The sequence below is a fragment of the Clostridium sp. UBA2485 genome (genome assembly GCF_002341865.1).
Taxonomy (GTDB): domain Bacteria; phylum Bacillota; class Clostridia; order Clostridiales; family Clostridiaceae; genus Clostridium_J.
Genome location: NZ_DDOV01000061.1, coordinates 1 through 57,671, shown reverse-complemented (window position 1 = coordinate 57,671; position 57,671 = coordinate 1). Strand labels below are relative to the sequence as shown.

The window sequence follows — 57,671 nt, the reverse complement described above, 5'->3', positions numbered from 1 at the left end:
AGCTTCTTCTCTTTCCATAGAATATTCCATTTTTTCTCCACTGAGTACAGCATATGCCTCTACTCCATTTTCGGAAAAGTACTTCGCCATATAATTTGCATGATTTCTACTAGAACAAAAACCTAAAGCTCTTTTGCTATTATATCTTTTATAATGATTTAATATTAAATCTGCTCTTTTTTCTATCATTAGAGCTTTTTCTAACTCTGAACCATCATACTTACCATTTTTAAAACTTATCCTTTTATAATCTGTTTCATCATAAATACCATAATATCTAAAAGGTACTAGCCATCCCTTATTGATCGCCTCTTTAAGCCTTACTTCATAAACCACTTCATGATTGCATATTTCAAATACGTCTCTATTATCCATTCTCTCTGGAGTGGCTGTTAATCCAAGTAAAAATTTTGGTGTAAAATACTCTAATATATTGCTATAATTTTTAGATACAGCATGGTGAAATTCATCTATAATTATGTAATCAAAATAATCTCTTTTAAAGTATTCCTGGCTTAAATATTCCTTACGCCCCAAAGTTTGTACTGTAGCAAATAGAATATTTACATCCTTACTCTTTTCTTCTCCCGTAAAAAATCCCATATTAGTATTAGGTCTAACACAAGCAAAAGATTCTTTAGCCTGTTTTAATATTTCTTCTCTATGAGCTATAAATAATACCTTTGAAAAATCTTTTGAATCAAAGGCTGCTAAATAAGTTTTTCCGATGCCTGTAGCTGCTACAACTAACCCTCTGTCAAAACCTTCTTTTCTAAACTTTTTCAGTTTATATAATGCTTCTATTTGACCTCCTTTAGGGACAGGATAATTTATTATTTTCTTTTCTTCCTCATTATCTTCAACTTTTTCTAAATCTAAAAATAACTTTGGTCTTTTCCACTTCTTTGAATATCTATCTAATTCATTATCATCTACTATAACAGAATAATTGTTAAAAAGATTTTCAAAGGTATCTTTATATTTCTGAAAATCTCTCTTATTACTATTCTTAGAAATTCTATAATTCCACTCTATACCACTTGTTAAAGCGGATTTTGAAATATTTGAAGATCCAATAAATATATCTCCATCCTCTTCATATTCAAATATATAAGCCTTAGGATGGAAGGATTTATTAGGTACATTATAAAATCTTAAATCCACTTTGTCAGAAAGTGCATCTTTTAAAAGAAAAAGTGCCTGAGGCTGAGTTATGTTAAGGTAGTTTCCTGTAAGTATTCTTATACTCGCACCTCTTTCTATAGCTTCTTTTAAATCTTCTGCTATAAGTTTTACCCCTGATTCCATCAAAAAAGCGACTATTATATCAATATATTTAGCTTTTTTAAAAGCCTCCTTAAGTCTTGGTAAAAGAAAATCACTATCTCCAGTAATACAATTGCTTAAAGTATCTATTTCTTTATGTGCTAAGCTGTCTAAATTAATTAAAGTATCTTTTGTATTTTCTATAATATAAGTTTTTTTATTAAATTCTTCTATTTTATCTCTACTCATAACTTTACCTTTTATTTAGCAAATTTGTAATCATAACTTACTTAATGTTAATTCTATAGCTATTTAATTACCTAAGCTTCTTAATATCTACTTTGCTAATCAATCTTTTTATTCTTTCAATTCAGATTATTACTATTATTCTACCATAAATAGATAATACTTCATATATTAGCATGTTTTATAATCAATGTCCTATTTTCCAATATACTTTTAAGAGACTTCTTCTAGGAAAAATAGAAATAAGTTTAGTAAAGCTGTAGCTTTAGCATGTATCAAGTGGCTCAATCATCATATGTATAAAATAAAAATTCACCATATTTCTATGATGAATTTTTATTTTACTGTTCACATTTGTCCTATAACTCTTATACTGTATAGAAATTAAAAAACTTCTCTTTCTTTTCTAGTAGTTCTTTAAGGTTTCCACTTTCAACTATTTGTCCATTTTCCATATATATTATCTCATCATATAAGCTTAATAATTCTTCACTCATTTTATGAGTAATTGTGATTAATGTTAGATCTTTTATATTTAAAAGCTTACTTTCTATATCATAGGCTGTTTGCATATCTATAGCTGAGGTACCTTCATCTAGTACAAGTATTGGTGTTTGTTGAATTAGAGCTCTGGCGATTGCAATTCTTTGTCTTTGTCCGCCTGAAAGATTGCTGCCATTTTCACCAACTAAATAATTTAATCCATTGGATGTTTCTTCTATAAATTTATTTACACCACTTAATTTTAAAACATTATTTATTTGTTCTTCCGAGAATTCTTTATATAAGCAAATATTATCTTTTATAGTTTTATCAAACATATAAACATTTTGATGTATAATAGAAATCATTTTATTTAATTGTTCTATATTTAAATTCTTAATACTATTTCCATCAAATTTTATATTTCCGCTAAAATCAGAATAATATCCAAGCATTAGCTTTATTAAAGTAGATTTACCACATCCACTTCCCCCTACTATTGCATATTTCTTGTTTTTGTCTATCTTCAAACTTATATCATTAATAATAGATCTCCCGTTACCATAGCTAAAAGACAGGTTCGACACCTCTAAATTATTATTAAAGTATGGTTTATCTTTACCTATAAAATCATTATCTTTATAGGTAGAAAATTCATCAATTCTTTCAATTATAGGTTTAACACTATTAAGTTTAGGAAGATTGCTCATTATCATTATTACAGGTTGTACAAAAGTACCTGAAAGTTGAACAATGGCAATAAGCATTCCCATGGTTAAGTTACCCTTTATAACTAAATATGATGATAAAAATATAGCCACAAATTGTGTTCCCATGCCCAATGTTTGAGATAGAGATTCATTTACTACAAATATTTTATCCGCTGCAAATTTTGTATTAGCTAAATTATTATTTTCTTCTTCAAATTCTTTACCTATACTCTCTTTTAAATTATATGACCTAATAACATCATATCCAGAAAATATATCCTTAAGTTTAGAGGTAAAAAATGATAGCCTATTTGAAAGTTCCAATTGTTTCTTTTCTAATGCTTTTCCAAAGAAACTTGGTACTATAAAAATTAATAGCATACTTATGAATATTCCTAATGTAACCAATGGACTTAAATATAGTAAGAGAATAACTGTTACTACAAACATAACACCATATTGAAAAATTAAAAGCAATGGAACAATGTAATTCTCTTCTATTAATTTCATATCATTTGTTAATACTGAAATATAATCCGCTGTGTTTTTAGAATTGAAATCCTTATAATTTCTTCTAAGTATTCCAAAGAATGCCTTATTTCTTAGCATTTTTAATAAATTTCTAATAAACATTTTACTTAAAATATCATATATAAAATATAGTAATCCTATAAGAATACCATATCCTACTGAATATATTAATATCCTTTTAAAACCTTCCATATTTCCAGCAGTAACATAATCTATAGTAGTTTGAATAAATAATGATAATCCTACCATAGCTACTGATGATACTACGCTGAATATAACCGTTAATACTAATAGTAGTTTATTTTTCTTAATACATTCTCTCATAGCACTTCTCCTAATTTAAATAGATTTAATTAAATATTCATCTAATTAATTAGATGGTTGTTTAATTTATATTATTATCATATTATCAAATTAGATATTTGTCAAATAAATTAGATTAAATTCTAATTAAACTAATCCAAGCCAATTTCAAGGTAATATCTGCACAATATTTTAAATATTCTAGAAATTATATTATAATAAGTAAAATGATTAATAATTTTCCAAGGAGGATTTTATGAATACTTTATTAAAAGAAGCTTTATATAACTATGAAATTCAACACCCTCAAATTGAATTTATACGACATAATGAGAACCAGATATATAAGATAAAAGATACCTTGTTAAATAATAAGTATGTTATTAGAATACATAAACCAAGTGATGATTTTTCCCTAGATATTTTCGGAGATAAAGAGCGTTCTATTGATTTATTAATCAGTGAGATGAATATTTTAAATGCTATTAGTGAAAAGACTGAAATACCAATTCAGATACCTATAAAAAACAAGAGTGGTGAATTTGTGACAGTATTAAGTGATGGAACTCCAGTAACCCTTCTAACATGGGTAGATGGAAAGACTGTTGAAGAAATAGAATTAACCGATAAAGTTTTATTTAAAATAGGTGAAATGTTGGGGCGATTTCATGATTTTTCAAAACAATGGTCTAAAAACATTAATTTAAATCGATATTCTTATGATAAAAATTTATTAATAAATATGCTTTCAAAGATTGAAACAGGTGTAAAATTAAATGTTTTTTCTAGTGAACAGTTTAAAATAATTGTGGATGCTATTAATGAAATTATCAATTGTATAAATGATTTAGATTTACAAAAAAATTCAAAAGGCATAGTACATTCTGATCTTTCAAAATCAAATTTGATAATGAACAACGGAAGAATAACACCTATTGATTTTAGTTTATGTGGAAATAGCCATTATTATATGGATTTAGGTTCATTGTTTAGTCATTTTGATAAGCAAGAACAACGAAGGTGCATAATCAGCGGTTATAAAAGTATTATTGATGAGGATATAGAAGTAAAATACATAGAAGCATTTATGGTATTTCAAATAGTTTTATTTATATCTACTCACATAGAAAGTGCCTCTCAATGGGATTGGTTTAACGCTGCTTTAAACAGATGGTGTAAAGAATTTTTCATTCCCTTTTCTAATAATGCACCATTTATTGGTACTTTATAAATCATATATTTAAAATTACCTAATGATCATAATATATAATACAGTTAATTGGTTTTCTTTTTATGTTGAGACTTATATATGGAATTGTCCATTTATAAGTCTTTATCATATTTCTACACTATATTAAAACATAGTTTATTGAAAATTTTATCGAAGAATATATTGCTAACACTAAAAAACATAAGATTCATAAAAAAGTGAGGTGAAACATTTGGCTTTACATTATCAAGAATGCGGTGATAAGAGTGCTTCTCTAATGGTATTTTTACATGGTGGCGGAGTAAGTGATTGGATGTGGGATAAACAAATTCAATACTTCACTCATTATCATTGCATGGTTCCAATCTTACCTGAACATGGGTTAAACAATTATGAAATTAATTTTTCTATAAAAGGTAGTGCAGAAGAATTAATTAAATTAATCGAAGTAAAAGCAAGAGGGAAGAAAGTAATTCTAGTTGGTTTTTCATTAGGTTCTCAAGTAATTATTCAAATACTAAGTATGAAACCAGATTTAATTGATTTTGCAATAATAAATAGTGCTTTGGTCAGACCAACTTTATTCACCAAAAAATTAATAAAACCTACTATTACATTATCCTTTCCATTAATTAAAAATAGGTGGTTTTCCAAACTACAGGCAAAAACATTGTATGTAAGTGAAGACTACTTTGAGAAATATTATGAAGAAAGTTGTCAAATAAAACTGGACACTCTTGTTAGAGTATTAGAAGAAAACATGTCCTTTGAAATACCTAAAGATTTTAGAAAAGCAAATGGAAAAATATTGGTTACTGTGGGTGAAAAAGAAAAAGCTATTATGAAAAATTCTGCAAAAGATATTGTAGAAGCTAATTCAAATTGTATAGGAGTGATTATACCTAAAATTGGACATGGAGTTTCTTTAGCAATGCCCGACTTCTTTAATCATATGATAGAAGCATGGATACATGAAAATAGTTTACCAAAAGAGTGTAAAGTGATAAATTGATATTTATCATTAACTAATATGGGTTTTAATCGAACCAAAGAAACAAAAGGGCTTCATAATTGTGAATCCTTTTATTTTAAGTGAAAATCAACAATATTGTTTAACATAGCCAAAATAAAAAAATCTCCCAGTTATACTGAGAGACTTTCCTATAATAATGTACTATTAAGTTCATCTATAAAATTTTTTAATCCAATTTTATTTAAATTGTAGTATACCTTACCTTGCTTTTTTTCAACAACAACCATACTACGCTCTAATAATGATCCCATATGGTATGAAACTGTAGCTGGAGTAAGATTTAAAGCTTCAGCTATCTCTAAACTATATTTAGGTCCAGCTTTTAAAAGAGCTATTATTTCTAATTTACTTTTATCACTTAAGGCTTTTAATTTTAAAACAAGTTCTCCTTTGTTTCCCATAGAATTAATGCACTCATTGTATGTAAGTTCAAATAATACTCCCACAAAATATGTATTTTTAAATTCAAATAATGAAGTTCCAAATGCTAATGTAGGAATTATATTAATTTTACTATTATTATTTTTTATAATATTATTTAATACTTCACATTTATTTAAGTTAACATATTTAATATAATTACTTATTAATTTAGATAATGATTTCTCAACAGCTTTATAAGCTTCATTATAAGCATTTCTATTATCTTCTATTGTTTTAATTAGTGATTTATAATACTTCTTAGGATCATTTAAAATAATCATTAACTTCCATTTAGTATTTTCTTTAAGGTCTAATTCTTTTATAAATTCTATTATATTATTTAATGTACTAATAGAATCTATAGTTCTATCTTGTTCAAATTGCTCATTATAAACATCTAAAATTATAGCTTTAAGCTCTTCATTTGTCATATTATCTATGGAATTTATTAAATCTTCATTATTAATTAGAGTAAATGCAATTAACAAGAAAATATCTGTATCATCTTCATCAAAAAAGAATACTTCACTTTCATTAACAACCTTATGTTTATTAAACGTCTCTATATATTTATCAATAATCTTAAGATTTTTCTTTATAAATAGTTCTCCATTAATTCCATTATTATTAAGATCTTTTATTAATAGATTAGTAACTTCATCGTAGTTCTGGCTCATATAAATCAATCCAAATATTTCACAAATGGGATTTAATTTATCAAGTATTTTAATTCCCATATTAATCACTCCCATAAATTAGTTTACTAGAATATCCATATTATATCACAAAAGTTAATTTAATATATCTATCTGGAATATTTATAACATTGACCTGTGTAATAACCCCTTTTTCCATTATTTATGGTGTATAATAAACTTTGGGGTTATTTTTTACTACATATGGATGCATGCTTAAATCTTAACTTATTAACCTAATAATTGAAAATTAAGAATTGGGTATTGAAAATTAGAAATGGATTTTTAGTTTCTAACTAATTATGTAGTTTGCGAAGTTGCTTCCAATACTTAATACTTAGAGTTCAAAACTTGTATAGTTATAAAGGTATAAGTCATATAAAAAACACTAGTCCTTATAGTGCTTCATTATTTATTTAAGTATGTCTAAGTTAAAAATGTAGTTTATACCTCTACAATATATCTTTAGGAGGTAGGTAATGAAACGAAAAAATGATTTTACTAAAGGAAGTGTGCCAAAAAGCATACTGAGCTTAGCATTACCAATGACTTTGGCTCAATTAATCAATATACTTTATAACATAGTTGATCGTATGTATATTGGTAGACTTCCAAATGCATCGACTTTAGCTCTTACTGGTATTGGAGTTACATTTCCTATTATTACAATTATAATGGCATTTGCGAATCTCTTTGGTATGGGTGGAGCACCACTTTGTTCTATTGCTCGAGGTAAAGGTGATAATGAAGAAGCTGAAAAAATTATGGGTAATTCCTTTGCTCTTTTGATTATCTCTGGCATAGCACTTACAGTATTAGGATTAATTTTTAAAAAGCCGCTGCTTTTTCTTTTTGGTGCTAGTAATGCTACATTTTCCTATGCTAATGATTATATTAGTATTTATCTACTAGGAACTATCTTTGTTATGATTAGTCTTGGAATGAATAGCTTTATTAACTCTCAAGGCTTTGGCAGAATGGGTATGATGACTATTCTTTTAGGTGCTATTATAAATATTGTCTTAGACCCTATTTTTATCTTTGTATTTAATATGGAAGTTAAGGGTGCAGCCTTCGCTACCATAATATCACAGTTTTTATCATCACTTTGGGTATTAAAGTTTTTAACAGGAAAAAATACAATATTAAAGCTTAAATTTAAAAACTTTAAAATAGACTTATCCATATTGAAAAGAATTGTTTCTCTTGGATTATCTACCTTTATTATGGCACTTACTAATAGTACCGTTCAAATTATTTGTAATATTACTTTACAATCTTACGGTGGAGACTTATATGTAGGTATTATGACAGTCATTAATTCAATTCGTGAAATTATTATGATGCCAGTAAGTGGTATTACTAATGGATCTCAGCCAGTCTTAGGATTCAATTATGGTGCAAAAGAATATAAAAGAGTACGAAGTGGAATTAAATTTATGTCTATAGTTTGTATTCTATATACAACTTTAATTTGGCTTATTTTAAGAATGTTTCCAGAGTTCTTTATACGAATATTCAATAGTGAACCTGAGCTAATTCAAAAAGGGGTTCCTTCAATGAATATTTATTTCTTTGGTTTCTTTGCTATGTCATTACAATTTGCAGGACAATCTACCTATGTTGCCTTAGGCAAATCTAAACAAGCAGTATTCTTTTCACTACTTCGTAAAATAATTATTGTAGTTCCTCTTACTTTAATTTTGCCAAGAATGTTCAATTTGGGAACTACAGGAGTATTTTTAGCAGAACCAATCTCAAACTTCTTAGGAGGAACAGCTTGTTATGTAACAATGCTATTTACAGTTTGGCCATCTCTAAAAGAAGAGAAAAGTGATTGTGTAAATCTATAAAAGGGCTTTCATTTAGGTAAATAATTTAAAATTAATTTCTTTAATATATTTTTGTAGCGGCGAACATTGTTCGCCATTTTTTTATATTTAATATTATTAAATTTTTCTACTTGATTCTATAAATATGATTTACAATATCATATATTTATCAATTTTAGTATTAAGATGATATTTAAAAATATTATTTATTGAAATATCAACTCTCTATAAAACATCTGATAATAGAACTCAATTTGGATTTTCTGGAGAACACTGTTCTCCGCTACAATTTATCAATTCTAAATTTATAAGCAGTTGCTGAGAAATATCCAAAATTATGAATTGTGAATTGAATTAAGAAACGGTTCATTCTTTTTAATAATTTTCATTTTATAATTTGTAATGAACCGTCCCCATATCTTTAATCAATGGAGAATTGACTATGGACAATTGACAATTATGGAGGAAATTAATTTTTTAGAAATTAATTTCTTTAATAGATTTTTGTGACGGCGAACACTGTTCGCCGCTACAGTTAATTAATTCTAAATTTCTCAGCTATTGCTGAGAAATATCCCAAATTGTGAATTGTGCATTGTTCATTGTGAATTAGATTAAGTTGTGAATTGAATTAAATGCTTAAATCATTTCCAGCAAAACCTTTATTCTTCCATTTACCTCTCCTAAAGAAAATTACGGTTATAATAGCTCCCATTGTCCAAGAAACAAGTAATGAAATAAAAGTAGATTCTGGTCTACCTGTAGGATAAGCTGCACTACGGGTTAAATAAGCAATACCATATGCAACTGGTACACGTAGAACTACTGTAGTAATTATTGAAATCCACATAGGCGTCATTGTATCTCCAGCACCTCTCATTACTCCTAATAAGCTCTGTGTTACTGCCATTGCAATGTAACCTACTGCAAGAATTCTCATCATATGCATACTTAAATCAACTAATTCTTTAGTATCTGTAAATATGCCCATAAGATATTTACCAAAAATTAATATTAATATTGTTATCACAGTAGAAACACTAACAGCAATTATGACACCATCTTTAGTTCCTTTTTCAACTCTGTCCATTTTTCTCGCACCAATATTTTGTCCGGAATAAGTTGTCATGGCATTACCAAAGGTAAAGTTAGGCATCATAGCAAAAGCATCCACGCGCATAACAATTACATTACATGCAATAACCATTTCTCCAAAGCTGTTAGTTAGTGATTGTACAGCTATCATTGCAATAGAAAATATTCCCTGTGTGAGGCCAGATGGTAGTCCGAGTTTTATAAGCTTACTAGAATACTCCTTTTTTGGTTTTAACATCTTAAGACTAAAATCAAAAGTGTTTTTCATTCTTGCTAATTTAATAACACAAAGAACTGCTGATATTCCTTGGGCAATAACGGTAGCAAGAGCAACACCTGGAACGCCTAGTCCCAGTCCTGCAACGAACCAAAGATCAAGCCCTACATTTAAAACTGTAGCAATAAGTAAAAAAACAAGCGCTGATAAAGAATCACCAAGTCCACGAAGAACTCCTGCTAAGATATTATAATAAGCAAATCCTGCAATACCAAGATAATAAATAATAAGATATTCTGCACACCAATCTATTATAGACTCTGGTGTATTAAGAAAAGAAAGTAATGGACGCGTTACAATAGGACCAATAATCATTATTATTACTGATGCAATAGCAGTGAGTGTTATACAAACACCAATAGTGTGTGATAAATGCTCGCGCTCTTTTGCACCAAAATACTGAGCAACCATGATACCTGCACCTGTTGCAATTCCAACGAAAAGTACAAGTAGAAGATTTAATATTGGAGCTGCACTGCCAACAGCAGCAAGTGCATTGTCACCTACATATCTACCTACAATAATAGAATCTGCAGTATTATAAAATTGCTGAGCTATATTACCTATTAACATTGGTAATGCAAATTCAACAATTCGTTTCCAAGGTGTACCCTCAGTCATATCTTTTGGAGCAAATAGCTCTGAAATTCTCCCCATATCTCTACCCCCTAAATAAGTCTAAAATATAATAGTAATTATATTTTACTTAATATTCTGACTTTTGCATAATTATTTCTAATATAAATTTAAATTAGTTTATATTATATGCAATTCTTTATCAATTTGAAAAATACTTCTAAATCTTAATATGCTTTATAAATTTGTTCATTACTCCTCTCCAATCATCTAGAATTGCTTTTTAAAACCCATTTTTATAATATTCGTCATAAAAATACTCATTCCTGCAATAGTTTATTATATCAACTACTTGCAACAATGAGTACTTTTTATTCATTTTACACAAACTTTTTTTACAGGTATATTATATCTAGCTATCTACATTTCTCACATATACCATATATATTAATATCAATACTTTTCACCTTAAAAGATTTATAATCTTCTCTTTTTAATATTTCTGCTATATCTATCTCTGGAATATAATCTATAATTTCCCCGCAGTCTTTACATATTAAATGTGCCTGTAACTTAATATCATATATTGAAATTTTATTTAATTCATATTTTTTAATACCATTATCCAGTGCAATGCTTTTAATGAAATCAAATCTTTCAAATACTTTTAAATTACGATATATTGTTGAAAAACTTGTTAGTTCATTTTTAGATTTTAAGATATCTTCTAACTCTTTTGGACTAAAATGATCTTTGGGGTGTTCTAAAAAAATTTCTAGTAACTTCATTCTCTGTACAGTTAACTTCTCACTATTTTTCTTTAGAATATCAAGGTAATAATCTATTGTATCAATCACTTATATCCCTTCTTTCCATTTAAAGTGAATGAAAATACAGAACTTCTTACAATAACTATAAAGAAAATGAGAGGTTATTCAAATTTCCCTCTCATTTCTTTATAGCATATAATACTATTTAAGTTTATTTATATTTAACACTCTAGTTGCATTTAAGATTGCAATTACAGATACTCCTACATCTGCAAATACTGCTTCCCACATTGTTGCAATACCTGCTGCTCCCATAAGAAGAACTATAGCTTTTACTGATAGCGCAAATACAATATTTTGTTTTACAATTCTTAATGTACGCTTTGATATTTTCATTGCTGTTGCTATTTTTGATGGTTCATCAGTCATAATAACTATATCTGCCGCTTCTATTGCCGCATCTGATCCAAGACCACCCATAGCAATACCAATATCTGCTCTAGCTAAAACCGGTGCATCATTAATTCCATCTCCAACGAAAGCTAGTTTTCCTTTTTCTGATTTTTGTCTTAATAATTCTTCTACTTTTTCAACTTTTCCTGCTGGAAGTAATTCTGTATATGCTTTATCAAGCGCTAATTCTTTAGCTACTTTCATACCAACACTATTAGCATCACCTGTTAACATAACAGTTTGCCTTATATCAGCTTCTTTTAATTCTCGAATTGCTTTTGCTGCATCTGGTTTCACTTCATCTGCAATTACAATATATCCTGCATATTTATCATCTACTGCTACGTGTACTACTGTTCCTACTATCTCTCCTTTATAGTAAGGAACCTTTATTTTCTTCATTAATTTTGTATTGCCTGCATGTACTGTCTTACCTTTTACAACTGCTCGAACTCCATGTCCAGAGATTTCTTCAACATCTGTTATTTCTGATTCATCAATTTTCTTATTGTAAGCTTGCTTTAAAGATATTGAAATTGGATGGTTTGAATAATTTTCTGCATAGGCAGTTAACTCAAGTAATTTTTCTTTAGAAATACCTTTTGCATTTATCTCTTGTACTTTAAATACACCTTTTGTCAATGTTCCAGTTTTATCAAACACAACCATTTCTGTTTCAGCTAATGCTTCTAAATAGTTACTTCCCTTTACTAAAACACCACTTTTAGAAGCAGCTCCTATTCCTCCAAAGAAACTTAATGGTACAGATATAACTAATGCACAAGGACATGATATAACAAGGAATGTTAACGCTCTTGAAACCCAATCGCTAAATGTAGCTCCTTCTATTAAAAGAGGTGGTAATACTGCTAATATAGCTGCTACAATAACAACTGCTGGTGTATAATATCTTGCAAACTTTGTTATAAAGTTTTCTGAATTTGACTTTTTACTACTTGCATTCTCTACTAAATCTAATATCTTACTTACAGTGGATTCTTCATATCCTTTTGTAACACGAGCAGTTAAAACTCCATTAATATTAATACATCCACTTAATACTTCTGAACCTACAGATAAATCTCTTGGAACTGATTCACCAGTTAATGCTGATGTATCAATCATAGAGTTTCCATCTATAACAACCCCATCTAAAGGGATTCTTTCTCCTGCTTTAATTACAATTATATCATCTATCTTTACTTCATCTGGATCCATCTTTACTAATTCACTGCCACGCTTTACATTTGCATAATCAGGTCTAATATCCATTAAACTAACAATTGATTTTCTTGATTGATTAACAGCATAATTTTGGAATACTTCGCCAACTTGATAGAATAACATTACTGCTACACCTTCTGGATACTCTCCAATAATAAAGGCTCCTATAGTTGCAATGCACATCAAGAAATTTTCATCAAATACTTGTCCTCTAAAAATATTCTTAACTGCTTTTAATACAACATCTCCACCAACAATAATGTAACTGATTAAATATAATAATAATTGAAATTCTGATTTTGCAAGTAATGCTACAACGAATAATGCTCCACCTAAAATTATACGAGTAATACGATTTTTATTGTTCATAGCATTTTCCCCCTCTTTAGATTTTCTTTACAATAATGTCTGGTTCCATTTTTTTAATTACTTCCTTAGATGCATCAATAGCTTCTTCCATTTTGTCATCATCTGCTTCTAAGATTAACTTTGTTGTCATAAAATCTACTGTTGCATCCTTTACTACTGGTAATTTTTTAATTGCATTTTCTATCTTTGCTCCACAATTTGCACAATCTAATCCTTGTAATCTAAATTCTTTTGCATAATTAATTCCCCCTAAATTTTATTACTTTATTAATAATTTCTATTGTGTATTTATTATTAAAAATATATATTTCTTTTTTTCTTTAAAACTTACGAACTCTGAATTTTTAAAGTGTGCTATAAAGAATAATTCCACCTATAACTCCATAGATAATGCGCTTTTTATTCTTTATAGCATATCACCTCTCTTTAGATTTTCTTTACAATAATATCTGGTTCCATTTTTTTAATTACTTCCTTGGATGCATTAATAGCTTCTTCCATTTTGTCATCATCCGCTTCTAAAATTAATTTTGTTGTCATAAAATCTACTGTTGCATCATTTACTACTGATAACTTTTTAATTGCATTTTCTATCTTTGCTCCACAATTTGCACAATCTAATCCTTGTAATCTAAATTTCTTTTTCATAATTAATTCCTCCTAAATTCTATTGCTTTATTAATAATTTCTATTGCGTATGGATTATTTAAAAAGTATATATTTCTTTTCCCATTTCTCTTAAAACCTACTAATTTTGAATTTCTAAGTATGCGCAATTTATGAGATATTGAAGATTGTTTATTATTAAGTAACCTTGCTAGCTCACAAACACACATTTCTTTTTCACTCAATGCATATAGAATTCTGATTCTTGTTGCATCACTTAAAACCCAAAATAATTCTGATAAGTTGCTTAAAATATGCTGATTTAAGTGCTTATCATCTCTTTTGTTTACCATTTGTATAATAATCCTTTCATCAACAGTTGAATGAGCGCTCAACTTATATTTTTATTATAGTTGAGCAATCACTCAACTGTCAAGCATAATTTTATGATTTATTAAATAAAAAAACTGTTACAGTTATATCTTGTATAAGTGTTGATTTAAACTTTCCTTTAATATCAACACTTATACAAGATATTTGTTCTGTAACAGCCTTCTATATCTTTATATTTTTCTTAATTATTTTCTATTTTTCTATAATGTGATTTAATGCTTTTTCTAAAATATCTTTTACATGTTCATCATCAAGAGAATAAAATACATTTTTGCCACTTCTTCTTGATTTTACTAAATGAGCTTCCTTCAGAGATCTTAACTGATGTGATATTGCTGACTTTGTAACATTTATTAATACTGCTAAATCACATACACACATTTCATTCTGTACTAAAGCACATAATATCTGAATTCTAGTGCCATCACCCATTATCTTAAAAAACTCAGTTAAATTACGCATTGCATATTCATTTGGCATATTCTTCTTAACTTTATTAAGTACATCAACATGAATTACATTGCAATCATGTGCCTTTATCATATCACTCATTTTAATAAATCCTCCTGCTAAAGTTAATTATAATTAATATTATGGTGAAGTGATTCCATATTGTCAATTAAATTGCTTATTTGTAGACGAAATTAAACTTTAGATAAGTTAACTAACCATAACTCTTAACTATAATTTACAATTGATAATATTTATCCCAAAGATATCTTTTATTATATCAAGTATTCATTTTATTATGCAATTTTATGTTAATCAATATCTACGTCCTTATGTTAGTATAAGTTCTACAGCTATTGAGATACTTTAATGGATAAGTATAAAATAAAAAATGGATTGTTACACAACTAGCCTAATTGATTAATTGTGCAACAACCCTTTTATACTTATTATTGATTTTGTAGTATTTTTTTATCTTAAACAATTACTTATTTTTTAAAATTTGCTATTAGATTTAAGCATTAGCTATAATTAACCTCAATCTTATAACAACTTACTTATCTTATTGAAAATAGCTTCATTTTCTTTAATTTTTCCTTCATTACCTACTACACAGCAGTAATGTTCATCCATTCCAGATTTAATCATTTTTGCATAGGATTTTATATCTTCAATAGTTGTCTTTAAAATTTCATCTCTTTCTCTTTGAACATCTTCGTAGGTTATATTACAAATATAATCTCCAACTGCTTTTTCACCTTTTTTATCAGAAGTCAATGGTCTATATACTCGACCTACTGTTCCAATTATAAAATTCTCCATATCTTCATTTGCAAAATCTACGTTTTCCAAGAACTTGTAAGTTTCATTATATACATCTATTGTTCTTGCAAGGTTTGGATCACGATAGGAGAAAAAGGCTAAATTGCCATCATTGCTCATATCAATATAACAGCCATAAGCTCCACCTTGAAGACGAACTCTAGGATATAAATACTCACTCTCCAATATGTTTTGAAGAACTTTCATCTTTCCTGAATACTTATAATCAAGCTTTGCAAAGTTGAATCCCTTAACCACATATTGTACATTGCTAGCAGTTATTAATCCTTCTACATCTTTTGATTGTTTGTATTCAAATTTAGGAACTTCACATATAGAGTCTTTAATGTTGTCTAAAATTATATTTATATTTGAAAGTAATTTTTCACTTTCAGTTTCTTCTCCAACTATTGAAACAATTAAATTATTTTTATTAAATATAGTTTCATATACCTTCATAAGATTATTTTTAATTTCATCACTATTATCTTCAAAATTCTTTTCTAAGTTGCATACAAATTCATAATATGAAGCACCACTAATCCTATTTTTATATTCTTGAGCATAGGAGAATTTAGAAAATGCTTTATTCATTGCAATTTCGTGACCTGCATTTATAATCCTCATTTGAAGTTTTGATTTTATCTCTTGAATAACTTGTTTAATTCTATTCATATCATCAAATTTAGTAGTAGTTATTATTTCATTGATTAACTCTAATAACTTAGGGATATTATCTGAAATTAACTTTGATTTAATAGTAAATTTAGGATGATATACCTTATCATTATTCTTCTCAGTATAAATCTCATTTTTAAAGGTTATTCCACCTGTATTTTTATAAACTTCCGTAATAAGCTCAGAATAGGTTTTTCTTTCCGTATCAAGCTCTCCTAAAATATCTCCTAAAAGACCTAAATAAGGAATATATTTTTCTTCAATAATTTTTCCATCAAATAATAAATTTATATATGCTATTTTATTTGTGTTAATATGATGTTTTAGTATAGTTATTCCTTGTTCTTTTATAACTTCCTGAGGAATTTGTTCTGCTTTTTTATCTATCTCTTCCATAGGTAGTTTAGGAATAGTACTCTTCTCTTCTTCGGTATCAACTTTAACTTGAGCTTCTTGTAATTTTTTATTTCTATCTATAAGTTTTTGTAGTTCTTCTTCTGATAAAGCAATTCTATACTTTTCTAGCTTTTCTTCTAGTGCTTTATTTTTCTCATTTTCTAATCCTTTTTTAGGATTTAAAACTACTAATGAACAATGAGAATTTTTTACCATATTCTTTTCGATGAAATTCTCAAAATATCTATCTTTTATAGCTTCTTTTATATCATTAAGATTCTTTTCATATTTTAAATGAGCAAGAGGATTTCCGTCATATATCCAGCTATTTAGTACTTTTTCATTATATTGAATTCCCTTATTAGCAATTCTCCATGGATCAGCTTCACGAAGATTAAATTCAACTGTATTTATAGCTGCTTGTAACTGATTTTCATCAATGCCATTTTTCACAAGCTCTTTAAGAGTACTTAAAACAATCTCTTTAAACTTATCTTTCATGCTGCTATCAGCATTTTTAACAACTATCGGAAATAACATTTGCTTTGTTGGGTCCATATTCATTTCATCAATGGTAATTATACATTCCCCTATTCCTGCTTTAAGTAATGCTTCTTTTATAGGAGATGCAGAAGGNNAAGAAGATTCAATAAGCATATTATAAAGTATTTCATTAGTTAAATATGCCTTAGCATCACTTGTTTCCTCAAAGGCAAAACTTAGAGCTAAGAAAGCTTTATTTTTTTCCTCTTCATCTTCACTGATAGAATACTGTGATGTCTTTTCTACCATAGATTTAAAAGCTTCTACATTTTCTATATAAGAAGGTATTTCTATTCTATCGAACCCCTGAAGATACTCATCATTTATAAATTTTAAGCATTGTTCCAAGTTTTGATCTCCGTACAAGAAAATATAGCTATTAGATGGATGATAAAATTTGCTGTGAAACTTTTCAAAATCCTCTTGATTAAGGTTAGGTATTTCTTCTGGGTCTCCACCTGAAACAAAAGCATAAGTAGTATTTGGAAATAGTGAACTATATATGTCACTACAAATCACTTCCTCTGGAGAAGACAGTGCCCCTTGCATTTCACTATATACTACACCTTTGTAAGATAACTTATTTGTTTTTGGATCAACTTCATATCTCCAACCTTCTTGACGTAATATTTCATGGTTTTCATATATTCTAGGATATAAAGCTGCATCTAAATACACATCCATTAAATTCATAAAATCCTTATGATTTCTACTTGAAACAGGATAAATAGTCTTATCTGTATAAGTCATAGCATCTAAAAAAGTCTTTAAGGAGCTCTTAAGCATGTCACTAAAAGGGTCCTTAGTTTTAAACTTTCTTGAGCCACAAAGTACAGAATGCTCTAAAATATGTGCTACTCCTGTACTATCCGTAGGAGTTGTCCTAAATCCAATAGAAAATAATTTATTATCATCTTCATTTTCTAAATGTAAAAGTCTTGCCCCACTTTTAATATGTTCAAACACTCTAGCTACTGATTGAATTTCATCAATCTTTTCCTGTTCTAATAACTTAAAACCATGATGCATTTCATTAATTTTAAATTGCATATCAATCGCCCCCCCAACTTATATATTAAGACACATTGAAGGAAATAATGAATCAGTATGAATCGTCTATTTTGTCTTATCTCTGTCACCAAAACCTATTGATATAACCACTCAGCGGTACTTGTCGACCTGTCCCAAAATATATATCCATTTTTAATCCATCACTTTCCTTTATTTGTCTAAAATAAAAAAGTCATAGATATTTCTTGGCTAAAAACCAAGTTATCCACGACCTCTTATTTCTATAATATAGAATATAAAAAGTTACAGAGTATAGATAACCCCATGACTTAAAACATCAAAATAACATTTTTAAAAATTATCATCAAGGCCGTTCCAAACATTATTAAATTCAAATTTACTTAAACTTCTTAAGTTTTTCATTTACAAACGACCTCCTTTTTAATTATTTTTAACAAATTTATTTTATCATTATTTTACATATATGTAAATACAATTTAGAATTTATTTGCTTTTTACCTATTTTTTTAATTTTAAAATAGAAGAATAAATTCTCCTCTAAAATATTAATATCTTTTATCCATTGTCTGTTAACTTATTTATAATTAATAGTTCTCATGTAGTTTCGAATTCATTTAAAGTTTTTTAAATTATATATAAAGTTTAAGATTTTTTTAAGCTTGTTTTTTTATAATTTGATCATACAAAGAAATAAAATTATAAAAACAGGAGGGAAACATATGGCTATTAAAGCATTTAAGCGTTTTGAAAAAAAGTTCATATTAAATCAAAAACAATATGATGAGCTACTTTTAAAACTAGATAAGTATATGATTCAAGATGAGTATTGTAAATCTGGAAAAGTCTATGATATTTATAATATATATTACGATACAGAAAACAATGATGTAATTAGACACTCTATATCTAATCCTTATTACAAAGAAAAGTTAAGATTAAGAACTTACAGTAATCCTACTAATTTAGACAGCAAAGTCTTTCTTGAACTAAAGAAGAAAATAAATGGAATAGTAAACAAAAGAAGAATTGTTCTTACATTAAAAGAAGCTTATAATTTTTTAGAATTTGGTGAAAGGCCTATTTCAAATGATTATGTAAATAAACAAGTTCTAGATGAAATAGAATATTATCTAAACAAAAATACAGTTTATCCATCAGTTTATATTGGATATACAAGAAATGCTCTATTTGGAAAAGAAGATAGGGATTTTAGAATAACCTTTGACTCTAAAATTACTACAAGACGTGATTTTCTATCTCTAGAGTATGGATGTTTTGGAACAGATATTTTAGGTAAAAATCGTTATTTAATGGAGGTTAAATTTTTAGGTTCTATACCATTATGGTTTACTAAGATTCTTTCAGAGTTAAGAATATATAACATACACTTTTCAAAATATGGCAATGAATATATAAATTATTGCCTAGAAAATAAAAATAAAAGTATCGAAAGGAGAGCAAAAATATGCTAGATACATTAATTTCATCGACTACTGGAGAATCTTTTACTCTCATCAATACATTAATTATTATTGCATCTTCAATCATACTTGGATTAGCAATTAGTATTACTTATATGAAAACTAATAAAAAAAGTGGATATAATTCTGGCTTTACAACTACATTAATTATGCTGCCAGTTATAATATCAATTATAATACTTCTTGTTGGTAATAACGTAGCTAGAGCCTTTAGCTTAGCTGGTGCATTCTCAATAATTCGTTTCAGAAGTGCTCCTGGAGACCCAAAAGATATCTCATATGTATTCTTTACTTTAGCAGTTGGACTCACTTGTGGTATGGGCTATATAGGTTATGGTGTAATATTTACAACTATCTTATGTCTTTTAATGATTATACTTTCTGTAGCAAACTTTGCAACCCCTAAAGGTAGTGCTATGCAACTTAAAATTACAGTTCCAGAGGATTTAAATTATGAACGTGTTTTTGAAGAAGTATTAGATAAGTATACTACGTCTTATGATATTCAAAAAGTAAAGACTAGAGATTTCGGAGCATTGTTTGAGTTAAATTATATGATTTATTTGAAGCCAAATGTGAATCAAAAGAAGCTTTTAGATGAGCTAAGATGTAGAAATGGAAATTTAAATATAACTCTTACTTTTAGCGGCTTTGAAGAAAAAATATATGGATAAAATTTTTCCCTTAGATACATTCCTCTTGAATATATCTAAGGGAATTTTTTTATTTTAAAACTTAATTTTATTTTAAGTTTTAAAGGATTTTATAGTTAGGGAAGCAATTTATATAGTTTATGTTAATCATTTACAATTATCTATTTATATAATAATATAATTAAATAAATGAACAATTGGAATTTATGAGGAAAATAAAGGGGGAATACAGATGTTTGAGTTCAAAGATTTTGATTATTTAACCGATGGTGAGATTGATTTAAAGATTGAAGAAAAAACACCATCTAACGAGGAAAAAGGTTATGTACCTGCATATAAATATAGGATTACTCTACATGGTTCAGATGATAGTATAGGTGCTATTGATATCCGAATCGGGTACAAAGAAAATCTATATTACGGTGGTCATATTGGTTATATGATTGAAGAAACTTATAGAGGAAATAATTATGCTTCAAAGGCTTGTAAAATTATCAAAGACGTAGCTATTGCACATGGAATGAATAAACTTATAATAACTTGCAATCCAGACAACTTCCCTTCTCGAAAAACTTGTGAAAAAATAGGCCTTAAACTTAAAGAAATAGTAGCTTTGCCACCACATAATGAGATGTATCAAGAGGGGGAACGCCGAAAGTGCATATATGAATGGATTTTAGAATAGTTATTACTTAGCTTTATTTAGAATCTAAAAAACTCAAAGGCTTTTACTATGGAGCTTTAACCATAATTCGTATATTTAATTCATAAAAAAGACTATGCAAGATTTGTGAATTTCACACTATCTCATCACAGTCTTAAATGATATAAGAAAAATTTATATATTAGATTTCACTATTTTTCTCAGTGTCTACAGAAGGTGCTACTCTATCACCTTTTTCTCCTCTACTATCTTTTCCCTCTGCCGGCATTTCCATATTTTCATCAGGTCTTCCCATGTTTTCTCCTTCATTAGGTCTGTCCATTTTCTCATTTGGAGCTCCCTTGTCCTTTCCACGTCCTCCCATGCCACCTTGAGTTGCTCCTTCTTGGGTAATATTAGTTATAACACTTGAAACTGTACCTTCACCTATTTTATTTCCACCTGAATATTTTCCATCAGTATATAATCCATCAGTTGAATTTCCACCTGAGCTTCCTCCAACATAAACTGAGTACTTTTCATTAGTCTTTATATTTGGAGAACATACTGCAACTGATTGATATGTTTTTGATGGTGCAAAAGTAATAATATTTTCCCCACTTTCTGATTGAATGTTAACTATAGTATTAGCTTCTTGTGAGGTTAAATTTATGTTTATAGTATTTTGAGTTGAAGAATTGCTTGGTGTTTCTGCCATTCCAGAACTTCCTGCTGCAATTAAAGTACCTCCACTTACCTCACATGTATTATCAAAATCTAAAGCTCCATTTCCATTATCCGTTGGACCATTTACTATTACAGTTCCATCAGTCATATAAATTGAACCATTGGCATCTATACCATCACCACTTGCATCTACGAAAATATAACCTCCATTAATATTTATTTTAGCATTTCCAGAAGACTCAAATTGATTTTGCCCTGGACGGCCGTTGATTGAAGATCCGTCATTTCCTCCTGCTGCATTTATTCCATCATCACTTGCAGTAACATAAATTTCTCCACCATTAAGAGTTATTACTTCACTTTCAATCCCTTCATATGATTTTTCAATATTTATCTTTCCATCATTTATTCTTAAATTGGAATCTGAATGTATTCCATCATCTCCAGATGATAAATTTATAGTTCCATTGTTGATTGTTAAATTATCGTTTGAATGAATTGAATCATCTGATGAATCTATTTTTATATGTCCACCTTCTATAGTTATATTACTTGATGCTTTTATACCCTTTGCACTAGTAGACTCTTCTTCAGTATTTTCATTAGTATTGGCATTATTCATATTAGGATCTCCCTTACCATTCATTCCTTTATCTTTCATACCCCAATTTCCCCAATCACTATTTTGGGAAGTACTACTATTTGCACTACCACCACCTGAAGATATTGTAATGTCTCCATCTTCAATTAGCAGTTCACTCTCTGCTTGAATTCCATCTTCAACTGCAGTTATATTAAGTGTACCTTTTTCAATATATATATATCCTTTACTTGCATCAGTGTCATTATCAGATTTTATTCCATCTCCGCCTGCATTAATTGTTATATTTCCATCAGAAATATTAATGCAATCTTTTCCTTTTATACCGTTATTTTTAGCAGTTACAACTATATTCCCACTTTGAATTTTTAGATCATCTTTACTAGCAATGCCATTATTATAATTAGCATTGACAGTAAGTTTACCTTCTCCTATAATATATAAATCATCTTTACTAAATATTGCTGCATTAGGTTCATTTGTAGTTGCATCTTCTAAAACATAATTTTCCCCATCTGTTATAGTATTTTCAGTATCTTTTTCTAAAGCAATTATACATCTTTTAGCATTTATAATACAAATAGGTGCACTATCAGAAGAAGTAATATCTATTCCATTTAAAATTATATATACTTTCTCTTCATCACCTACATTAACAATTAACTGTCCATCATCTAACTTACCACTTACACTATAAGTTCCACCCTGTGTAATTGTAGCCTTATTATTTTCTACACTTACACCATTTCCATCAACACTTATATCACTACCTAATTTTATAAATGTATCTGGCTCACCTACGCTTTCACTTTCTAAAGCTTTTATATTCACTTTGGACGTCTCTGTAACTTCCGTAGTATTTTCAGAATTTGTATTTACTTTATTTTCAGAACAAGCTGTAACACTAAGGCTTAGTGACATAGCTATCAATATTGATATAAATTTTTTATTCATTGTTTTCCTCCTCTAAACTTTAATTTATCTCAATTAAAATAACCATCTTTATTTCTTAAAAACATACTATCATTTATATCTTAAATTAAACTTAAGTCATTACTAATTATTATTCAGTTAAATCATAGCCTTATAAATAGCCTTTCTATATTAGTAAAATGTCTATAGTTATTGAGTACAAAGTAAATATTTTATTCAATTTTACTCTTTCATAAGTTTTATTAGTATTTTCCAGACCTTTAGCTACATTAACATTTTTGTTTTTATGTTAATTTTGACTAATAACAAATTAAGAAAGATTAAAATAATACATAAGTCAATCACCAGTTTAAAACATTGGTTAAACTTGACAAATATAGTATAATTATAATATTATGATTGTACGTTTATAGTTAAGAGGTGTATTAATGAAAGATCATCTAAAAGACATGGCCAATATCCTTAAATCCCTTGGCGATGAGAAAAGATTAAAAATAATAAAAATGCTTGCTTCAAATGCTGATGAAACCTTTTGCGTTTCTGATGTGGCACAACAGCTTGATATATCTCAACCTGCTGCATCTCAACACATAAAAATTTTAAAGAATATTGGAATTCTCGAGGAGAATCGAAGGGGTTTTAGAGTTTTCTATACAATTAATTCTGATACATTGATTGAATACAGGAAGGATATAAATGAACTGTTTAAGAAAGCATTTGAGAGATGCCAATATGATTTCTCTTGTGACAAATGTCCTTATAATAACAAGTGTCAATAGGAGTAATGTGCTATCTTGTCTATAAGTATTTGCTTATAGACTTATAGATAGACAAAGGAGGTATTCATGAACTAATTCAAAATCCTCCAATCAATATTTCTATTAGTAGATATGCTCCTATAATTCTACTTGTTATTATAATAATAAGTATTAATAGAAGAGATTGTTGTCTTAACTATAAGTATTTGCTTATAGTCTTATAGACAAATAAAGGATATCTTTGTAAGGATAATTTATTATTGCTTTTTGTAATAACAGCTTTTATGACAAATAGTCGCCTTAATTAATTATAGCGTGCAAAAATGATTTTAACTTTCGTGGCTTTTTGAGCCTAAAGTATTTACAAAAATTAAGGAGGATAAAGATACATGATAAAAGATACTCAATTATTAGAAGTTGATGAAGTAAAAATAACAATAATCATGGACAATACAGTAGACGTATTTATGACAGGTAATGAAATTGTACACAGGTTTGATTTAAGTTCTGATTTTCCACCTATCGCAGAGCATGGTTTTTCAGCAATGATTCAGGTTAAATCCGGAAATAAGCAAGGAACTGTATTATTAGATTTAGGTATTAGCTCTAGCGGTATCTTACACAACATGGATTCCTTAGGAATTAATGCAACAGATATACAAGCAATTATACTCAGTCATGGTCACTTTGATCATACTATGGGGTTACCTTGTCTAATTGAGAAGTTAGGAACACATAAAGTCCCTCTTATTTCTCATCCAGATGCTTTTTTAGACAGAAAGATTATAATGCCAGGTGGAGATGAAATAAATATTTCTCCCCCAAAGTTAACTGCTTTACAACAGGAGAAAATTACTTTTGTTAAAAAAACCGATCCAACACTTCTTGTTGATAACATGATTCTTGTTTCTGGTGAAATTCCTCGAACTACAGATTTCGAAAAAGGATTTCCTTTACACTATACAAAGCGTAATGATCAATGGGAAAACGATCCGGTAATAAAGGATGATCAGTGCGTTATTGTAAATGTTCGTGGACAAGGATTAGTTATAATTACAGGTTGCTGTCATTCTGGAGTTATCAATACCATGCGCTACGCTCAAGCTCTGATTAATAGCCAGAAAATTTATGCTGTATTGGGTGGTTTTCATCTAACAGGTGGGATATTTGAAAAAATTATTCCTACTACAATTGCTGAATTACAGAAAATTAATCCAACTTATTTGATGCCTGGTCACTGCACTGGTTGGTCTGCTATCCACCAAATTGCCCAATCAATGCCCAAAGCATTTATACCAAACAATGTTGGTACTACATTAGTTTTTCAAGGGAAATAAATATAAAAACCTTATCCAAAAACAAAGTTCTAAATAAGATAAATTTTGTTTTTGCCATCAATGTGATTAATAAATTTTAATATTTGCTTATTTAAGCATAAAATTAATGGAGGTATTATAATGGAAGATTTAATAAAAAATGAAATTATAAAGTATATAACTGAAGGTAAAGATAACTGGTTTGAAGAAATTAATGACCATTATTACGATGAACCAATTATAAAATTTGCATCTGCAGATGACCCATTGTTTGAGGAGTATAAAACCATAATAGGTAGTGATCATTTAACTCCAGCTGAAGCTTTTGAAATGACATTTGGGGAAAATAGCTATCATGGAGGAACAGTTATAAGCGTTGTATTACCTATAAATGAAAAGATTCGAAAAAGTAACGGAGTACAGAAGGAGTTACCATCAAAAGAATGGGCTCTGCTTCATAGCTTTGGAGAGGACGTATTTAAAAAGAATTTTTATAATTTTTTTGAAGATTTTTTAAATCAAATGGGATATAAAACTGTAGCACCTTATGGTGCTGAATGGTTTAAAGCTTTTAACACTACTTCTGGTCCAAGCTCCAATTGGTCAGAACGTCACATAGCTTATGTCGCTGGTCTTGGGACTTTTGGATTAAACGATGCATTTATTACTGAGAAAGGAATTGCAGTGAGGTTAGCCTCATTTGTAACTGAATTAAAACTTAATCCAGATGTCAGGGTATCTAAAAGCTATACAGAAAATTGTTTATTTTACAATAACGGTATTTGTGGAGCTTGCATTAAAAGATGTCCTTTTAATGCAATATCTGAGAAGGGACATGACAAATTAAAATGTTATAAATCTTGTTATGGAGAAGAATCAAGAAAATTAGTAGAATCCTATGGAGGAAATCCAAATGCGGGAGCAGGTTGTGGTTTATGTCAAACTAAAGTACCTTGTGAATACAGAAATCCGACTAAATCAATTAATAACTAAATAAAAATTATTATTAAAAAGAATAATTTAGCTATACTATTGTTTTTCTTTGAAGCATTAAATACGATAGATATTATGAAAAATATACCTAGATAAAAAATTCACGGCAATACAATTAGTATTGCCGCGGATTTTTCCCTTAAACTATATTTTAATGTAGCGTAGAAATTTCTCAGCAGAAGCTGAGAAATTTAAAATTATTTATTTTTGAAGTGATACAATCACTTATACAATTGAAAATTGACTATTGACAATGGAGAATTGTTGATACTCTCTTTTATAAGAGAAGTTTTCAATTAATTTCTTTTTAAAGTGATGCAGTCACTTTTATTGAAAAATCTATTTAAAGAAATTAATTTGTAAGAATTAATTTCCACCACAATTGTCAATTCTCCATTTTCAATTCTCAATTGATTATATTCCCCAGAGGTGGAGACTAACAATACATTGCTAGTAAAAATTAGTTTAAGAAATTAATTTTAAAGTAGTTTATCTATACTATATCTCTATAAAATTTTCATTTTCATCAACTTTAAATAGCGGAAGTCTTTTTATAAATATAATATCATCTCTATTTGAAGCATCTCCTTCAGCTAGAATTGCAGCTTTTGCTTTGACGATACCACCAGCTTTTTCAACTAACTTTTCAACAACCCTTAATGACTCCCCGGTGGAAATAACATCATCTATAATAGCAACATTTTTTCCTTTCACCTTTTCTGCATCAATTTTGTCTAAGCATAAAAATTGTTTCTTTTGAGTAGTAATTGAATTTACTTCCTCAGTTATTGGTGAATCCATATAAGCCTTAATGCTTTTTCTAGCTACAATAAATTCCTTCATACCTAAAAGCTTTGAAATTTCATATGCTAAAGGTATTCCTTTTGCCTCAGCAGTGACAATTACATCTATATCCTTTAATTTATCTGATATTGCAGGTGCAACTGTTTGTACTAATTCAGTATCACCTAGTATTACAAAACTTGCAATAGCTAAGTCATCTTTAATTTTCATTAAAGGTAATTCTCTCTTTAATGAAAGTAATTCTAAATTATATGTATTCATATTAAATTCCTCCCTAAAATAATCCTACGGCAAATCTAGTTATAATTCCTGCAAGCATTCCAAAGAATGGATCACTTATTGCTGTTACTCCCATAGTAACACCACCAACTAAACTGTCTGTTCCTGCTAAAGCAGCAGCTGCATTTCCTGGCACTGTTACTAAAATACCTAGTACAAATAAGAAACCACTAATTGATTGAGAAGGTACATATTTACCTATCTTTGGTAGTAATCCTAAAAATAATATAGCAGCCATAATTAACATCATGATTACACCAGCTGCTAATGGATGTGGAGCACTTCCTGTTGCTGAAATTATAGATTCAACTGGTGCACCACCAAATAATGAAGAACCCATATCAGCTAAGCTGCTTATAACAGAAAGATGATCAATATTTACATTTGTATTAGCCATACTTCCAGTAATTTGTCCAAAAGCTATATTAGATCCAATATTTAAGCACACCATTCCAAGTGCCCCTCTTAATACTTTACTATTAAAGCTAAGTTTACGTCTTTCGATTTTTTCTTTAGGTATTTCAACATTTCTCATATCCTTATTAATGATATTTCCAACAATACTTGAAATAACTACTGAAATAGTAATAGTTAGAACCAAATCATTTGTAGCAAAGTATATTGCTACTGCAGCGGCAATTGATACAATACTTACAACTTTTTCACTTTTTAGCATGTCCATAGATACCTTTGCAAGCATTATTCCAACACCTGCCATCATACCTGTGGTAATTGTTGGACCTATAAAATTTACGATTTTACCTAAAAACCCGAATATTCCTATACAAGTCATTATAACTGCACCAAAGAATATCATTGAAAGTCTTTCTTCCATATCCTTGCCAGCAGTTCCTGCATATGTTATAGTTTCTGCTTGAAAAGAAATAGGTGCAACTGAGCCTGTTAGTAAATTTCCAGCTGCTCCCACTAAAAATGCAAATGCTGTTGGAATTGAAGCAAAACCAAATGTTAACGCTAACAATCCTTGTGGTAAGCCATTTAGAACAACACCTATGATTGCTAGAAAGTCAGTAAGAAAGTCTGACATAGTTGTTTTCCCCCTTTAAATTGCCCACTTATCCTCTAGTAATAAATAAATTCTCATAGTCAGAACCTTTACGGAGTTCTAGTAGAGACATCTGGACCATATCACCAGAAATATACGAAGACATCAACTTTTTTCATTTTCATAATAACACTAAATTCGAACATTTTCAACATATTATTTAAAAATGTACGTATTTTTTTCTATAAAGTATTAAAATGATGTTAGCTAATAACTTATTTAAAATGAAAATACTTGAAAAAACCTCCACATTTCTGTGGAGGTTTTTAGTGAAAGCGAAACATGACTATTAGAACCTACTAATTATTAATCATTAATTGTATAATAGGAAAATTTGTATTCATTGATTCCTTTGTGCATTTCTTAATAGTATATTTATCTCTTTGAATATCTTAATACTGCAATCCCCTTATCCATACTATACTGCTCTAAATGTAAATCTATCTTAGGATTATTCCCAAGGAATAGTGGTCTGCCTTTTCCTAATATTGTAGGAATTATCCCAATTACATACTCATCAATAATATCTGCTTTAATAAAATTATCTACGAGACCTCCACCACCAAATAAGAATATATTTTTACCTTCCTTTTCTCTTTCTTCTTCTATTACTTTGCATATATCACCATTTATAAAATGTATATTGTCATGGTCTTGTAATTCCTGTGATGTTGCTACATATACTTTTTTATTATTAAAATCATTATGGAAGTTTTGGTCATAACAGTTTTTACCCATAACTACAACATCTACACCATTTAAAAATTCATCATAATCCCACTTCTTTTCAGTATCTAATTTATCATCCCCATCTCCAACTATCCAATCAAATCCACCATCTTCTGTTGCTATATATCCGTCAATACTTATTGCTAAATTTAGTATTATCTTTCTGCTCATATTTTTCCCCTCACTTTCTTATACTTTTAAATATATTAATTATTTGTCAGTAGAATTCTTTATATTCAGAGTTTCTACTTGATATAAGATACATTATAACTTATAATAGTTGACACCTTATGTCATATTGAAAAGGAGATATTTAATATGAAAGCAGATAGATTAATTTCTATATTAATGTTGTTACAAATACATAAAAAGTTAACAGCTAATGAATTAGCTCAAAGATTAGAAGTCTCTGTTAGAACTATTTATAGAGATATTGACTCTTTAAGCAGCCTTGGAATACCTGTATTTAGTGATAGAGGAACAAATGGCGGAATAAAACTTTTAGGAGATTATAAAACTTCTTTAAACGGAATAAATGATGAGGAAATTTATTCGCTATTTCTCCCAACTGGCGATAAAATTTTAGAAGACTTGGGAATTCAAAAACTTAAAGACTCTACAATACTTAAGCTCTTAGGCAATTCCTCTCCTTATCAAATTAAAGAAATTGAAAATATTCAAAACTATATTTACATAGATATGCATACTTGGAGTGAAAATCCTACTAATGTAAATAAAGATATTCTTTCTGTATTGCAAAATGCTATTTGGAACCATAAAATATTAAAAATAGTATATAGAAAAATAAATGAAACAAAAGAAGTAATCTTAAATCCATTAGGATTAGTATGTAAAAGAGGTATTTGGTATTTAATTGGAATAAACACTGAAGTTATTAAAACCTATAAAGTAACCTCTATAGAAAGTACCTTTTTGATAGACGAGTATTTTGACAGACCAAATGATTTTAACTTAGAAGCTTATTGGAAATCATCTACAAGTAATTTTAAAGCTTTAATTCCTAAATATACTTTTACTTTTAAGGTTAAACTTTCTATTATAAATCATATAAAAGAAAGAAAATTTATAACTATAAATAATGAAGTTGTAAAAGATAATGAAATTTATTTAGATATTAATTTTGATGATATTTGGCAAGGTATTGAATTTGCTTTTACATATGGTAAAAATATAAAAATAATTAAACCTATTGAAGCTATTAATGAAATTAAAATAAAAGCTTCTGAAGTAATTAAACTATATGATAATTAAAATTAAACATATATAAATAAGAAACCACCACAACACATTTCTGTATTGTGGTGGTTTCATGATTCAAATGCGCAGGTTATCAGAAGCACCTCACCTTTTCTATTTATCATTATGCATGAGACAATACAGGGAACATTAAGTCTTCTGTTTTAAATGGATTATCCTTTCCTATTTTGATAAAAAGAGTAGTATCTTCTTCATTTACCAAAGTTTTTTCATAAGAGGAAGTATCCTCTGGAGTAAATCCCAAAACTACTTTCTTAGTTTTCTCATTCATCGTTGCATTAATAATATTATCTAACTTTACTTCTTTTGCACTAAGCACTTCTTGTAAATATAAAATATCTTTATTAAACTCACATATAACCACTGTATCATAGTCCTCAAGATAATAAATATTATCTTTCATAAAAGATGTGCAATAAAACATTATAAGAGATGCATTATTTTTCATAGAAACCTTTGAGAAAGGTATTGTATTGCAAGCTATATTGTAAATAGTTTCTCTATCACTATCATTATCCATACTCATCTTTCTTATATTCTCTGTCTTATCTTCTTTAGTTTTGTTTATTGAGTATTGGTATTCATCACATACTTTAAATTCAAATTTCGGGTAGAAGTCAAGAACACTATCATTAGCAAAAAGATAAATAAGATCACATTTATCCTCCCATTCTTTTAACACTATCTCCATAAGTGCTCTGGACAATCCTTGTCCTCTATAATCTTCATCTGTCATAACAGTTCCAATTTGTATATATCTCTTTTGCTCTCCTAAAATTAAAAAATCTATAATACTTACTGAAACGTTAGACACTACTTTATCTCCATCTAATAAGGAATATGGTATATATTTGTCTCCCCAATATCCACCCTCGTACCATTGTTCAAAATTAAAACCATAAGTTTTTTCTGTTAAGCTATTAAAACTATTTCTTAATTTGGCATCATCTTTGTAATTACACTTATAAATATATTTTTTTCCATCTATTAATAAAACTTCACTCATATTTTTATTTTCTCCTTAATTTTATAGATATACACATTCTATTCATATCTTATCTAAGTGCTTTTCCCAAAGCAACCTTACAAATTTTTATTAAACAAAAATAAGCCATAAACTATATAAAGTTAGCTTATGACCCATTACTTACAATTTTACATTAGGATTTAAATATTGTTTCCCTTTTTCTGCCACACCTTTATAATCAATCGCCTTCTTTTGACAACTTTGAATACATTCCACACATAATTCACAGTAAGGCTTTGCCGGCGGAGTTTTAACCATAATTCTTCACTATTCATTGTAAAAATTTTATATGTAAATTAAAACTGTGCATAAGTTAAATTTTCATTAAGAGACCCTATAACTAAAAAATCCTGATCAAATATTTATTTTTAAAAGTACAGCCAACATATACGCCTGCGTAACTCCTATATTCCGCCAATTCCATAAAATGATTACAGAAAATATTATAGTATTTATTTCTCATTATTTAATAGTGTAATTTACACTATTAAATAAAAAAGACTGTTTCTTAACTGATTTCTTAGTTTTGAAACAATCTCTTCATTTAATTAATTATATAGGTAAGTTTCATGGCAGATTCCAAGGCTTACCTTACCACCATACATTCATCTAACTTTTAGTAAAAATAGTATTTATTTATGATACAGTTCCCATTACCGTAGGTAAAAAACCTTATATCTCTACTACAAGACTTTTCTAGTTCACGACTAAATATAATCTCTATCTTTACTTGGAAACCTATTTGCTATATATGTATCACATTTTTTAAAGTTTTTCATGACATTATTATGTACAAAAAGGAAGTTTGAACTCGAACCTCCTCTTTGTTTATCGGAAAGTATCAAAATAAATTTTGATACATCCCCTTTATACTGTCCTATTTAAGAAGCAAAACTTTTCACCCTTGTTAAAAACACCTACAACTTTTGTTGATATCCTCATCTATTATTAAAAATATATGCTTAATCTTGTGTTTCCATTTCTTTACGAAAAACCATTTCTTATACAATTACAACTTTTGTTTTTTCCACACTTACTACATTTCCTAATTTTTCCACATCGATTACATTTAAAACATTCAAGACATTTATCAGATTCATCGCTTTCAAAACATTCATCACATTCAAACCATTTATCACATTCAAGGCCTTTATCACATTCAAAACATTTATGATTACACCTACAAACCTCTACACATGCAGATGATGTGTTGTTACGCAGATTAGGATCTGGTGTTGTTGAAGTTACCTTTGCTGTATTAACTATACATCCTTTAGCACGTAAACTTACTGTTCCTCTAATTAAAATGACTCTAGAAGTTCCAGCTGGTAAGGTTCCTATACTAAGAGTTCCTGGCCATGGATCAAATGTTACCCCTCCATCTATTGAAAATTCTGGTTCTATAATGCTAGGTGGAATATTATCAGTTAACACTACATTTTCTGCATCTGATGGTCCTGCATTGGATACTGTAATTATATAAGTGAGCACTTCTCCTGGCATTACTTGATCTGGACTTGCTGTCTTTTCAACTGAAATATCTGCTTCTCCTTGTGCCCCAGTTTCTATCTCTATACATATAGATGATACATTATTAATCGGATTAGGATCCGGTGTTGTTGAAGTTACAATTGCTGTATTATTTATACATCCTGTAGCTGATGAACTTACTGTTCCCCTAATTAAAATTGTTCTAGAACTTCCAGCTGATAAGGTTCCTAAACTAAGAGAACCTGTCCATGGATTAAACGTTACTCCTCCATCTACTGAAAATTCTGGTCCTATAATACTAGATGGAATATTATCAGTTAAAACAACATTTTGTGCATCTGATGGTCCTGCATTCGATACTACAAGTGTATAAGTTAGCACTCCTCCTGGTGCTACTGGATTTGGACTTGCTGTCTTTACAACTGAAATATCTGCTTCTCCTGGTACTGCAGCTACTTCTGTAACTACTGTAGATGTGTTGTTAAATGGATCAGGATCTGGTGTTGTTGAAGTTACAGTTGCTGTATTAGTTATAGTTCCTGTAGCTGATGAACTTACTGTTCCTCTAATTAAAATAGTTCTAGAAGTTCCAGCTGGTAAGGTTCCTATACTAAGAGTTCCTGGCCATGGATTAAATGTTAATCCTCCATTTATTGAAAATTCTGGTCCTATAATACTAGGTGGAATACTATCAGTTAAAACAACATTTTGTGCATCCGATGGTCCTGCATTCGCTACTACAATTGTATAGGTTAGCACTCCTCCTGGCGCTACCGGATTTGGACTTGCTGTCTTTTCAACTGAAACATCTGCTTCTGCTTGAGGTACTACCTCTACACATACAGACGATACATTATTAAGCGGATTAGGATCCGGTGTTGTTGAAATTACAATTGCTGTATTATTTATACATCCTGTAGCTGTTGGACTTACTGTTCCCCTTATTAAAATAGTTCTAGAACTTCCAGCTGGTAAGGTTCCTATATTAAAGGAGCCTGTCCATGGATTAAATGTTATTCCTCCATCTACTGAAAATTCTGGTCCTATAATGCTAGATGAAATATTATCATTTAAAACAACATTTTCTGCAGCATTTGGTCCTGCGTTGGATACTACAAGTGTATAAGTTAGCACTCCTCCTGGCATCACTGGATTTTGACTTGCTGTCTTTACAACTGAAACATCTGCTTCTCCTACAACCGGAATAACTTCTACATCTACAGTAGATGTGTTATTGCCTGGATTAGGATCTGGTGTTGATGAAGTTACAGTTGCAGTATTGGCTATAACTCCTGTAGCTGATGGTGACACTGTTCCTCTTATTAAAATAGTTCTTGTTTGACCAGCTGGTAATGTTCCTATATTAAGACTTCCTGGCCATGAACTAAAGGTTGCTCCTCCATTTGTTGAGAATTCTGGTCCTATAATACTAGATGGAATACTATCAGTTAAAACAACATTTTGCGCATCTGATGGTCCTGCATTCGCTACTACAATTGTATAGGTTAGCACTTCTCCTGGCGCCACTGGATTTGGACTTGCTGTTTTTGCAACTGAAATATCTGCTTCTACAGGAGCAATAACTTCCACATCTACCGTAGATGTGTTATTGCTTGGATTAGGATCTGGTGTTGTTGAACTTACCTCTGCAGTATTACTTATAATCCCTGTAGCTGTTGGTGACACTGTTCCTCTTATTAAAATATTTATTGTTTCACCAGCTGGTAATGTTCCTATATTAAAGAAGCCTGGCCATGGATTAAAGGTTGATCCTCCATCTGTTGAGAATTCTGCTCCTGTTATTTCAGGTGGAATAGCATCCGTTAAAACAACATTTTGGGCATCTGCTGATCCAAAATTTGATACTGTAATCGGATAAACTACCATCCCTCCTGCAGGTACCGGATTCAGCCCTACTGATTTAAAAACTCCAATATCTGCTTCTTGAGTAGATTCGTTAACTTCTATAACTGATGTTGATGTGTTATTACTTGGATTAGGATCTGGTGTTGTTGATGTTACAGTCGCAGTATTAGTTATGAAACCTGGAGCTACTGGAGCTACTGTTCCTCTTATTAAAATAGTTCTTGTTTCCTGATTTAATAATGTCCCTATACTAAGACTTCCTGGCCATGGATTAAAGGTTACTCCTCCATCTGTTGAGAATTCTGTTCCTGTTATTTCAGGTGGAATAGTATCCGTTAAAACAACATTTTGGGCATCTGATGGTCCAAGATTTGATACATCAATTGTATAGGTCAAAATCTCTCCTGACATTACTGGGTTTGGACTTCCTGTTTTTATAACTGAAATATCTGCTACTACAGGAGCCCTAACTTCAAGTGGTACAGTATTAGAATCCACAGTAAAATTGTTTTCTATTCCCCCTTCTACAGGTGTATAAGAATAATTTATTGTTGCTGTATTAAGGGCTGGATTAGGAGTTGGAACAGCGTTAACTACAGCATCAAAATTTATAGTAGCAGTAGAACCTCCTGGAATATCCGGTATAGTAAATCCAATATTAGGATCTGATGATTCTTCTGATACTCCATTAACTGTTACGCTGCCAGCCACAAATAATAATCCATTTGGTACGTTATCTTTAAAAAATACATTTGTTAAAGGACTAGTACAAGTATTTTCTAATGTTACTGTATAGGTTACTGTTTCCCCAACATTTGCAACAGGGGTACTAATAGTTTTTACAGGTATAAATAGAGGAACCTGAACTTCGTTTAATGATACATCATCTATAGCATAATCATTTCCAATAACCTCTGGCCCTTCACTTAAAAATTCTACCGTTAAGCTTGTGTTATTTTGTGAATTGATTACAGTACCTATTTGTTTCCATTCTGGAGCATTTGTATTAACTGGAATCTGAGCTCCCAATGTTGCACTATATAGTACATTACCGTTTTGATCAAGTATTCGTACACCAAGCTGTGGATTTGGATATCCTGTTACTTTAAATAGATTTAAAATCCAAGAACTAAATAAATAGTTTGTATTAGGCTGTACTGAAACTACATCTCTAAAAAAAATAGCCCCTGGATTAAAACCATTTACCACCATCATTCTTCCTGTTTCATTACCTGTAGTATGGTCTGCAATACGCCACCAAGCACCTATTTCATTACTCATTGCATTAGTCATAATGTTTTGTACTGTATATTCACCACCAATAGGTGTAAACTTAGTTGGATCCGGTAATACATAGGTAAAATCTGGGGTTACACCTGGGTAAGGTTCAACTGGAGCACCCGTATTAGCAGGAGTACCTGGAGGAAAAAAGCCAAATGTTCCATTATCAGCAACATTAATAAGATTTACATTTGAAACTGACACACATGGATCTAATATATTTTGTATAGGTGTATATATAACTGGACCATCAAGGAAATTTTCATTCGTTAAGTTTGCTCCTGTGACAGTTACTAAAAGTGTATCTGGAGTTAAAGAATCTAAATTAGTTGAACCCGGTGGAGGATTCGTTGCAAAGCTTATCGGAGGGTTTGTCCCTACTGGAACAGGTCCAACTACTGCGTTATTGAAATCTCCTGGGGTTGGAATGCCTCCAGATGTTCCAAAGGACTGTACAATTCTATAATCACCATTTGGTACATTTATAAATGAATAATTTCCATTAGCATCTGTAAGAACTACAAGTCTAGCATTTGTTGCTGTATTTTGTAATACTACAGGTACATTAGCTATACCTGAGTCTCCTGCATTAATTGTAGCACTTCTATCTCTATCAAATATAACGCGACCTGATACTGTCGCCATAATATCACCTCATTTTATCATCACAACTATATAATGATATTTTTTATGATATATACTATGCATTGATATGTTCTTTTGATTATGATTTTCGCTATTTTTCTACTTTTTTAGACTTTAGGGCTATAATCAATTAGTTTATTCCATATCTTATCTAAGCACTTTTTCCAAAACAACCTTACAAATTTTTATTAAACAAAAATGAGTCATAAACTATATATAAGCTAGCTTATGACTCATTAAGGCATCTTCAAAAAAAATAATATATCAATATGGTTAGCATATTTGGTCTAGTATTTTCTTTCAGATGCCTAAGTTAATTATTTTCTTTTTTCCTCTAAAATAATTCTTTCTATACTTTTTTCTGATAAGAAATACTTGCTAGCAAGAGATTCTTTGCAAATCCCCCTATTATATTCCTCATAAATAGCTGTATTTCTAATTGCAATTTCTTTTCTTATATTAGTTGTTTCTCCCCATTTCTTTCTATTGCCTTCTTTTTTAGGAATATATATATACTTTCCATCCACATACTGCTGAATTAGGTCAATTATCTCTTGGGGAAATATATCTTGAGCGTTAATATAGCACATTATGTTCCTCCTAAATTTACTTTTCTTACTTAGGATTAAACAAAGGCTATTTTCTTGATTATGTTTTTAACACAATAGCCTTTGCTATGTGTTAATAATAAGTTTTCTCATAAATAATTATCTCCTTTTTTCCTTTTAAATTATAGGTTAATTCTATTCCCATCGAGATGGTAACAAATCATTAATAGTAAGTACCACATCTTTCTTTATCATTACTTCACATTTATAATTTTCATCATGGATTTGGCAAATAAATTCTCTACATCTTCCACAGGGTGGAATTATTGTTCCATCTTCATATACTGCAATTACTTTTGTTATTCTATTTTCTCCAGCAGTAATCATAGCTGCAATAGCAGCGTGTTCTGCACAAAATCCCATAGAACAAGGCGTATCTATACATACTCCAGTATAGACTTTTCCACTTTCACTCAAAATAGCTGCTGCAACAGAACCAGCATAAGAGTTTTTAGAAAGTTCTCTAGGATTTAATGTATTTTTTGCGATATCATATAATTCATCAAAATTCATAGTTATAACCCTTTCAAATAATTTCTTATATTTAAATTTAGTATACATTATATTAGTTTATATGTTTTTCATCAACATAGCGTTCCTTTGTTTAAGTAGTAAATACAAATAGTAGAAATTATATCTACTATTTTAAATTTATCGTAGCAAGAGATTGTTCTCGCTTTAAAAAGTTATTTGATAGACTTAATTTTATCTAAATCTGAGCTGCAAAGCACTTCAAGATTTTTAAAAATCTTTTCTTCAGGCCAATCCCACCATTTTAATTTTAATAAATAATCAATCAATTCATCATCAAATCTCTTTTTTATAATTTTACAGGGGTTACCTCCAGCAATATGATATGGAGGAACATCTTTTGTTACTACAGAATTAGCGGCAATAACTGAGCCATCTCCAATATGGACACCAGGCATTACTGTAACATTCTGTCCAATCCATACATCATTACCAACCACAGTATCACCTTTTAGAGGTAGGTCTTCAAGAGTAGGTGCTGCCTTTTCCCAGCCTCCCCCCATAATATTAAAAGGATAGGTGGTTATAGATTTCATTCTATGATTTGCACCATTCATAACAAATTCTATTCCTTTTGCTATTGCACAAAACTTTCCTATAATAAGTTTATCACCTATAAATCCATAATGATGAGTTACATGTTCTTCAAATTTTTCTGCTCCATTTATATCATCATAATAAGTGTAATCTCCAACCTGAATATTAGGATTCTTTATAACATTTTTTATATAACAAATACTCTTTATATTTTCATTAGGATAAATACTGTTTGGATTTGGACCAAATTTATTCATATATCTTGCCTCCTTTATAATTAAATCTATTTTTTTACTTTTACTTCTTCTTAATCACAAATATATAACAAATTACTTTAAACTATATTATTTTTCTTTCGTTAAATATCCACTTACATAAATTCCATCTTATCTGCATTATTTACTTATCTCTTCTCCATTATTATTTAATCATTACTTGCAGAGATTTTCTTATATTGTAATTTTAAATATTCAATAATCTCTGTCTTTTTTATAGGTGATGAATGCCCTAAGAAACAAGTATCAAACTCTAAGCTCTCTAACATATTTATAAAAGTTTGTAATTTAACTGAATCATAATTGTAGTTATTATAAAAATCTATACTGTAAGCATCTCCTATAAATACTACTTTTTCTTCAGGTACATAAACTATAACAGAATCTTCTGAATGAGGTGCAATAACATTTTTTAAAATAACCACTAATCCTCCTAAATTTATTTCTAAATCATTCTTAAAAACTATATCAGCAGGTATAACTTTTATATCTTGAAGGATTTTATATTCTTTACGGATATTTGTATCCGCAAATTCAATATCTTCTCCAGTTAAAAGACGTTGGTTCATTGCTTCTTCTGTCCATTGCCATTTAGACATAACCTTTAATCTTTCATTAGTTATTTCGCATGCTATTGTTTTTCCTGTAACTGCATTCATTCCATAAGTATGATCCCAATGCCAATGTGTAATAGCCACATAATCTGGTAATCTTAAGTTTGATTCTTCTATAGAGTCATTAAATTTTTTAACATGATTTTTCGAGTTTCCTGCGTCCACCATTAAAGAATACTTATCTCCTTTAATGTATCCAATTAATGGTCTATCCGCTTCTTTGTCATTTTCAAGAAAATAAATTCTTTCTGTAACTTTTGTTAATGCCATAAAGTATCCCACCTTTTTTTTAATATAAAACTAAAAAATCCCCACAGATGAACAATATCATCCATGGGGATTTTATTTATAAAGATCTTTTAATATATTCAAATAAAACTTAAAACACAATATAGATATACTTATCCTAAATTTAATGTATAGATCAATATAACTGCACCCTTAAGTACTTCAATTCACAATTATGATGAAAATTAATTTTTACTAGCAACGTACTCCTAGTTCTTTATAAAAAGTGATTGCATCACTTTAAAAATAAATAATTTTAAAACTCTCAGCTTTTGCTAAGAAACATCTACAATTGTAAATCTAATAGTTTCAACTATAACACTAAAAGACACCAATTATTTTCATATATATTAATTTTAGAACTGATATATATAGTTATTTTATTTTTATATAAAAGAGTTTAATAGATGATATTGTTCTTAAAATGCATAATTAAATAAAGCTCTAGCGTAGAACTTTAAAAGCATTTCAAACTATTTAATTTTAATAGTTTAGTTAAGAGCAAATAAAATCATCTCTTTAAATCTCCTTTTCACATAACCAAATTTTAAATTGATTGTATAATAAAATATTTTCATTGTCAACAAGTATTATATATTTGGAAAATGAAAAAGACACTCCTTCATGCTAAAAGTAAGAGCGTCTTCTATATTGATATAAAAATTAAGTTCAAATATTATGTATCACAAAATTTTATTGGCAGTTTTATTATAAAGTTACTACCTTCATCTAATTTACTATATACGTTTATACTGCCACCATGAGCCTTGACTATTTCTCTTGATATTGTAAGTCCTATTCCAACTCCTCCAGTTTCTCTGGCCCTTGACTTATCTGTTCTATAAAATCTTTCAAATATATAGTCTTTATCTTCATCACTTATACCTATTCCACTATCTTTTATAGATATATATACATCATCAGATTTAGTAAAACAGCTAACAAATATCTCTCCTTTATTTGGAGTATACTTAATAGCATTTGAGATAATATTAATTATTACCTGGCTTATTTTATCCTTGTCTATCATAATATTAATAGGCTTAAGATCTACTTGTAATTTTATATCTTTATCTAATAACTGTTTTTCAAAGTTTGTTAAAATTGTAGTTATTACAGTCTTTAAATCTACTTCTGATTTATTTAACCTTATTTTACTACCCTCACATCTTGATAAATCCTCTATGGATACAGTTAATCTATTTAATCTTTGAAGTTCATCATATATACTCTTTAATCTTTCCTCCGATGGTTCCCATAGACCATCCATTATTGCCTCAAGCTGTGCTTGCATAGTGGTTATAGGAGTTCTAAGCTCATGTGATATATCTTTCGTTAGCTCTTGCCTTATTTTTTCCTGCTTATCTAAATCTCCTGCCATCATATTTATTGATTTTACAAGTTTATTAATTTCATATATACTGTAATCTTCTTTTATACTCCTAGAATAATTTCCTTCAGATATAAGATTTGTTGCATCTATTACCTTTAAAATAGGGTTACTAATAGTATAAGACAATAACCATCCCGCTATAATAGATATAATAAAAAATAATAGTCCTAGTATAAATAATATTCTATCTAGCATTTTCAAAAATATAACATCCGAATCTTCATAATAAATTGGACCTATATACTCAATTTCTAGTTTTCCTATTGAAGCTTCACCTTGCTTTATGTCAAATTTATCAAATGTATTTTTAATTTCTATACCTGGACTTACTTTATTAGTATTTTCTATAATTTTATTTAAAATCTTCTCGCATACAATATTATCATAGTCTCTTGCATTCCATATAATATTATCATTTTTATCTCTAACTGTTATAAGCAATCCTGCGGTTATTGCATCTGCTCCTATGTTCTCAATAGCTTTCTTATCCCATGAATTATTACTGTATACATTTAATATTTTATTTTTGATTTCCATTTTTGACTGTTGTATTTTTTCACTAGTATATACATTAAACTTCTTTTCAATGTAATAATGATTTACTATGTTTACTAAAAATATGATACTCAATGAAAATAATATAAAAATAAGACTTACTCTATATCTTAATTTATTAAACATTAAACCTATATCCCATACCACGAATAGTTTTTATATAGGTTGGATTTTTACTATCTTGATCTAGTTTAGCTCTTATATTTTTTATATGAGTATCAATTATTCTATCATAAATACAAATATTATCTCTACTTATATAATCCATTAACTCTTCCCTTGAAAATATTCTATTAGGATTTCTAGCTAGTATAGATAATATTTTATATTCTGAAGCAGTTAATACAACCTCGTTGTCATTGTATTCTACTTTTTTATTAACAATATCTATGATTAATTCATTATTAAAAATTAAGTTTTCACCTTGATTTCCCTTAACTCTTTTCAAAACTGCATTAACCTTCGCTACTAATTGCTTTGGACTAAATGGTTTTGTTACATAGTCATCACTTCCAATTGAATATCCATTTAGTACACTCTCTTCACTTGATTTAGCAGTTAACATAATTATTGGCACATCAGATTCTTCCCTTATGCGCTCACACACCTTTTCACCTGATATATCAGGTAACATTAAATCTAATATTAATAAATCAGGATTAAACTCACTTTGCTTTTTTAATGCCTCAATCCCACTTGTAGCCTGTATTACAGTATATCCCTCATTTTCTAAGTACAATTTTATAACTTCTATTATCTTAACTTCATCATCTATAACAAGTATAGTTTCTTTCATAAATTATACCTCCATGGGTACTTACTTAATTATCTTATTTATATTTTCATTAAGCATTTCTTCATCCATGATTCCTACATGATCATACACTAAATTTCCTTCTTTATCTATAAATATTGTTCTTGGAATACCATTTAATTGATATTTGTTAGCTGCATCAAGATCTATATCAAACATAACGTTCATATTATATCCTTCTTTTTCCATAAATCCCTCTGCAGACTCTTTAGTTTCTCTCATTCCATCTGTAACATTTATCATTAGTATTTCTAAATCCTCATTATTATATTTATTTGTTGCTTCTTGAAAATACGGCATCTCATACTTACATGGAGAACACCAACTTGCCCAAAAATTTACTACTACAGCCTTCTTCCCTTTATATTCTGATAACTTTACTTTATTATTATCTTTATCATAAACTGTAAAATCTACTGCTGGTTGAAAACTAGAATTTTCGTCTGATACATTGCTACTAGCTTCATTACCAGCTCCATTATTTTTGTAATTATTTGATAAATAATCATATCCAAATTTAACCCCTACAAGTAAAACTAGCATTATAGCACTTATATATATATATCTTTTATTATTTTTCAAATTTATCACTCCCTTTATATTTTAAAATGTCAATATTGATAGTAATAGGTTTAGATAGCCAGTCATCATCATTATCCCTATAATAATTAGGAAAACTCCTGATATTCTATTTATTGTCTTATAGTTTCTCTTTATGAAATCAAAAGTAGTTTTCAGAGAATCTATTAGAAGTGCTGATAATATAAATGGTATTCCAAGACCTAAACTGTAAGTCAGTAGCATTGATGCTCCCATAAATACATTAGTAGAATTTGATGCTATCATAAGCGCTGACCCTAAAAATGGTCCTACACATGGTGTCCATCCAATTCCAAATATCATTCCAAATAATACTGCAGACATAATAGAGGATTTTTTATTTCCTGTTGGGTTATCTATTTTAAAGCTTTTATTCAATAATCCTATATTTATTATCCCTAAATAATTCAGTCCAAATATTACCATAATAGTCCCTGATACTATATTTATCGCCCTCATATATTTATTGAAAATGACACCTACTGTTCCAGCTGCTACACCTAATAAGGTAAACACAAAGGTAAATCCTGCAACAAATGCTATTGAACTTATTAATGCTCTGTTTTTATAATTTTTATTATCTATATCTCCTCCAGCAAAATATGAAACGTATATTGGAATCATAGGCAATATACAAGGAGATATAAAGGTTATTATTCCTTCTAAAAATAGTAATATATAATTCATAATTTCCCTCCTAAGGCATCTAAAATAAAATAACTAGTATACGATTAGTTATTTTTAATGTACCTAAATACCACACTGTAAACTTTTCATTACTTCTTCATATATTTTTTCTTTATCCGCTTTATCTAATCCATTTACAACTCTTATGCCACCAATTAATTTATTATCCATAAGAATCCCATAATTTACACCTTCATCAAGTTTAGTAGTTAAAACAAATTCATTATTTTTCGTATAAATCATATTCTGCTTTTCTCCATTTGATGAATTAATAAGTATTACTTCACTCCCCTTATTAATATCATTGATTTTTATATTAAACTCTTCCTTAGCATCAACCATAGTTACTATTGTATCTAAGTAACTTCCGGCATAACTCTTATTTATTTCACTACTATATACCTCATCAAATTTTTTAATATTCTCTGTTTTATTATGCGATAAGACTTTAGATTCATTGTTGAATATGTAAAAACCTACTGTAGCTAAAATCAATATAATTGCTCCTAATATTGTTAAGATTTTTACCCTCATAGCATCACTCCTCTTGCTCCATAATAAAATAATACCTACCTTACTTGTTGATATTATGAAGATTTATTTTCCTATAATAAATGCTCTTTATATTTTTTATGGTTAAAACTACATTTTAGAAATTAACTGACAGTGAATTTCATCCTAAATTTTTCATTCTTAATTTATAAAGATTTATTAGTTCTACCCTAAACTAAAAACAAAAAATACCCACAGATGAACAATATTATCCATGGGAAAATATTTCTTTACAAATTTAAGCTTACTTAATATAGCAAGTTAAATTACCTATCTAAACAATCAAACTCATCATAAGTGTATTATAATAAACTCCATTTATATAATTATCTTTTTTTAATATACCTTCAGTTTCAAATCCAATCTTTTTATATAGTTCTATTGCTCTATTATTATCCTCTCTAGTTACAAGAGATATTTTTTTAGTAATACCATTTAACTTTGCCCACTCTATAAGACAATCTATCATTTTTCTGCCTAACCCTAATCCACAATACTGCTCTGCTACAACTATCCCTAAAGTTCCCACATGTTTATTTCTAACTTTCTGATTTGAATTAATTGATGCTATACCTGCTATTTGCTCGTCAATTATTGCTAATAATATTATTGAATTATCTTCCCCTCTAGTAGATTCTAAATAGCTCTCATATTCTTTTAAATCTCTTTTAAATTCATTTTTACCAAATGAAAGAAAATCCGTTTCTCCTCCTGCTAAATTATAAAAATCTATCATAGACTGCGCATCTTCCTTTTTAGTTTCTCTTATAATAACTTCTTTTTCATCTCTTAAACATATTTTCATTATATCCCTAATCTCCTTTCAATTGATTAATATTAATAATATTACTACTAAAGGCAACTAATTATGTATCTTTATTATGTCTTTGTATAAATCTCTCATATCTTTAAATATTATCACGGACTACGCTACATTTTTTTACTTTAATTGTACATTACTGCCATACTAATTTTTTATCAATACTGATTATTTAACTTTTCATTTTTTATTTGCTCCTGTTTTCTACATCTTTATTAATACTTATTTTATAACTTATAAAAAGCTTCTTGTTCCTACATCAAGAAGCTTAAGAATGGTATAAATGAAAAATATATTTTATAGTTAAAGTAAAAAATCCACAATCTTTAAGATTGTGGATTTTTTCTATGATTGATACGATACGTTACCCTTAGTACCTCAACATTTATTTCTATCTATTGTGATAAAAGTTAGGTTTAATTTCTTAACTTATCCTTGTTAATTTTAAAGTTCCTCTATTTCCTATAATAATAGGAACCTTCTCTATTTCAACATTACTGGTATCTATTCCAAACCACTTTTCCGGTGTAACAGTTAATTTTTTAATTAATAATTTTGTACTTGTAATAAAACTGTCCCACTTAGAAAGTTCACTTTCATTAGAAAGTATTTCTTCTAATAATACAAATTTAAAATCTCCCACAGCACATTTTCCATTATTACTAATCATATAGTCCTTTGGAGTAAATTCCACTTCACCACTACGAGCAAGTTCTTGAATAACTTGATGTAAAAAAACATTAATTTTTTGATCGATACGGAATCCAAGATTAAATTGAATGCTAAATGCTTCATTTGGTACAATTGTTTTTACACTATATTCTTTTGTGTATGGCTCATCTGTTACTCTAACATTTATAAACCAGTAAAACTTTGCACGTTTAGGTTGCTTATTGAAAATAGAAAAAATTATTTTCCTTTCAATTTCCTTATAATTTTGTGATTCAGTCAAATATACAATATTCGTAGCATAAAGTGGTATTTCTTTATCCTCTTTTAAAGCCTTAAAGTGCTTGCTAAAAGATAGTATATCAACATATTGACTAAACCTTTTTCTTATAACTGTACCATAAATCCAAATATACATAAGAAATATAAGTGCTCCAGCAATTATAATTGTTACATATCCACCATTTATAAACTTAAATAAATTAGCGTATAAGAAACCTGTTTCTATTGTCATAAAAATAATAAATATTATTACTGACATAATTGGTTTTTGTTTATTAAATCTTAGATATTGAGATAATAAAATAGTTGTCATAAGCATTGTTATTGTAATTGCTAGTCCATATGCTGCTTCCATATTTTCTGATTTCTGAAACTTTAGAACTAATAGTACACATCCAATATAAAGTAAATAATTTACTGCTGGTATATAAATCTTTCCCTTATCATCATTTGGGTATCTAACTTGAAGTTTTGGGAAAAGATTTAATTTAATAGCCTCAGAAACTAGCGTAAATGATCCCGTTATAAGTGCTTGGCTAGCAATTATTGCTGCAATAGTAGCTACTATAGTTCCTGGTATAATAAACCAACTTGGCATAATTAAAAAGAATGGATTTTCTTTAATTGTGCTTCCTTCACGTAACATAAGCCACGCTCCTTGGCCTAGATAGTTCATTATTAAACATATTTTTACAAATACCCATGTATAGTGAATATTACTTTTACCACAATGTCCAAGATCGGAGTAAAGCGCTTCTGCTCCAGTAGTACAAAGAAATACTGCCCCTAAAATATATACACTTCTAGGATTTGTTACTAATAACTTAATACCATAATAAGGATTTAAGGCCTTTATTATTTGAGGATATTGTAGTACTTGACTAAATCCTAGAATTATCAACATTGAAAACCATATAACCATCATAGGTCCGAACATTCTTCCTATTACATCTGTTCCAAATCTTTGAAGTAAAAATAACACCGTTAATATACTTATTACAATTATAATTATACTTCTGGTTTCTATTGGAAAAACTAAAGTTAAACCTTCTATTGCTGATGTTACTGTTACAGGCGGTGTAATCATCCCATCAGCAAGTAATGTTGCTCCTCCTATAACAGCCGGTATAATTAGCCACTTAGCTCTTTTTCTTACAAGAGTATATAATGAAAATATACCGCCCTCTCCTTTATTATCTGCTTCCAGAGTTATCATTACATATTTTATTGTCGTTTGAAGCGTTAACGTCCAAACCACAAGAGATACTCCACCTAAAATAAGTTCCTTTGATACATATCCATTATTTACTCCAAGCATTGATTTCATAACATAGAGTGGTGATGTACCTATATCTCCATATACAATACCTAATGCTACTAAAAGAGATGCTATACTAATTTTTTTTCTCATTTTTTTACAAGTTCCTCCTATATTGTCCTAAAATAAATCTATTCAAATAATTATAGTCCTCACTTATTTCAATGTCTATAACCTGCAAATACAAATTTTATTATAATTTATAACTCTTTTTCCATAATACTGATTTTCTATTGAATTTTCTATAATTTATACCATCCTGTTAAACTCTAAACTGCCACAATTTTATTCTCATTACATAAAACAAATATATTTTCTCCATTAAAAATGTTTTTCTATATCACTAACCTTAAAATCATATATTCCTTCCTCAACTCTAACATTTCTCATACTTCCCTCTAACTTAATATATTCATAATACTGCTTCATCAATTTTTGTTTTATATAAAATATCAGATTCTAATTCCTCATAATCTGATAAAATAAATTGCTTATTTACAAGTTCAAGATTCTCTTTCTTTATCTCTTTACTCCATGATTTATTTATAAAAGATTTGATTAGATTTTAAATATATCCTTGCTAGTTATTAAACCCTTATAGCTCTTATCATGTATGTTATTAATATCTTTTATTCTTATTATCTAAACAAACTAGTATAAGCTTCTTCCCATCGCTATCTATTAGAAACTCCTTACCTAATTCAAAAGCATCTTTAGAACTTAAAACTCTTTTTGGTTCATACAAAATCGAACCTTCTTTAATAAGTCTTACTGATACTAAATTAACTCTCTTTAACATCTTTTACTTTCTTCTATCTTCATTTTTAACTACCTCATTAATTTTCACTGTAAAATTCCCTTTTTTAATACTTCATACACATAATAAAGACTTAATTACCATTAATACTGATAATTAAGTCTTATTTTCCATTAATTAAATTCCTTAGTTGTGTTATAAACTTTCTACCTAGCAAACACAGAGAGTAGAGCAAAATTCATTTACTCTTTTAGAAATAAGAAATTCTGAGCAATATGCCCTTAAATTAATAATTAGGTTCCTTTTAAATGTGGCTTTTAATATCCCTCCACTCCATATTCCCCCTCCTCATATCTTTAATTTTGATTAACTATTTAGTTAATCAAAACCCTCTTTCCTTTAAGGCTATGGAATTACTCTTGTCAATATATTAGTTTTGTTTGCTATATTTTAAAATAATGCTGAAATAAGTATAATCTAAAAGGATGTCCAAATGGACATCCTTGAAATTCGCAATACTTTAAAATTGCACCTAAAATAAAATCTATTGAAATAACATTATTTTAAACTTTTATATTTATTAATTTATTTTATAGATATAAACCCATTTATAACCAAGAAAGCAACCAGCTAATGGTTTTATAGAAGTTTTAAATATTTTTCACTGTCTAGAAGGCTCCCTAATTTATAAATAAACTCTTCATTATCTATTTAATTAGCCACTTCAAATTGGCTATAATAAAGAGAAGCATAGAAACCATTTTGTGCTAGAAGACTCTCGTGGTTTCCTCTCTCTACAATATCTCCATCTTTAACAACCAAAATCATATCTGCATTTTGGATAGTTGACAATCTGTGAGCTATGACAAAACTTGTTTTATCCTTCATAAGCCTTGATAAAGCTTTTTGAATTTCTACTTCTGTTCTTGTATCTACACTTGAAGTAGCCTCATCTAATATCATAATTGTTGGATTAGTCAGCATAGCACGAGCAATAGTTAAAAGCTGCATTTGTCCTTGAGAAACATTAGATGTCTCACTAGATATTACAGTATCATATCCTTCTGGGAGTGTACGAATAAAATGGTCACAGCAGGCTGCTTTTGCAGCAGCTATAATTTCCTCTCGTGTAGCATCCATCTTACCATAGGCAATATTTTCAGCTATTGTACCTTCAAACAGCCATGTATCTTGAAGTACCATACCAATCTGTCGACGCAATGTGCTTCTAGAAATTTCAGTAATATTAACCCCATCAATTGATATAGATCCTCCATTCAATTCATAAAAACGCATAATCAAGTTAATTAATGTAGTTTTTCCTCCACCTGTTGGGCCAACAATAGCTACCATTTCATTAGGCTTTACTTCCAGATTTAGGCTCTTTATTAAAGTTCTATCTTGTGTGTAACCAAACTTTACATTCTTAAAAGTCACTCTACCATTAGATTTTTGGAATGTACTAGCCGTATTATCTATAGTTTCTTCCTCTTCATCTAATAGTTCAAAAACTCTCTCAGCTCCAGCAATAGCAGATTGTAGAGACATAATAACATAAGAAGCTTGAGTAATAGGCTCAGAAACCTGATTTACATATTGTAAAAATGCCTGAATTCCACCTAAGGAAATCTGTCCATTAAGTGTCATTATTCCACCTACAATAGCTGTTACTACAAAACCTAGTTGATTTAAAAGCCTTATAGTTGGATATATAGCAAAATCAATGAATTGTGCTTTTCTATTTGCTTCAAACTGCTTTTTGTTAAGCTGAGAAACCTCTTCAATCATATCAGATTGTTGATTAAATACCTTTATAATACGATTGCCAGAATATACTTCTTCAATTTTTCCACTCAAATCACCCATGGCAGCAAAATTATCTGCATAATAACGTTGACTCAATTTTGATACGAAATTTGTTGCAATAGCGCTGATTCCAATGAATATAAAAATTAAAAAAGATAACTTTGGATTTAAGATAACCATAGCAATAATGGTAAGTACAATTGTAAAGCAAGAAGATATGAACTGCATAAATCCAATCTGCATGACTTGTGATACTTTTTCAAGATCAGTTGTTACCCTACTCATAACATCCCCTGTTTTATGTGAATCAAAGTATTTCAGTGGAAGCTTATTTATTTTTTCGCTAATGTCTTTACGTAGTGATAGAGTTAAATTTTCACCAATGCTAGATATTATATATTGCTGAATATAAGAAAGCAAACTATTCACAATAGATGTTAGTACTAACATCAAAACTGGCATAGCTAGTGCATGTGTTACCATTGATATAACACTTCCAGAGCCATCAAAGCTACGAATTGCATCTAGTAGATTATTAATAGCTGCTCCAACCATAAGTGGCATAATTGCATAAGATGCACTGCTTAGTAATGCAGATATACCTACAATTATTAGCTTTTTATTTTGCGTTTTTAATCGTTTCATTAGTCTCTTAATAGTCTTTTTTGTATTTTGAGGAATATCCTCGCTGAATGCCATTATATCATTCTTCTTATTTTTATCCTTCTTCATAAAATCAAGCCTCCTTTATATTCATCTGACTTTTAGCAATTGCTTGATATATAGAACAGTTTCTCATTAGGTCATTATGTTTTCCAATACCAACTAGTTTTCCTTCGTCTAATACAAGAATTTGATCTGCATCCATAATTGTACTTACTCTCTGAGCAATTATTATCTTGGCTGCATCTGTCATATTTTCTTTAAGTGATTTACGAAGTGCTGAATCTGTTTTTAAGTCCAAAGCAGAAAAACTATCATCGAAAATATAAACTGGTGCCTTCCTTATAAGGGCCCTTGCAATAGACAAACGTTGTTTCTGTCCACCTGAAAAATTAGATCCACCTTGAGCAACTTGAGATTCTAATCCCATAGGTAATTTGTCTACAAAAAAATCTGCTTGAGAGATGCTTAATGTTCTTTTCATATCTTCCTTAGTTGCCTCTTTATACCCCATTCTTAGGTTATCTTCAATTGTCCCACTAAATAAGAAAGCTTTCTGAGGAACGTAACCAATTGTATCCCTTAATTCCTTTTGTGAAAGGCATCTTATATCCACACCATTTATACGAATTTCTCCTTGGTCTATGTCGTGTAATCTTAGAATAAGATTAGCAATAGTACTCTTACCAGAGCCTGTACTTCCAATAATGGCTGTTGTCTGACCTTCATTACATGAGAATGATAGGTTTTTTATAACTGGCTCCTCTGCTCCATGATAAAAGAAGGATACATTTTCAAATTCAACAACTGCAGGATTATCCTTTATATCTTCTTTTTCTATGTTTAAATCCTGAATCTCTGGATTAATTTCCAAAACTTCCTCTATACGATCAAGGCATGATTTCATTTTAGGAAGGGTAACACTTGTTGTTGTAGCCAATATTAGATAGCTCAATGTAATAATAGAATATTCAGTAACTGCAGTTATTTGCCCAATTTCCATTGTTCCATTCATAGAAAGCACTCCACCTATCCAAACTATAAGGGCCATAGATAAGCCAGTTATAAGCCATATTGTAGGATTTAATACAGCAAATAGCTTATTTAGCTTTATCATATCTGTAGCATACCCCTTAAAAGCTTTACTTGCTCTACCTTCCTCATATTTTTCATTTCCAAAAGCACGGATAACACGGATTCCAGTAATAGATTCCCTTATTACCTGATTAATATGATCTAATTTAGTCTGAACCCTTTTAGAAATATAAGTTGATTTCTTAAGTATTAATGCAGCAAAAACCATAAATATTATCACAGATAAAATAAGTATTAAAGCCAGAGTAAAACTAGTGTATGCTGTCATAACAATAGATGCACCAATAATAAGTGGAGTTGGAATTATCAACTGCAAGACCAACCCAAAAGTCTGTTGTAAATTAGAAATGTCTGAAGTTGTACGTGTAATCATAGAAGAAACACCAATAGTGTCAAATTCATGAAGAGATAATTCCTGACTCTTACAGAAAATCTTATCTCTCATGTAATAGCCAAAAACTGCAGCAAGGTCTGCAGAATAGTAACTTCCTAATACAGCTGCCCCTGTTGTTATTAAAAGAACTAATATCATTTGAACCCCTATACGAAGAATCTCATTCATATCACCTTTCAAAATTCCATTATCTACAATCCCTGCTATTAGAAATGGAATGAGTAGTGTTCCTACTACTTGTCCTAAAAGCATAATTAATGTTATTCCTACTTTTCCTTTTTTTTCTTTTAGGAATATTTTTAAATACTTCATAGTCTACCTCCATTATGTAAGTAATTTTGCAAAAATTTATTTTCAGTGGTATTATAAAGCTTAAAGTAACTTTAATGTCAATAGTTTATTTAAAGTTTGGAGGTTATTATGAAAGATAAATCTTATATGCCAATAAAAGAATTTTCCCGTCTCACTGGTATTAAGCGTGAAAACCTAAGATATTATGACCAAATCGGGTTGTTCTCTCCAGAATTTCGTGGTGAAAATGGTTATCGCTATTATACTAGAAGTCAGCTTACTACAGCATATTTAATCATTTCTCTTAGAGAAATTGGCATTAGTATAGACGAAATCAAGAAATACATAGATATACGTACTCCTGAGCAGATGTTTTCTTTGTTTAGTGCACAGAAAAAGCATATTTTAACGGAAATAAAAAAACTTAAACGTATTTTAGAAATCATGCAATTATATGTAGATATGGCAGAAGATGCTATTAAATATGAAGAAAACAGCATAAGTATTGAATATAAAAAGAAAGAGCCTATTTTTTTAGGCCCTATACTTTCTAATAATCCTCCAGATGATTCTACTATTTCATTTTATAATTTCGCTGCTGAAAATGGAATTGATGTAGGTTATCCTCTTGGTGCTATTATTAATACAAAAAGCATTGAGTCTGGAGAGCCTTTATTAGTAATGCACTATTATTTTAAAGTGGAAAATGACCAAAATTCATATAAGCCAGAAGGTAAGTATGCAGTGTTCTATGGTAGATGTGCTTATGGAGAATCCGATGATCTTTATGAAAAGTTATTTACATTTATTAAAGAAAATAATCTACGCATTTGTAGTAATGCCTATGAGGAATATCCTCTAAATGAACTTACTACTAAAGATGAAGAGCAATACTGTGTAAAGATAGAAATAATGGTGGAAGATATTTAATTTAAATATCCTCCACCACATTCTCTATACTGATACAATAAAAATTTTTGACGTTCTCATAATTATTTTTACTTTATCCTGTAATCTTAACCTCAATTAAAGCCTCATCTTATCAGTCTAAATTATAAATAAATTCTACTATATATATTTTAATATTTGTAACTGATATTCTTGCAAGGAAATATGACCTCCAACAAATTGTTTTTCTAATATCGCCATCTTTTCATTCTTTGTTAATAGCCAGCTAAGTCTCTTGGCGTATTATAAAAATTTTATATTTTATTTTTATAAGATAGCTTCTATCCTAGTACTTAATAATTTTTTATAAACATTAAAAATCTTAGATTGTTGCACAACATTAAATTTGATAAAGCGAAGGCGAAACTAAAGTTATCTTTCATCCACCTTTCTTGTTTTATATATTGTTCTGTCTTATCTAAATGTTTTATAAAGGCATAGTTATAATATACTTATTAGCAATTATTTTTATATTATAAGTTTATTTATGTAGTTAATTCATAATTTAGTAATTCTAAAAGAACTGAAAATTATATTATATATTAATATACTCCCATATCTATAAAACATAAATTTAACTAGACATGAGAGCATCTTGATTAATTATTCATTATATTGAGGTTCTTCTTGTTTTACAAAGTCAAGTCTTGATTGAAGCGCTTGTTCTACACTTTCCATTGTATTTGCAAGTTGATTAAACATTTTTTTTGCTTCTTGATTATCTGTATCTAAAGAAAATGTCTTCATATCAGCAGCTAGGCTTTTAGCACTAGATAATGCTGTTTCAAGTTTAGTTCCTGTTGGCATAAAAATTCCTCCTTTATAATTTTTTTATTGCAACTATATTTTGTTCATAATCAATTTAAATATTCCTTTTATCCATAATGAAATATATTCCTTTTTAAATTTACCCTATATTTATCAAACTTTAGTAGCTTGTCTTTAGTAACTTAAAAAAATATTCATATTAAGAAATGAATTAAAATTAATCTTATTGGTTAAAGTAGGTTAGAAAGTAATTTAATAAATATAAAGGAGACTTTTATATGACTGCGATTTCAAAGGTAAAACAAACATTGGCTACACTAAAAGGAGCCGAAGCCACTTTAAGAATGTACTCATTACAAGAACGTAATAAAAAATCTAGAGCTATCTATAATCAGACATCTGAAGAAATAAGAAAAATTAACACAGATTTAGAAAAAAGAATAGGAGCTATGGAGTTTGAAGAACCCCAATATAAAGGCAACTAGTGAGGTGGCATATGAATTCTTGGTTAATAATATTATTTAATTCAATAGTTTTATTTTTTTTAGCATTAGTTATAACAAAATATATGAAGAAGAAGACCTTATCTAGGGCTACTCCCTTTGATTTTATTTCTTATGCTGTCATTGCTATTATAATTACTTTAATTTCTTTAAATATCGTTGATAATATTTACTTTGGACTAATTACACTGGCTGTTTGGGCACTAATGCCTATTATCTTAGATTACGCTTCCATGAGAAGCAAGTGGGTTTATAACCTAATACATAGTAAGGAAAGAGTCCTAGTTAAAAACGGTAAAATCATGGAAGATAACTTATCTAAAGAGAGAATCACAGGTCAAGAGTTTCTACAAGAGATGCGTTCAAAAAATGCATTTAACTTAGCTGACGTTGAATTTGCTGTAATGGAATCAACCGGAGATATAAATGTTAGTTTAAAAGCTGATAAAAAACCTGTTACTCCATATGATTTAGGAGAGCAAGTAGGACCTAAAACTGAACCACAACCTGTTATCTTAGATGGAAATATATTAGATGAAGGTCTTACTAATGCTGGATTAAATCGAGACTGGCTCACAACCCAGATGGAAATCAAAGGGGTTTCCCTTGAAAATGTTTTTCTTGGTCAAGTGGATTCTTCTGGAGACTTATATATAGATCTTTTTGATGATATGATACAAGTCCCTAAAACACAAATTAAGGAAATGCTATATGCTAGCATTCAAAAAAGTCAAGCTGATCTCATGTCATTTTCTTTAGACTGTGACAATAAAAATGTAAAAACTATGTACTCACAAAGTGCTGAAAAATTAGAAGAAATCATGAAAAAATTAAAACCATATTTATTACGTTAGAAGGTGAAATAAATGTCAAATATGAAAAAGAAAAAAATGACTCCAACTCAGCAGCAATATGATGCACTAGTGAAGAGTATAGAACCTAAAAGATCTATTTTAACTAATTGCATTAGAGCCTTTCTCGTAGGTGGTGTAATATGTACAATTGGTCAAGGATTGCAGTGGATCTTTATCAACTATTTTCATTTTAATGAAAAGACCTCAGTAGCTCCTACTTACGTAGTTTTAATCTTTTTTGCAGCTTTATTTACTGGCCTTGGAATTTATGATCATCTTAGTCAATGGGCTGGATGTGGAACTGCTGTTCCTATTACAGGCTTTGCTAACTCTATAGCTTCTTCTTCAATTGAACATAAGAGTGAAGGATTTGTACTTGGAGTAGCTGGAAATATGTTCAGACTTGCAGGAGCCATTATTGTTTATGGAGTTTTTGCTGCTTTTGTAGTTGCTACAATAAAAATGACAATAAAATGGTTGGGGGCGATGTAAATGCTTAAAGGACATCAATCCTGGATTTTTAGTTCTAAACCTACAATATTAGCTTCTGCAACTGTCGGTGGTCCTTTTGAAGCAAATGGCGCTTTAGCTGATGACTTTGATATACTTTATGAAGATTTATGGCTTGGGCAAGATAGCTATGAAAAAGCAGAAAGGGCTCTACTTGAGCATGCTTGTGAAAGAGCAATACAAAAATCAAAGATACAGAAGGAAAATATTAACTTTTTTTTAAGTGGAGACTTAATGAATCAAGTCATTTCTAGTAGCTTTGCTGCAAGAACTTTAGGAATACCTCATTTCGGAATCTTTGGTGCTTGCTCTAGCTCCATGGAAGGTTTATCATTAGCAGCTCAATTAATAGAAAGTAAAGCAGCTAAATATGTTATAACAGCTGCAGGTAGTCATAATGCAGCTGCTGAAAAACAATTTAGATATCCTACCGAATATGGTGTACAAAGACCACCTACTGCTCAGTGGACAGTAACTGGAGCTGGAGCTGCAGTTCTTGGGCAAAATGGAAATGGACCTAAAATAACTTCTGCTACCATAGGAAGAGTAGTAGACATGGGAATTTCAGATCCCTCTAATCTTGGAGCAGCTATGGCACCAGCAGCTGTAGATACCATTGAAGCTCATTTTAGAGATTTAAATATTGATGCTTCTCATTATGATCTTATTGCTACTGGTGATTTAGGAAAAGTTGGTCATGAACTTGCTAATGCTTTATTAGAAAAACATGACATAAATATGCCAGCACATATATTTACAGATTGCGGACTTTTAATATATAAAAAAGAACAACCAAGCTTTTCTGGTGGCAGCGGCTGTGCTTGTTCTGCTGTTGTAACTTATGGACATTTACTTAATCGTATGCGAAAAGGAAAATTAAAGAAAATATTAATTGTTGCAACTGGTGCCTTAATGTCTCCTATCTCCTATCAACAAAAGGAAAGCATACCTAGCATTGCCCATGCTGTTTCTATAGAAATGTAAAAAAGAAGGTGTGAGTTAAGTTATGGAAAAATTTATTTTTGCATTTATAATAGGTGGTTTAATTTGTGTTATTGGGCAACTTATAATGGATACTTTAAAGATTACTCCTGCACACACAACTTGTACACTAGTTGTAATTGGTGCAATCTTAGGTGGATTTGGTCTATATGACCCTTTGGTGAAGTTCGCAGGCGCGGGAGCATTTGTACCTATAAGTAGTTTTGGAAATACCCTTGTAACAGCTGCTATAACTGAAGCTGAGAAAACCGGTTTTATAGGAATATTTACTGGTGTTTTAAAGACAGTAAGTGCAGGGGTTTCTTCAGCAATAATCTTTGGATTTATTTCTGCCATAATATTTAAACCAAAAGGTTAAGCATATGAAAAAGAGTTCGTTGAACTCCTTTTTCTAATTCACAATTCACGATGCCCAATTCACAATTGTGGAAATTTCTCAGTGGTAACTGAGAAATTTTAAATTGATCCTGTAGCGACGAACAATGTTCGCCACAGAATAACTAGCGATATAATCGCTAGTGAAAAAATTGATTAAAGAAATTATTTCGCTAAAAAATAATTTCCTCCCTAATTGTCGGATAGCTCCCCGC

At 29.3% G+C, this 57,671-nt stretch carries 49 protein-coding genes and 1 riboswitch (1 of these 50 running past the window's edge); of the genes, 16 read left to right on the top strand and 33 right to left on the bottom strand.

Translation table 11 applies throughout. The features are described 5' to 3' along the window. Together B3603_RS12990 and B3603_RS12985 are read right to left on the bottom strand one after the other, a co-directional pair. Positions 1-1,515, bottom strand: partial view of a DEAD/DEAH box helicase family protein gene (locus B3603_RS12990; protein WP_291565561.1) — the 5' portion only. Its footprint begins 1,011 nt before the window's first position; only the first 1,515 of its 2,526 coding nucleotides appear in the window; its start codon is at positions 1,513-1,515; its stop codon lies off the left edge, out of view. 365 nt (positions 1,516-1,880) lie between these two features. Beyond that, positions 1,881-3,560, bottom strand: a complete 1,680-nt coding sequence (locus tag B3603_RS12985) for an ABC transporter ATP-binding protein (protein WP_291565559.1) — start codon at positions 3,558-3,560, stop codon at positions 1,881-1,883. A 235-nt stretch (positions 3,561-3,795) separates the two neighbouring features. Between B3603_RS12985 and B3603_RS12980 the strand changes: the two genes are divergently transcribed. Both B3603_RS12980 and B3603_RS12975 read left to right on the top strand, forming a co-directional pair. Next, on the top strand, positions 3,796-4,770 hold the full coding sequence (locus B3603_RS12980; protein WP_291565557.1) for a phosphotransferase enzyme family protein: 975 nt from the start codon (positions 3,796-3,798) through the stop codon (positions 4,768-4,770). Between the two features lie 211 nt (positions 4,771-4,981). Further along, positions 4,982-5,761 (top strand): alpha/beta fold hydrolase, encoded by a 780-nt coding sequence (locus tag B3603_RS12975; protein ID WP_291565555.1) that lies wholly within the window; start codon positions 4,982-4,984, stop codon positions 5,759-5,761. A gap of 149 nt (positions 5,762-5,910) precedes the next feature. Here B3603_RS12975 and B3603_RS12970 read toward each other — a convergent pair whose 3' ends face one another. Then, complete coding sequence (locus B3603_RS12970; protein WP_291565552.1) at positions 5,911-6,942, bottom strand: ArsR/SmtB family transcription factor; 1,032 nt, start codon at positions 6,940-6,942, stop codon at positions 5,911-5,913. 437 nt (positions 6,943-7,379) lie between these two features. On the opposite strand from B3603_RS12970, the gene B3603_RS12965 reads away from it, so the two are divergent. Continuing rightward, positions 7,380-8,753, top strand: a complete 1,374-nt coding sequence (locus tag B3603_RS12965; RefSeq protein ID WP_291565549.1) for an MATE family efflux transporter — start codon at positions 7,380-7,382, stop codon at positions 8,751-8,753. Between the two features lie 610 nt (positions 8,754-9,363). Here B3603_RS12965 and B3603_RS12960 read toward each other — a convergent pair. The 8 genes from B3603_RS12960 to B3603_RS12925 all read right to left on the bottom strand — a co-directional run bounded on the left by B3603_RS12960 (position 9,364) and on the right by B3603_RS12925 (position 18,434). Continuing rightward, a complete protein-coding gene (locus B3603_RS12960; protein ID WP_291565547.1) occupies positions 9,364-10,761 on the bottom strand; it encodes an MATE family efflux transporter in 1,398 nt (465 codons plus the stop codon). A gap of 335 nt (positions 10,762-11,096) precedes the next feature. Further along, positions 11,097-11,537: a Fur family transcriptional regulator gene (locus tag B3603_RS12955; protein ID WP_291565544.1), complete on the bottom strand. Its 441-nt coding sequence runs from the start codon at positions 11,535-11,537 to the stop codon at positions 11,097-11,099. Positions 11,538-11,651: 114 nt separating this feature from the next. Continuing rightward, positions 11,652-13,496 carry a heavy metal translocating P-type ATPase gene (locus B3603_RS12950; protein WP_291565542.1) on the bottom strand — a complete coding sequence of 615 codons (1,845 nt, stop codon included), beginning with the start codon at positions 13,494-13,496 and terminating at the stop codon, positions 11,652-11,654. Between the two features lie 16 nt (positions 13,497-13,512). Beyond that, on the bottom strand, positions 13,513-13,668 hold the full coding sequence (locus tag B3603_RS12945; protein WP_349676817.1) for a hypothetical protein: 156 nt from the start codon (positions 13,666-13,668) through the stop codon (positions 13,513-13,515). Positions 13,669-13,922: 254 nt separating this feature from the next. After that, complete coding sequence (locus tag B3603_RS12940; RefSeq protein ID WP_291565540.1) at positions 13,923-14,144, bottom strand: cation transporter; 222 nt, start codon at positions 14,142-14,144, stop codon at positions 13,923-13,925. Between the two features lie 2 nt (positions 14,145-14,146). Next, positions 14,147-14,455, bottom strand: coding sequence for an ArsR/SmtB family transcription factor (locus B3603_RS12935; protein WP_291565538.1), 309 nt, complete (start codon positions 14,453-14,455; stop codon positions 14,147-14,149). Positions 14,456-14,687: 232 nt separating this feature from the next. Then, positions 14,688-15,047, bottom strand: coding sequence for an ArsR/SmtB family transcription factor (locus B3603_RS12930; protein ID WP_291565536.1), 360 nt, complete (start codon positions 15,045-15,047; stop codon positions 14,688-14,690). 441 nt (positions 15,048-15,488) lie between these two features. Then, on the bottom strand, positions 15,489-18,434 hold the full coding sequence (locus tag B3603_RS12925) for an insulinase family protein (protein WP_291565534.1): 2,946 nt from the start codon (positions 18,432-18,434) through the stop codon (positions 15,489-15,491). 701 nt (positions 18,435-19,135) lie between these two features. On the opposite strand from B3603_RS12925, the gene B3603_RS12920 reads away from it, so the two are divergent. From B3603_RS12920 to B3603_RS12910, 3 genes are all read left to right on the top strand, one after another. After that, positions 19,136-19,888 (top strand): polyphosphate polymerase domain-containing protein, encoded by a 753-nt coding sequence (locus B3603_RS12920; protein WP_291565533.1) that lies wholly within the window; start codon positions 19,136-19,138, stop codon positions 19,886-19,888. After that, complete coding sequence (locus tag B3603_RS12915; protein WP_291565531.1) at positions 19,882-20,571, top strand: DUF4956 domain-containing protein; 690 nt, start codon at positions 19,882-19,884, stop codon at positions 20,569-20,571. The genes B3603_RS12920 and B3603_RS12915 overlap by 7 nt, the downstream gene beginning before the upstream one ends. Before the next feature lie 211 nt (positions 20,572-20,782). Beyond that, positions 20,783-21,235, top strand: a complete 453-nt coding sequence (locus B3603_RS12910) for a GNAT family N-acetyltransferase (protein ID WP_291565529.1) — start codon at positions 20,783-20,785, stop codon at positions 21,233-21,235. 160 nt (positions 21,236-21,395) lie between these two features. Here B3603_RS12910 and B3603_RS12905 read toward each other — a convergent pair whose 3' ends face one another. Continuing rightward, the gene (locus B3603_RS12905) at positions 21,396-23,435 is read right to left on the bottom strand and encodes a carbohydrate-binding domain-containing protein (RefSeq protein WP_291565527.1); all 2,040 of its coding nucleotides are present in this window, start codon (positions 23,433-23,435) and stop codon (positions 21,396-21,398) included. Positions 23,436-23,842: 407 nt separating this feature from the next. Here B3603_RS12905 and B3603_RS12900 point away from each other — a divergent pair, with 407 nt between their 5' ends. From B3603_RS12900 to B3603_RS12890, 3 genes are all read left to right on the top strand, one after another. Continuing rightward, entirely contained in the window at positions 23,843-24,193 is a 351-nt protein-coding gene (locus tag B3603_RS12900; protein ID WP_291565524.1) for an ArsR/SmtB family transcription factor, read from the top strand. Between the two features lie 368 nt (positions 24,194-24,561). Continuing rightward, positions 24,562-25,509 (top strand): MBL fold metallo-hydrolase, encoded by a 948-nt coding sequence (locus B3603_RS12895; protein WP_291565522.1) that lies wholly within the window; start codon positions 24,562-24,564, stop codon positions 25,507-25,509. A 120-nt stretch (positions 25,510-25,629) separates the two neighbouring features. Next, the gene (locus B3603_RS12890; RefSeq protein ID WP_291565520.1) at positions 25,630-26,481 is read left to right on the top strand and encodes a (Fe-S)-binding protein; all 852 of its coding nucleotides are present in this window, start codon (positions 25,630-25,632) and stop codon (positions 26,479-26,481) included. A gap of 498 nt (positions 26,482-26,979) precedes the next feature. Here B3603_RS12890 and B3603_RS12885 read toward each other — a convergent pair whose 3' ends face one another. From B3603_RS12885 to B3603_RS12875, 3 genes are all read right to left on the bottom strand, one after another. Next, positions 26,980-27,546 carry a phosphoribosyltransferase family protein gene (locus B3603_RS12885; RefSeq protein ID WP_291565518.1) on the bottom strand — a complete coding sequence of 189 codons (567 nt, stop codon included), beginning with the start codon at positions 27,544-27,546 and terminating at the stop codon, positions 26,980-26,982. A 13-nt stretch (positions 27,547-27,559) separates the two neighbouring features. Beyond that, entirely contained in the window at positions 27,560-28,612 is a 1,053-nt protein-coding gene (locus tag B3603_RS12880; protein WP_291565517.1) for an NCS2 family permease, read from the bottom strand. A gap of 36 nt (positions 28,613-28,648) precedes the next feature. Further along, a riboswitch (purine riboswitch) is annotated at positions 28,649-28,750 on the bottom strand. A 255-nt stretch (positions 28,751-29,005) separates the two neighbouring features. After that, complete coding sequence (locus B3603_RS12875; RefSeq protein ID WP_291565515.1) at positions 29,006-29,530, bottom strand: dihydrofolate reductase family protein; 525 nt, start codon at positions 29,528-29,530, stop codon at positions 29,006-29,008. Between the two features lie 147 nt (positions 29,531-29,677). On the opposite strand from B3603_RS12875, the gene B3603_RS12870 reads away from it, so the two are divergent. Then, positions 29,678-30,631 (top strand): helix-turn-helix transcriptional regulator, encoded by a 954-nt coding sequence (locus B3603_RS12870; protein ID WP_291565513.1) that lies wholly within the window; start codon positions 29,678-29,680, stop codon positions 30,629-30,631. A gap of 109 nt (positions 30,632-30,740) precedes the next feature. Here B3603_RS12870 and B3603_RS12865 read toward each other — a convergent pair whose 3' ends face one another. From B3603_RS12865 to B3603_RS12785, 17 genes are all read right to left on the bottom strand, one after another. After that, entirely contained in the window at positions 30,741-31,643 is a 903-nt protein-coding gene (locus tag B3603_RS12865) for a GNAT family N-acetyltransferase (RefSeq protein WP_291565512.1), read from the bottom strand. 141 nt (positions 31,644-31,784) lie between these two features. Further along, positions 31,785-31,922, bottom strand: coding sequence for a hypothetical protein (locus B3603_RS12860; protein ID WP_291565510.1), 138 nt, complete (start codon positions 31,920-31,922; stop codon positions 31,785-31,787). A 726-nt stretch (positions 31,923-32,648) separates the two neighbouring features. Further along, positions 32,649-36,947, bottom strand: coding sequence for a DUF11 domain-containing protein (locus tag B3603_RS12855; protein ID WP_291565508.1), 4,299 nt, complete (start codon positions 36,945-36,947; stop codon positions 32,649-32,651). 317 nt (positions 36,948-37,264) lie between these two features. After that, complete coding sequence (locus B3603_RS12850) at positions 37,265-37,537, bottom strand: CD3324 family protein (protein WP_291565506.1); 273 nt, start codon at positions 37,535-37,537, stop codon at positions 37,265-37,267. A 153-nt stretch (positions 37,538-37,690) separates the two neighbouring features. Next, entirely contained in the window at positions 37,691-38,068 is a 378-nt protein-coding gene (locus tag B3603_RS12845; RefSeq protein WP_291565504.1) for a cytidine deaminase family protein, read from the bottom strand. A 173-nt stretch (positions 38,069-38,241) separates the two neighbouring features. After that, positions 38,242-38,880 carry a Vat family streptogramin A O-acetyltransferase gene (locus tag B3603_RS12840; protein WP_291565502.1) on the bottom strand — a complete coding sequence of 213 codons (639 nt, stop codon included), beginning with the start codon at positions 38,878-38,880 and terminating at the stop codon, positions 38,242-38,244. Between the two features lie 167 nt (positions 38,881-39,047). Next, positions 39,048-39,782, bottom strand: a complete 735-nt coding sequence (locus B3603_RS12835; RefSeq protein ID WP_291565500.1) for an MBL fold metallo-hydrolase — start codon at positions 39,780-39,782, stop codon at positions 39,048-39,050. Positions 39,783-40,476: 694 nt separating this feature from the next. After that, positions 40,477-41,730 carry a sensor histidine kinase gene (locus tag B3603_RS12830; RefSeq protein WP_291565585.1) on the bottom strand — a complete coding sequence of 418 codons (1,254 nt, stop codon included), beginning with the start codon at positions 41,728-41,730 and terminating at the stop codon, positions 40,477-40,479. A gap of 136 nt (positions 41,731-41,866) precedes the next feature. Then, a complete protein-coding gene (locus B3603_RS12825) occupies positions 41,867-42,544 on the bottom strand; it encodes a response regulator transcription factor (protein WP_291565498.1) in 678 nt (225 codons plus the stop codon). Between the two features lie 21 nt (positions 42,545-42,565). Then, positions 42,566-43,144, bottom strand: a complete 579-nt coding sequence (locus B3603_RS12820; RefSeq protein ID WP_291565496.1) for a TlpA family protein disulfide reductase — start codon at positions 43,142-43,144, stop codon at positions 42,566-42,568. Positions 43,145-43,165: 21 nt separating this feature from the next. Continuing rightward, a complete protein-coding gene (locus B3603_RS12815; protein ID WP_291565494.1) occupies positions 43,166-43,849 on the bottom strand; it encodes a cytochrome c biogenesis CcdA family protein in 684 nt (227 codons plus the stop codon). A 63-nt stretch (positions 43,850-43,912) separates the two neighbouring features. Then, a complete protein-coding gene (locus B3603_RS12810; protein WP_291565492.1) occupies positions 43,913-44,383 on the bottom strand; it encodes a hypothetical protein in 471 nt (156 codons plus the stop codon). A 292-nt stretch (positions 44,384-44,675) separates the two neighbouring features. Then, positions 44,676-45,206, bottom strand: a complete 531-nt coding sequence (locus B3603_RS12805) for a GNAT family N-acetyltransferase (protein ID WP_291565490.1) — start codon at positions 45,204-45,206, stop codon at positions 44,676-44,678. Positions 45,207-45,645: 439 nt separating this feature from the next. Further along, positions 45,646-47,583, bottom strand: coding sequence for a KUP/HAK/KT family potassium transporter (locus B3603_RS12800; RefSeq protein WP_291565487.1), 1,938 nt, complete (start codon positions 47,581-47,583; stop codon positions 45,646-45,648). 526 nt (positions 47,584-48,109) lie between these two features. Further along, complete coding sequence (locus B3603_RS12795; protein WP_291565484.1) at positions 48,110-48,289, bottom strand: hypothetical protein; 180 nt, start codon at positions 48,287-48,289, stop codon at positions 48,110-48,112. Between the two features lie 669 nt (positions 48,290-48,958). Further along, on the bottom strand, positions 48,959-50,785 hold the full coding sequence (locus B3603_RS12790; RefSeq protein ID WP_291565481.1) for an ABC transporter ATP-binding protein: 1,827 nt from the start codon (positions 50,783-50,785) through the stop codon (positions 48,959-48,961). 4 nt (positions 50,786-50,789) lie between these two features. After that, entirely contained in the window at positions 50,790-52,517 is a 1,728-nt protein-coding gene (locus tag B3603_RS12785; RefSeq protein ID WP_291565478.1) for an ABC transporter ATP-binding protein, read from the bottom strand. A 108-nt stretch (positions 52,518-52,625) separates the two neighbouring features. On the opposite strand from B3603_RS12785, the gene B3603_RS12780 reads away from it, so the two are divergent. Continuing rightward, positions 52,626-53,426, top strand: a complete 801-nt coding sequence (locus B3603_RS12780; protein WP_291565475.1) for a MerR family transcriptional regulator — start codon at positions 52,626-52,628, stop codon at positions 53,424-53,426. Between the two features lie 621 nt (positions 53,427-54,047). On the opposite strand, the gene B3603_RS12775 is transcribed toward B3603_RS12780, so the two are convergent. After that, on the bottom strand, positions 54,048-54,251 hold the full coding sequence (locus B3603_RS12775) for a DUF1657 domain-containing protein (protein WP_291565473.1): 204 nt from the start codon (positions 54,249-54,251) through the stop codon (positions 54,048-54,050). Between the two features lie 239 nt (positions 54,252-54,490). On the opposite strand from B3603_RS12775, the gene B3603_RS12770 reads away from it, so the two are divergent. Genes B3603_RS12770 through spoVAE form a run of 5 tightly spaced genes read left to right on the top strand, consistent with a single transcriptional unit; the run spans position 54,491 to position 57,439 of the window. Beyond that, complete coding sequence (locus B3603_RS12770) at positions 54,491-54,697, top strand: DUF1657 domain-containing protein (RefSeq protein WP_291565471.1); 207 nt, start codon at positions 54,491-54,493, stop codon at positions 54,695-54,697. An 11-nt stretch (positions 54,698-54,708) separates the two neighbouring features. After that, positions 54,709-55,569 carry a DUF421 domain-containing protein gene (locus tag B3603_RS12765; RefSeq protein WP_291565469.1) on the top strand — a complete coding sequence of 287 codons (861 nt, stop codon included), beginning with the start codon at positions 54,709-54,711 and terminating at the stop codon, positions 55,567-55,569. 12 nt (positions 55,570-55,581) lie between these two features. Beyond that, complete coding sequence (spoVAC, locus tag B3603_RS12760) at positions 55,582-56,061, top strand: stage V sporulation protein AC (RefSeq protein ID WP_039633015.1); 480 nt, start codon at positions 55,582-55,584, stop codon at positions 56,059-56,061. Next, entirely contained in the window at positions 56,062-57,063 is a 1,002-nt protein-coding gene (gene spoVAD, locus B3603_RS12755) for a stage V sporulation protein AD (protein WP_291565466.1), read from the top strand. It abuts the gene before it with no gap. A 22-nt stretch (positions 57,064-57,085) separates the two neighbouring features. Then, the gene (gene spoVAE / locus B3603_RS12750) at positions 57,086-57,439 is read left to right on the top strand and encodes a stage V sporulation protein AE (RefSeq protein ID WP_291565462.1); all 354 of its coding nucleotides are present in this window, start codon (positions 57,086-57,088) and stop codon (positions 57,437-57,439) included. Positions 57,440-57,671 lie beyond the last annotated feature (232 nt).

Excerpts from the sequence above, each read along its gene's own strand:
- B3603_RS12985 (WP_291565559.1), bottom strand. The coding sequence starts at position 3,560 with ATGAGAGAATGTATTAAGAAAAATAAACTACTATTAGTATTAACGGTT.
- B3603_RS12980 (WP_291565557.1), top strand. The coding sequence starts at position 3,796 with ATGAATACTTTATTAAAAGAAGCTTTATATAACTATGAAATTCAACAC.
- B3603_RS12970 (WP_291565552.1), bottom strand. The coding sequence starts at position 6,942 with ATGGGAATTAAAATACTTGATAAATTAAATCCCATTTGTGAAATATTT.
- B3603_RS12965 (WP_291565549.1), top strand. The coding sequence starts at position 7,380 with ATGAAACGAAAAAATGATTTTACTAAAGGAAGTGTGCCAAAAAGCATA.
- B3603_RS12960 (WP_291565547.1), bottom strand. The coding sequence starts at position 10,761 with ATGGGGAGAATTTCAGAGCTATTTGCTCCAAAAGATATGACTGAGGGT.
- B3603_RS12950 (WP_291565542.1), bottom strand. The coding sequence starts at position 13,496 with ATGAACAATAAAAATCGTATTACTCGTATAATTTTAGGTGGAGCATTA.
- B3603_RS12940 (WP_291565540.1), bottom strand. The coding sequence starts at position 14,144 with ATGAAAAAGAAATTTAGATTACAAGGATTAGATTGTGCAAATTGTGGA.
- B3603_RS12935 (WP_291565538.1), bottom strand. The coding sequence starts at position 14,455 with ATGGTAAACAAAAGAGATGATAAGCACTTAAATCAGCATATTTTAAGC.
- B3603_RS12930 (WP_291565536.1), bottom strand. The coding sequence starts at position 15,047 with ATGAGTGATATGATAAAGGCACATGATTGCAATGTAATTCATGTTGAT.
- B3603_RS12920 (WP_291565533.1), top strand. The coding sequence starts at position 19,136 with ATGGCTATTAAAGCATTTAAGCGTTTTGAAAAAAAGTTCATATTAAAT.
- B3603_RS12915 (WP_291565531.1), top strand. The coding sequence starts at position 19,882 with ATGCTAGATACATTAATTTCATCGACTACTGGAGAATCTTTTACTCTC.
- B3603_RS12910 (WP_291565529.1), top strand. The coding sequence starts at position 20,783 with ATGTTTGAGTTCAAAGATTTTGATTATTTAACCGATGGTGAGATTGAT.
- B3603_RS12905 (WP_291565527.1), bottom strand. The coding sequence starts at position 23,435 with ATGAATAAAAAATTTATATCAATATTGATAGCTATGTCACTAAGCCTT.
- B3603_RS12900 (WP_291565524.1), top strand. The coding sequence starts at position 23,843 with ATGAAAGATCATCTAAAAGACATGGCCAATATCCTTAAATCCCTTGGC.
- B3603_RS12895 (WP_291565522.1), top strand. The coding sequence starts at position 24,562 with ATGATAAAAGATACTCAATTATTAGAAGTTGATGAAGTAAAAATAACA.
- B3603_RS12890 (WP_291565520.1), top strand. The coding sequence starts at position 25,630 with ATGGAAGATTTAATAAAAAATGAAATTATAAAGTATATAACTGAAGGT.
- B3603_RS12885 (WP_291565518.1), bottom strand. The coding sequence starts at position 27,546 with ATGAATACATATAATTTAGAATTACTTTCATTAAAGAGAGAATTACCT.
- B3603_RS12880 (WP_291565517.1), bottom strand. The coding sequence starts at position 28,612 with ATGTCAGACTTTCTTACTGACTTTCTAGCAATCATAGGTGTTGTTCTA.
- B3603_RS12875 (WP_291565515.1), bottom strand. The coding sequence starts at position 29,530 with ATGAGCAGAAAGATAATACTAAATTTAGCAATAAGTATTGACGGATAT.
- B3603_RS12870 (WP_291565513.1), top strand. The coding sequence starts at position 29,678 with ATGAAAGCAGATAGATTAATTTCTATATTAATGTTGTTACAAATACAT.
- B3603_RS12865 (WP_291565512.1), bottom strand. The coding sequence starts at position 31,643 with ATGAGTGAAGTTTTATTAATAGATGGAAAAAAATATATTTATAAGTGT.
- B3603_RS12860 (WP_291565510.1), bottom strand. The coding sequence starts at position 31,922 with ATGGTTAAAACTCCGCCGGCAAAGCCTTACTGTGAATTATGTGTGGAA.
- B3603_RS12855 (WP_291565508.1), bottom strand. The coding sequence starts at position 36,947 with ATGGCGACAGTATCAGGTCGCGTTATATTTGATAGAGATAGAAGTGCT.
- B3603_RS12850 (WP_291565506.1), bottom strand. The coding sequence starts at position 37,537 with ATGTGCTATATTAACGCTCAAGATATATTTCCCCAAGAGATAATTGAC.
- B3603_RS12845 (WP_291565504.1), bottom strand. The coding sequence starts at position 38,068 with ATGAATTTTGATGAATTATATGATATCGCAAAAAATACATTAAATCCT.
- B3603_RS12840 (WP_291565502.1), bottom strand. The coding sequence starts at position 38,880 with ATGAATAAATTTGGTCCAAATCCAAACAGTATTTATCCTAATGAAAAT.
- B3603_RS12835 (WP_291565500.1), bottom strand. The coding sequence starts at position 39,782 with ATGGCATTAACAAAAGTTACAGAAAGAATTTATTTTCTTGAAAATGAC.
- B3603_RS12830 (WP_291565585.1), bottom strand. The coding sequence starts at position 41,730 with ATGGAAATCAAAAATAAAATATTAAATGTATACAGTAATAATTCATGG.
- B3603_RS12825 (WP_291565498.1), bottom strand. The coding sequence starts at position 42,544 with ATGAAAGAAACTATACTTGTTATAGATGATGAAGTTAAGATAATAGAA.
- B3603_RS12815 (WP_291565494.1), bottom strand. The coding sequence starts at position 43,849 with ATGAATTATATATTACTATTTTTAGAAGGAATAATAACCTTTATATCT.
- B3603_RS12810 (WP_291565492.1), bottom strand. The coding sequence starts at position 44,383 with ATGAGGGTAAAAATCTTAACAATATTAGGAGCAATTATATTGATTTTA.
- B3603_RS12805 (WP_291565490.1), bottom strand. The coding sequence starts at position 45,206 with ATGAAAATATGTTTAAGAGATGAAAAAGAAGTTATTATAAGAGAAACT.
- B3603_RS12800 (WP_291565487.1), bottom strand. The coding sequence starts at position 47,583 with ATGAGAAAAAAAATTAGTATAGCATCTCTTTTAGTAGCATTAGGTATT.
- B3603_RS12795 (WP_291565484.1), bottom strand. The coding sequence starts at position 48,289 with ATGTTAAAGAGAGTTAATTTAGTATCAGTAAGACTTATTAAAGAAGGT.
- B3603_RS12790 (WP_291565481.1), bottom strand. The coding sequence starts at position 50,785 with ATGAAGAAGGATAAAAATAAGAAGAATGATATAATGGCATTCAGCGAG.
- B3603_RS12785 (WP_291565478.1), bottom strand. The coding sequence starts at position 52,517 with ATGAAGTATTTAAAAATATTCCTAAAAGAAAAAAAAGGAAAAGTAGGA.
- B3603_RS12780 (WP_291565475.1), top strand. The coding sequence starts at position 52,626 with ATGAAAGATAAATCTTATATGCCAATAAAAGAATTTTCCCGTCTCACT.
- B3603_RS12775 (WP_291565473.1), bottom strand. The coding sequence starts at position 54,251 with ATGCCAACAGGAACTAAACTTGAAACAGCATTATCTAGTGCTAAAAGC.
- B3603_RS12770 (WP_291565471.1), top strand. The coding sequence starts at position 54,491 with ATGACTGCGATTTCAAAGGTAAAACAAACATTGGCTACACTAAAAGGA.
- B3603_RS12765 (WP_291565469.1), top strand. The coding sequence starts at position 54,709 with ATGAATTCTTGGTTAATAATATTATTTAATTCAATAGTTTTATTTTTT.
- spoVAC (WP_039633015.1), top strand. The coding sequence starts at position 55,582 with ATGTCAAATATGAAAAAGAAAAAAATGACTCCAACTCAGCAGCAATAT.
- spoVAD (WP_291565466.1), top strand. The coding sequence starts at position 56,062 with ATGCTTAAAGGACATCAATCCTGGATTTTTAGTTCTAAACCTACAATA.
- spoVAE (WP_291565462.1), top strand. The coding sequence starts at position 57,086 with ATGGAAAAATTTATTTTTGCATTTATAATAGGTGGTTTAATTTGTGTT.